The organism is Bacillus sp. HNG (genome assembly GCF_003400205.1).
Lineage (GTDB): Bacteria > Bacillota > Bacilli > Bacillales > Bacillaceae_L > Ferdinandcohnia.
In genome coordinates this window covers 57,672-115,342 of the sequence record NZ_QUQV01000004.1, presented here as the reverse complement: position 1 = coordinate 115,342, position 57,671 = coordinate 57,672, and the positions used below count along the sequence as shown (strand labels likewise).

The 57,671-nt window shown below is 40.2% G+C and carries 54 protein-coding genes (2 of these 54 cut by a window edge); 9 read left to right on the top strand and 45 right to left on the bottom strand.

The features are described 5' to 3' along the window. A protein-coding gene (gene prfA, locus DZB84_RS09335) for a peptide chain release factor 1 (protein WP_189655201.1) crosses the window boundary here: on the bottom strand, window positions 1–219 show its 5' portion. Its footprint begins 849 nt before the window's first position; 219 of the gene's 1,068 nt are visible here — the first part of the coding sequence; the start codon lies at window positions 217–219; the stop codon falls past the left edge of the window. Window positions 220–627: 408 nt separating this feature from the next. On the opposite strand from prfA, the gene DZB84_RS09330 reads away from it, so the two are divergent. Further along, entirely contained in the window at window positions 628–1,143 is a 516-nt protein-coding gene (locus DZB84_RS09330; RefSeq protein ID WP_189655200.1) for a MerR family transcriptional regulator, read from the top strand. Window positions 1,144–1,207: 64 nt separating this feature from the next. Here DZB84_RS09330 and DZB84_RS09325 read toward each other — a convergent pair whose 3' ends face one another. From DZB84_RS09325 to DZB84_RS09295, 7 genes are all read right to left on the bottom strand, one after another. Further along, window positions 1,208–1,828 carry a thymidine kinase gene (locus DZB84_RS09325; protein WP_116351986.1) on the bottom strand — a complete coding sequence of 207 codons (621 nt, stop codon included), beginning with the start codon at window positions 1,826–1,828 and terminating at the stop codon, window positions 1,208–1,210. A gap of 172 nt (window positions 1,829–2,000) precedes the next feature. Further along, the gene (rpmE, locus tag DZB84_RS09320) at window positions 2,001–2,201 is read right to left on the bottom strand and encodes a 50S ribosomal protein L31 (protein ID WP_116351985.1); all 201 of its coding nucleotides are present in this window, start codon (window positions 2,199–2,201) and stop codon (window positions 2,001–2,003) included. 203 nt (window positions 2,202–2,404) lie between these two features. Beyond that, complete coding sequence (gene rho, locus DZB84_RS09315) at window positions 2,405–3,697, bottom strand: transcription termination factor Rho (protein ID WP_116351984.1); 1,293 nt, start codon at window positions 3,695–3,697, stop codon at window positions 2,405–2,407. A 430-nt stretch (window positions 3,698–4,127) separates the two neighbouring features. After that, window positions 4,128–5,090 (bottom strand): class II fructose-bisphosphatase, encoded by a 963-nt coding sequence (gene glpX / locus DZB84_RS09310; protein WP_116351983.1) that lies wholly within the window; start codon window positions 5,088–5,090, stop codon window positions 4,128–4,130. Window positions 5,091–5,445: 355 nt separating this feature from the next. Further along, entirely contained in the window at window positions 5,446–6,732 is a 1,287-nt protein-coding gene (locus DZB84_RS09305; protein ID WP_116351982.1) for a UDP-N-acetylglucosamine 1-carboxyvinyltransferase, read from the bottom strand. A 686-nt stretch (window positions 6,733–7,418) separates the two neighbouring features. Next, on the bottom strand, window positions 7,419–8,276 hold the full coding sequence (locus DZB84_RS09300) for a class II fructose-bisphosphate aldolase (protein ID WP_116351981.1): 858 nt from the start codon (window positions 8,274–8,276) through the stop codon (window positions 7,419–7,421). Between the two features lie 340 nt (window positions 8,277–8,616). Further along, the gene (locus DZB84_RS09295; RefSeq protein WP_116351980.1) at window positions 8,617–8,988 is read right to left on the bottom strand and encodes a response regulator; all 372 of its coding nucleotides are present in this window, start codon (window positions 8,986–8,988) and stop codon (window positions 8,617–8,619) included. A gap of 283 nt (window positions 8,989–9,271) precedes the next feature. Between DZB84_RS09295 and DZB84_RS09290 the strand changes: the two genes are divergently transcribed. Beyond that, a complete protein-coding gene (locus DZB84_RS09290; RefSeq protein ID WP_116351979.1) occupies window positions 9,272–9,805 on the top strand; it encodes a DUF2529 domain-containing protein in 534 nt (177 codons plus the stop codon). Between the two features lie 41 nt (window positions 9,806–9,846). Here DZB84_RS09290 and DZB84_RS09285 read toward each other — a convergent pair whose 3' ends face one another. The 12 genes from DZB84_RS09285 to DZB84_RS09230 all read right to left on the bottom strand — a co-directional run bounded on the left by DZB84_RS09285 (window position 9,847) and on the right by DZB84_RS09230 (window position 24,585). Then, window positions 9,847–10,176, bottom strand: a complete 330-nt coding sequence (locus DZB84_RS09285; protein WP_116351978.1) for a hypothetical protein — start codon at window positions 10,174–10,176, stop codon at window positions 9,847–9,849. Next, window positions 10,169–10,696, bottom strand: a complete 528-nt coding sequence (locus tag DZB84_RS09280) for a hypothetical protein (RefSeq protein WP_116351977.1) — start codon at window positions 10,694–10,696, stop codon at window positions 10,169–10,171. The genes DZB84_RS09285 and DZB84_RS09280 overlap by 8 nt, the downstream gene beginning before the upstream one ends. Window positions 10,697–10,699: 3 nt before the next feature. Continuing rightward, window positions 10,700–10,900, bottom strand: coding sequence for a helix-turn-helix transcriptional regulator (locus tag DZB84_RS09275; RefSeq protein WP_116351976.1), 201 nt, complete (start codon window positions 10,898–10,900; stop codon window positions 10,700–10,702). Window positions 10,901–11,055: 155 nt separating this feature from the next. Next, window positions 11,056–12,663, bottom strand: a complete 1,608-nt coding sequence (pyrG, locus tag DZB84_RS09270; RefSeq protein WP_116351975.1) for a CTP synthase — start codon at window positions 12,661–12,663, stop codon at window positions 11,056–11,058. 283 nt (window positions 12,664–12,946) lie between these two features. Further along, window positions 12,947–13,516 carry a DNA-directed RNA polymerase subunit delta gene (gene rpoE / locus DZB84_RS09265; protein WP_116351974.1) on the bottom strand — a complete coding sequence of 190 codons (570 nt, stop codon included), beginning with the start codon at window positions 13,514–13,516 and terminating at the stop codon, window positions 12,947–12,949. 196 nt (window positions 13,517–13,712) lie between these two features. Then, complete coding sequence (icmF, locus tag DZB84_RS09260) at window positions 13,713–16,973, bottom strand: fused isobutyryl-CoA mutase/GTPase IcmF (protein ID WP_116351973.1); 3,261 nt, start codon at window positions 16,971–16,973, stop codon at window positions 13,713–13,715. A gap of 21 nt (window positions 16,974–16,994) precedes the next feature. Continuing rightward, a complete protein-coding gene (locus tag DZB84_RS09255) occupies window positions 16,995–17,615 on the bottom strand; it encodes a TetR/AcrR family transcriptional regulator (RefSeq protein WP_116351972.1) in 621 nt (206 codons plus the stop codon). A gap of 55 nt (window positions 17,616–17,670) precedes the next feature. Further along, complete coding sequence (locus tag DZB84_RS09250) at window positions 17,671–18,810, bottom strand: acyl-CoA dehydrogenase (protein WP_116351971.1); 1,140 nt, start codon at window positions 18,808–18,810, stop codon at window positions 17,671–17,673. A 190-nt stretch (window positions 18,811–19,000) separates the two neighbouring features. After that, a complete protein-coding gene (locus DZB84_RS09245) occupies window positions 19,001–20,134 on the bottom strand; it encodes an acyl-CoA dehydrogenase (protein ID WP_116351970.1) in 1,134 nt (377 codons plus the stop codon). Between the two features lie 69 nt (window positions 20,135–20,203). Beyond that, window positions 20,204–21,058 carry a 3-hydroxybutyryl-CoA dehydrogenase gene (locus DZB84_RS09240; RefSeq protein WP_116351969.1) on the bottom strand — a complete coding sequence of 285 codons (855 nt, stop codon included), beginning with the start codon at window positions 21,056–21,058 and terminating at the stop codon, window positions 20,204–20,206. Window positions 21,059–21,078: 20 nt separating this feature from the next. Then, window positions 21,079–22,257 carry an acetyl-CoA C-acetyltransferase gene (locus tag DZB84_RS09235; protein ID WP_116351968.1) on the bottom strand — a complete coding sequence of 393 codons (1,179 nt, stop codon included), beginning with the start codon at window positions 22,255–22,257 and terminating at the stop codon, window positions 21,079–21,081. A gap of 207 nt (window positions 22,258–22,464) precedes the next feature. Then, the gene (locus tag DZB84_RS09230; protein WP_116351967.1) at window positions 22,465–24,585 is read right to left on the bottom strand and encodes a (Fe-S)-binding protein; all 2,121 of its coding nucleotides are present in this window, start codon (window positions 24,583–24,585) and stop codon (window positions 22,465–22,467) included. Window positions 24,586–24,876: 291 nt separating this feature from the next. On the opposite strand from DZB84_RS09230, the gene cls reads away from it, so the two are divergent. After that, a complete protein-coding gene (cls, locus tag DZB84_RS09225; protein ID WP_116351966.1) occupies window positions 24,877–26,082 on the top strand; it encodes a cardiolipin synthase in 1,206 nt (401 codons plus the stop codon). 139 nt (window positions 26,083–26,221) lie between these two features. Here the strand turns inward: cls and DZB84_RS09220 are convergent, their stop codons facing one another. The 8 genes from DZB84_RS09220 to speE all read right to left on the bottom strand — a co-directional run bounded on the left by DZB84_RS09220 (window position 26,222) and on the right by speE (window position 33,533). Continuing rightward, on the bottom strand, window positions 26,222–26,401 hold the full coding sequence (locus DZB84_RS09220; RefSeq protein WP_116351965.1) for a XapX domain-containing protein: 180 nt from the start codon (window positions 26,399–26,401) through the stop codon (window positions 26,222–26,224). 79 nt (window positions 26,402–26,480) lie between these two features. Beyond that, window positions 26,481–28,151 (bottom strand): arginine--tRNA ligase, encoded by a 1,671-nt coding sequence (gene argS, locus DZB84_RS09215; RefSeq protein WP_116351964.1) that lies wholly within the window; start codon window positions 28,149–28,151, stop codon window positions 26,481–26,483. Then, window positions 28,152–28,583, bottom strand: coding sequence for a YwiB family protein (locus DZB84_RS09210; protein ID WP_116351963.1), 432 nt, complete (start codon window positions 28,581–28,583; stop codon window positions 28,152–28,154). It abuts the gene before it with no gap. A 117-nt stretch (window positions 28,584–28,700) separates the two neighbouring features. Continuing rightward, window positions 28,701–29,078 carry a cbb3-type cytochrome c oxidase subunit I gene (locus tag DZB84_RS09205; RefSeq protein WP_116351962.1) on the bottom strand — a complete coding sequence of 126 codons (378 nt, stop codon included), beginning with the start codon at window positions 29,076–29,078 and terminating at the stop codon, window positions 28,701–28,703. A gap of 157 nt (window positions 29,079–29,235) precedes the next feature. Beyond that, window positions 29,236–29,445: a heavy-metal-associated domain-containing protein gene (locus DZB84_RS09200; protein WP_116351961.1), complete on the bottom strand. Its 210-nt coding sequence runs from the start codon at window positions 29,443–29,445 to the stop codon at window positions 29,236–29,238. Between the two features lie 310 nt (window positions 29,446–29,755). Continuing rightward, window positions 29,756–31,651, bottom strand: a complete 1,896-nt coding sequence (locus DZB84_RS09195; protein ID WP_116351960.1) for a heavy metal translocating P-type ATPase — start codon at window positions 31,649–31,651, stop codon at window positions 29,756–29,758. Between the two features lie 157 nt (window positions 31,652–31,808). Further along, window positions 31,809–32,690, bottom strand: coding sequence for an agmatinase (gene speB / locus DZB84_RS09190; RefSeq protein WP_116351959.1), 882 nt, complete (start codon window positions 32,688–32,690; stop codon window positions 31,809–31,811). A 15-nt stretch (window positions 32,691–32,705) separates the two neighbouring features. After that, window positions 32,706–33,533, bottom strand: a complete 828-nt coding sequence (gene speE / locus DZB84_RS09185) for a spermidine synthase (RefSeq protein WP_116351958.1) — start codon at window positions 33,531–33,533, stop codon at window positions 32,706–32,708. A 590-nt stretch (window positions 33,534–34,123) separates the two neighbouring features. Here speE and DZB84_RS09175 point away from each other — a divergent pair. Then, window positions 34,124–36,193 carry a transglycosylase domain-containing protein gene (locus DZB84_RS09175; RefSeq protein WP_116351956.1) on the top strand — a complete coding sequence of 690 codons (2,070 nt, stop codon included), beginning with the start codon at window positions 34,124–34,126 and terminating at the stop codon, window positions 36,191–36,193. A 215-nt stretch (window positions 36,194–36,408) separates the two neighbouring features. Here the strand turns inward: DZB84_RS09175 and DZB84_RS09170 are convergent, their stop codons facing one another. Both DZB84_RS09170 and DZB84_RS09160 read right to left on the bottom strand, forming a co-directional pair. Beyond that, window positions 36,409–36,921 carry a YwhD family protein gene (locus tag DZB84_RS09170; protein ID WP_116351955.1) on the bottom strand — a complete coding sequence of 171 codons (513 nt, stop codon included), beginning with the start codon at window positions 36,919–36,921 and terminating at the stop codon, window positions 36,409–36,411. Between the two features lie 339 nt (window positions 36,922–37,260). Then, window positions 37,261–37,941 carry a site-2 protease family protein gene (locus DZB84_RS09160; RefSeq protein WP_116351953.1) on the bottom strand — a complete coding sequence of 227 codons (681 nt, stop codon included), beginning with the start codon at window positions 37,939–37,941 and terminating at the stop codon, window positions 37,261–37,263. 87 nt (window positions 37,942–38,028) lie between these two features. On the opposite strand from DZB84_RS09160, the gene DZB84_RS09155 reads away from it, so the two are divergent. Together DZB84_RS09155 and DZB84_RS09150 are read left to right on the top strand one after the other, a co-directional pair. Next, a complete protein-coding gene (locus DZB84_RS09155) occupies window positions 38,029–38,217 on the top strand; it encodes a 2-hydroxymuconate tautomerase (RefSeq protein ID WP_116351952.1) in 189 nt (62 codons plus the stop codon). A 128-nt stretch (window positions 38,218–38,345) separates the two neighbouring features. Further along, a complete protein-coding gene (locus DZB84_RS09150) occupies window positions 38,346–38,978 on the top strand; it encodes a LysE family translocator (protein WP_116351951.1) in 633 nt (210 codons plus the stop codon). A gap of 47 nt (window positions 38,979–39,025) precedes the next feature. Here the strand turns inward: DZB84_RS09150 and DZB84_RS09145 are convergent, their stop codons facing one another. After that, window positions 39,026–39,589: a DUF4256 domain-containing protein gene (locus DZB84_RS09145; RefSeq protein ID WP_116351950.1), complete on the bottom strand. Its 564-nt coding sequence runs from the start codon at window positions 39,587–39,589 to the stop codon at window positions 39,026–39,028. A 15-nt stretch (window positions 39,590–39,604) separates the two neighbouring features. Continuing rightward, window positions 39,605–40,138: a hypothetical protein gene (locus DZB84_RS09140; protein ID WP_116351949.1), complete on the bottom strand. Its 534-nt coding sequence runs from the start codon at window positions 40,136–40,138 to the stop codon at window positions 39,605–39,607. A gap of 115 nt (window positions 40,139–40,253) precedes the next feature. On the opposite strand from DZB84_RS09140, the gene DZB84_RS09135 reads away from it, so the two are divergent. Together DZB84_RS09135 and DZB84_RS09130 are read left to right on the top strand one after the other, a co-directional pair. Further along, entirely contained in the window at window positions 40,254–40,664 is a 411-nt protein-coding gene (locus tag DZB84_RS09135) for a hypothetical protein (protein WP_116351948.1), read from the top strand. Window positions 40,665–41,061: 397 nt separating this feature from the next. Further along, a complete protein-coding gene (locus DZB84_RS09130) occupies window positions 41,062–42,363 on the top strand; it encodes an NCS2 family permease (RefSeq protein WP_116351947.1) in 1,302 nt (433 codons plus the stop codon). A gap of 40 nt (window positions 42,364–42,403) precedes the next feature. Here the strand turns inward: DZB84_RS09130 and DZB84_RS09125 are convergent, their stop codons facing one another. The 3 genes from DZB84_RS09125 to DZB84_RS09115 form a co-directional block, all read right to left on the bottom strand. Beyond that, on the bottom strand, window positions 42,404–42,910 hold the full coding sequence (locus tag DZB84_RS09125; RefSeq protein WP_116351946.1) for a YwgA family protein: 507 nt from the start codon (window positions 42,908–42,910) through the stop codon (window positions 42,404–42,406). A 25-nt stretch (window positions 42,911–42,935) separates the two neighbouring features. Then, window positions 42,936–44,228: an HD domain-containing protein gene (locus tag DZB84_RS09120; RefSeq protein WP_116351945.1), complete on the bottom strand. Its 1,293-nt coding sequence runs from the start codon at window positions 44,226–44,228 to the stop codon at window positions 42,936–42,938. Between the two features lie 210 nt (window positions 44,229–44,438). After that, window positions 44,439–44,666, bottom strand: coding sequence for a YuzB family protein (locus DZB84_RS09115; RefSeq protein WP_116351944.1), 228 nt, complete (start codon window positions 44,664–44,666; stop codon window positions 44,439–44,441). 307 nt (window positions 44,667–44,973) lie between these two features. Between DZB84_RS09115 and DZB84_RS09110 the strand changes: the two genes are divergently transcribed. Then, entirely contained in the window at window positions 44,974–45,666 is a 693-nt protein-coding gene (locus tag DZB84_RS09110) for an RsfA family transcriptional regulator (protein WP_116351943.1), read from the top strand. Between the two features lie 54 nt (window positions 45,667–45,720). Here the strand turns inward: DZB84_RS09110 and DZB84_RS09105 are convergent, their stop codons facing one another. The 10 genes from DZB84_RS09105 to DZB84_RS09060 all read right to left on the bottom strand — a co-directional run. After that, complete coding sequence (locus DZB84_RS09105; protein ID WP_116351942.1) at window positions 45,721–47,301, bottom strand: hypothetical protein; 1,581 nt, start codon at window positions 47,299–47,301, stop codon at window positions 45,721–45,723. Window positions 47,302–47,316: 15 nt separating this feature from the next. Continuing rightward, window positions 47,317–48,336 (bottom strand): ABC transporter permease subunit, encoded by a 1,020-nt coding sequence (locus DZB84_RS09100; protein ID WP_116351941.1) that lies wholly within the window; start codon window positions 48,334–48,336, stop codon window positions 47,317–47,319. A 203-nt stretch (window positions 48,337–48,539) separates the two neighbouring features. Beyond that, entirely contained in the window at window positions 48,540–49,535 is a 996-nt protein-coding gene (pdxA, locus tag DZB84_RS09095; protein ID WP_116351940.1) for a 4-hydroxythreonine-4-phosphate dehydrogenase PdxA, read from the bottom strand. Between the two features lie 2 nt (window positions 49,536–49,537). Next, window positions 49,538–50,827 (bottom strand): four-carbon acid sugar kinase family protein, encoded by a 1,290-nt coding sequence (locus DZB84_RS09090; RefSeq protein ID WP_116351939.1) that lies wholly within the window; start codon window positions 50,825–50,827, stop codon window positions 49,538–49,540. A 115-nt stretch (window positions 50,828–50,942) separates the two neighbouring features. Beyond that, window positions 50,943–51,914 carry a 2-keto-3-deoxygluconate permease gene (locus DZB84_RS09085; RefSeq protein ID WP_116351938.1) on the bottom strand — a complete coding sequence of 324 codons (972 nt, stop codon included), beginning with the start codon at window positions 51,912–51,914 and terminating at the stop codon, window positions 50,943–50,945. 155 nt (window positions 51,915–52,069) lie between these two features. Then, window positions 52,070–53,752, bottom strand: coding sequence for a sigma-54-dependent Fis family transcriptional regulator (locus DZB84_RS09080; RefSeq protein WP_223254401.1), 1,683 nt, complete (start codon window positions 53,750–53,752; stop codon window positions 52,070–52,072). Between the two features lie 208 nt (window positions 53,753–53,960). Beyond that, the gene (locus DZB84_RS09075; RefSeq protein ID WP_116351937.1) at window positions 53,961–54,344 is read right to left on the bottom strand and encodes a VOC family protein; all 384 of its coding nucleotides are present in this window, start codon (window positions 54,342–54,344) and stop codon (window positions 53,961–53,963) included. Next, entirely contained in the window at window positions 54,334–55,356 is a 1,023-nt protein-coding gene (locus DZB84_RS09070) for an ABC transporter permease (protein ID WP_189655199.1), read from the bottom strand. Before DZB84_RS09070 ends, DZB84_RS09075 begins: the two co-directional genes overlap by 11 nt. Then, window positions 55,325–56,857, bottom strand: coding sequence for a sugar ABC transporter ATP-binding protein (locus DZB84_RS09065; RefSeq protein WP_116351935.1), 1,533 nt, complete (start codon window positions 56,855–56,857; stop codon window positions 55,325–55,327). Before DZB84_RS09065 ends, DZB84_RS09070 begins: the two co-directional genes overlap by 32 nt. A gap of 43 nt (window positions 56,858–56,900) precedes the next feature. Beyond that, window positions 56,901–57,671, bottom strand: partial view of a sugar ABC transporter substrate-binding protein gene (locus DZB84_RS09060; RefSeq protein ID WP_116351934.1) — the 3' portion only. Its footprint extends 306 nt past the window's final position; the window shows 771 of its 1,077 coding nt (coding positions 307–1,077); its start codon lies beyond the right edge, outside the window; the stop codon is at window positions 56,901–56,903.

The following is a 57,671-nucleotide window of genomic DNA, read 5'->3' as shown; positions in this document are numbered from 1 at the left end:
CATTTCGGCATCGAGCTTTTCTTCAAGCATCGCTTTCGCATCGGTTAACTGTTCTTTAACCTCTTTGTACTCTCTATATTTCTCAACGGTTTCTTGTATATCTGATTGTTCTTTTGAATATTCACGTAGCTTTGTTGTATCACTAACGATATCTGGATCACTTAATAGTTCATTTAATTTTTCATAACGAGCTTCAACAGCCTCTAAACGATCGAACACGCTCTTCACCTCAAAATTTAGTCCATAACAGTATAATTATAGTATAGGGTACCCATATAGGTCAAAGCAAATTACGGAAGTATGAATGTTTGTCGATACTCATTTGAACATTTTAGAAAGTTAGGGTACTTCCGTTTTCTAGACTGTCGCCAGTTTATTTTTTCATGAAAGTCGGTGGCATTCCGGCGTCGTTCGATTTGCACTTACCTTTTAAAACTTAATTCCTTCATATTTCGCTGTCGAATAGCAGGTTTTCTGTAGGTTTGCTTCTTTCTTTGACGAAAAGGTACTAGTTTTGTCTACCCGGCAGGATTTTACATTGAATAGGGAGAATCGTACTACTATACAAAGAATCGGTGAACATTGAAGCTTAGGAGAAGAAGAGGAAAACTAGGGGGAATGATTGGTGTGAATACTGCGGAGTTTGCAAAAAAACTGGGTGTTTCAACTAAAAGCGTCCGGAAGTGGATAAAAAACTTTGAAATACCATGTAAAAAAAATGAATATGGGCACTATGTATTTGAGGAAATCGACCTTCCATTATTCGAAGAGATACGGAATCAAGTGAAATCTGGGGTCCCTTTTGATAAAATCAAACTATCACCACCAGAACCTAGGAAGGGGACTGTACGGAAAATGGTACAAGCTTCAGAAAAAACTCTTTCAGATAAATTAAACACGATCATGGAACGGATTAAAGAGAACGAAAGGCGAATCGAGGAAAAAGCAAGTGATGTAGTATCCTACCAGCTACTGCAGCATCGCAAAGAAATCGATGAGCTACAAAAAAGAATGCAGAAAATGGAAGCCTATATCGAGCAGCTCGAAAGGGAAAAAGAAGAGCTTCAAAAACAAACAGCCATTTCCCTTGAAAAAGTAGAAGGGTCAAGAAAACGTAAAAAAGTACTTGGGTTTCTATTTTAGATCAGGAAGAACAGCCTGGTCTTTTTTCATGCACAAATAGCAAAAAGCACCCACTCGGAGCGCTTTATAACTTCATTGTATCCTTTTGTGCAACTGCCTTTAATAGTGGTTTCCCTGGTACTTCATGATGATGGCGACAACGAGGCTCGTATGACTCAGAAGCACCGACTAAAATTACTGGATCATCATAAGAGGCTGGTTTTCCATTGATTAAACGCTGTGTTCTGCTTGAGGGAGATCCACATACAGAGCAAACAGCCTGTAATTTTGTAACCAACTCAGCTAAAGAAAGTAATTCTGGAACTTTTCCAAACGGTTCACCGCGGAAGTCTTGGTCTAAGCCTGCAACGATGACGCGGTGGCCACGGTTTGCAAGAATTTGGACAACTTCTACGATCTCATCATCGAAAAATTGCACTTCGTCGATCGCGACAACATCTGTATCAGCAGATACTTCTTCTAAAATGTCAGCAGAGCTTACCACTGGAATTGCGACAAAGGATGTCCCATTGTGAGACACAACAGAATTATCACTATATCGATTATCAATTTGAGGCTTAAATACCTGAACAGATTGTCTGGCAAATTCAGTACGACGAACACGTCGAATCAACTCTTCGGATTTTCCTGAAAACATGCTTCCACAAATTACTTCAAGCCAGCCACTTTGCTTCATAATATACATGAAACTTGGTCCTTCCTTTCCTCGGTTGTTACTATTATTGAGTCAACTTTTGACCGTAAGTATGAGGATTATTGATATGAGGTTAAAATAAATGCGAGAAAAATAAGTCTAGTAGCACAAAAAACAGGCAAGAAGAAAAAACTTGCCTGTTTTTGGCTTTTCAAAATCGATATTATTTAATACCGTATTTTTTGTTGAATTTATCTACACGTCCACCTGCATCAGCGAATTTTTGACGGCCTGTATAGAATGGGTGACACTCTGAGCATACCTCAACGCGTATCTCCTCTTTTACAGAACCAGATTCAAATTCATTTCCACAAGCACATTTCACCATAACTTTTTTATAGTTTGGATGAATTCCTGATTTCATTCGTCTCATCTCCTTCCGCCCTGAATCATTGATCGAAACAGAGTTACGTTTTAGCAAAATTGCATGTACAATTTCGAAAACCTAAAACGCACATGTTGAAATTATAACAAGTGAAGCCATGAATTGCAACTTAATCCTGCTGTTAAAAAACGTTAATTTTTCCAGCATGAATTTCAGCGCGGACTCACGTCACCACATACTTCTTATGCCTCAGGTCTACTGCTGCTTCTTCGAGCAATTGCCGCTTTCTTTTCTGCTTCAAGCATTTCAAAGAACTCTGCATTTGTTTTAGTTTGCTTAAGTTTACGTAAAAATTTCTCCGCAAAATCTGGTTGATCTGACATTGCTTTACGGATTGCCCAGATTTTATCGAGGTTTTCTTTTTCGATTAGAAGCTCTTCTTTACGTGTACCAGAGCGACGAATATCGATGGCAGGGAAAATTCGTCTCTCAGCAAGTGAGCGATCCAAGTGGAGCTCCATGTTACCAGTACCCTTGAATTCCTCATAGATGACATCATCCATACGAGAGCCTGTATCAACCAGTGCAGTCGCTAGGATTGTTAAGCTTCCACCCTCTTCGATATTTCTTGCTGCACCGAAGAAACGCTTTGGACGGTGGAATGCGGCAGGGTCTATCCCCCCTGATAGCGTACGCCCACTTGGAGGAATTACAAGGTTATAAGCTCTTGCAAGACGTGTGATACTATCCATTAGAATGATCACGTCACGTTTGTGCTCAACAAGGCGCATCGCTCTTTCAAGCACGAGTTCCGCAACCTTTATATGGTTTTCTGGCACTTCATCGAATGTGGAACTTACCACATCACCTGCTACTGAACGTTCAATATCTGTAACCTCTTCCGGACGCTCATCGATTAATAGAACAATCAATTCAGCCTCTGGATGGTTAGTTGTAATGCTGTTTGCAATTTCCTTTATCAGCATTGTTTTACCAGCCTTTGGAGGCGCCACGATTAGCCCACGCTGACCGAAACCAACTGGTGCTAGAATATCCATAATTCGTGTTGAAATATGGTTTGGCTTTGTCTCTAAGATCACTTGGCGATCTGGATATAGAGGTGTTAAACCAGGAAAGTGAACACGTTCCTTTGCAGATTCTGGGTCATCCCCGTTTACAGCCTCTACGTGTAGAAGACCATAATAGCGCTCATTTTCTTTTGGAGGACGTACCTTACCTGAAACCTTATCCCCATTTCGTAGGTCAAAACGACGGATTTGGGAGGCTGAAATGTAGATATCCTCTGAAGATGGGGAATAGTTGATTGGGCGAAGAAATCCGAATCCTTCTGATTGGATAATCTCAAGGACACCCTCCATAAATAAAAGGCCATCCTGCTCAGCGCGCGCTTTTAAAATCGCAAAAATTAACTCTTTTTTCGTTAATTTGCTGTAGTAGGAAACCTTATATTCACGCGCTAATTCATATAATTCTTTTAGCTTCATGTTTTCCAAGCTTGAAATTGTAATACTCATTCGTACACCACTCTTTGATTTTTAGTTTATTTCGATTTCTCGTAATGCTTTCCAATTGATTCGCTTAACACTTTTTAGCAGATACACCAATTCACATTTGATTGGTTCATTCTCCATCATATAAAAGCGTTTTCGTACTTTCTCCTCTCAGAAATAAAGAGACACTATGAAACATTTTATATGGATAGATATGGATGGAATGATTTAGAAGCATTTTGAGGATTGCATTGAAGTTTTAACCGCGTTGCGGTTGTGCAAAGGAAATCCCTTATTTTGAATTTTTAAGAAGTATAATGACCAGTCTATTCTTCTTTATTTTACCCTATTCTCGTATTTTTAATCAATACCCTTATTTTGATAGAGTTATGACGTTTTCGTGGTAAAGTCCTTGTTTTATAAAGAGAAGCGAGTACAAAGACTCGCCTCTACTCTATTTAATTACTAAATTTGGCTTTTTCTTCAAGCTATGTCTTCCATCTATGAATCTAACAGTTCCAGATTTTGCACGCATAACCAGAGAATGAGTGGTGCCGATTGAGCCTTTAAATTGAACACCGCGTAAAAGCTCTCCGTCTGTGACACCCGTTGCTGCAAAAATGGCATCGTCACCGCTGACTAAATCTTCCATACGAAGAACCTTTGTAACATCTAGTCCCATCTTTATACAACGGGCAATCTCTTCATCGTTTTGCGGAAGAAGTTTTCCTTGAATTTCGCCACCTAAACATTTCAATGCAACCGCTGATAACACACCTTCAGGAGCACCACCTGACCCAAATAAAATGTCTACACCAGTATGATCGAAGGCTGTGTTAATGGCACCTGCAACATCACCGTCATTAATTAATTTAATACGAGCTCCTGCTTCACGTAGCTGTGCGATGATATGCTCATGTCTCGGACGATTTAAGACAGTTGCCACAACGTCTTCAATATCCTTGTTTTTTGCGTTCGCGACTGCTTTTAGGTTATCGATAATCGGTGCGTTGATATCAATTAACCCGACTGCTTCAGGACCCACTGCAATTTTATCCATATACATGTCTGGAGCATGCAGCAAATTCCCATGATCGGCAACCGCCAAAACAGAAAGCGCATTCCATCCGCCGGATGCTAAAATATTGGTTCCTTCAAGCGGATCGACTGCAACGTCCACTCTTGGTCCGTAGCCATTCCCAAGCTTTTCACCTATATAAAGCATTGGGGCTTCATCCATTTCTCCTTCTCCGATAACAACTTGTCCCTTCATTGGGATTGTGTCGAATACATCTCTCATCGCGGATGTTGCTGCACCATCTGCTTCGTCTTTTTTACCTCGACCCATCCAACGAGCTGATGCCAATGCGGCTGCTTCGGTTACACGTACAAGCTCCATTGATAAGCTTCTTTCCATGATCCTTCCCCCTAGCTGGTAGTAGTCTCTTTCTGCCGTATGTTTATCATTCTCATATCATAAAAACGTTTTCTCTTTACTTTCCCATCTGTCTAGCTCCAGCTCGCAGCGACTAGCGAGACTTCCCTCACCCTTCGTACGATAAGCTCAACATCGAACCGCTGTGCGCTTCGTGTTTCCTTTATCTCCTTAAGGAACACAGACTAAAAACACCACGTCCTGTGGCAACGTCTGTGTGACCCACATCGTGTGGGCCTCAGTCCATACGTCGCTAAACGCTCGCTTGCACTTTTCTTCTTAAGGATACATGAAAACTCCCACTTTTTGTAGTGGGAGTTTATATATTATTACTCAATTATGAATTTTGCAGTTGCTCAATTTCATCTTCTGTTAAGCTTTCTCTCCAAATGGTAGCGCCTAATCCTGTTAGTTTTTCTTCTAAATGGCTATATCCACGGTCGATATGCTCTAGACCTGTAATTTCTGTTACACCTTCTGCCATGAGGCCAGCAACAACAAGTGAAGCACCTGCACGTAAGTCACTTGCTTTCACTTTTGCACCTTGGAGTTGAACAGGCCCAGTGACAATGGCTGAACGACCTTCAACTTTAATTTGTGCATTCATCCGACGTAGCTCGTCGATATGCTTAAATCTCGCGCCATAAATTGTATCTGTGACAACACCTGTTCCACTTGCTTTTGTTAGTAGGGATGTAAAAGGCTGTTGAAGATCCGTTGGGAAACCGGGATACACAAGTGTTTTAATATCAACAGCTTTCAAATCTTTATTGCCGGCGACCCAAATTTGATCGTCGCTTGTTTCAACAGTTACACCCATTTCACGGAACTTGGCAATCAAGGATTCTAAGTGAAGTGGGATCACGTTATCAATTAATACTCCTTCACCCATCGCGGCTCCAATAATCATATATGTACCTGCTTCGATACGGTCCGGAATAATGGTATGGCGGCAACCCTGTAAGGAATCAACGCCATCAATACGGATGACATCTGTACCGGCACCTTTAATTTTTGCACCCATACTTGTTAATAATGTCGCAACATCGATAATCTCGGGCTCTTTCGCGGCATTTTCAATAATCGTACGTCCTTTTGCACGCACTGCTGCCAGCATGATATTAATGGTTGCACCAACACTTACAACGTCAAGGTATATACGAGCACCTCTTAGCTCATCTGCACGAAGATATATTGCACCTTGTTCGTTCGTCACTTTTGCACCCAGTGCTTCAAAGCCCTTAATATGTTGGTCAATTGGTCTTGGACCTAAGTGACAACCACCCGGCAAACCAATTACAGCCTTTTTAAAGCGACCGAGCATCGCACCCATTAAGTAGTAGGACGCGCGAAGCTTTTTTACTTTTCCGTTCGGTAATGGCATTGACACAATATTAGTTGGGTCAACATAAATTTCTTCTTTAGTTATCTCGACATGGCCCCCGATTTCTTCAAGCAAATCACCTAAAATTTGCACGTCTGAAATATCAGGAAGACCCTCAATTGTAACTGGCGTTTCTGCAAGGATTGTTGCTGGAATGAGGGCAACTGCACTATTCTTCGCCCCACTGATTTTTACAGATCCTTTCAGTGGATAACCGCCTGCTATTTTAAGTTTTTCCATATGTGGCTCCCTTCTAGCGAAGATGACGGTTAGTAAGGGAAACCTCGAATTGCCACGGGTAGACGCTATCCGACGATTACTCCTGGATGAAATCTAGCTTGTTAGGCAGTTCTATTCCCTTATTTACCTTAAATAAAACATAGGGCACTTCACTCAAGTTGGTATATTTTAACATAAATTTATTGCATGTTTGTACAAGTATTCATTCTATGTTTACACAAAAATATAAAAATCATGTATCATTGTATACCTTTTAACAAAAACAATCAAATAAACCCACTAAAGATATTTCTTTAGGGAAAACTCCATAGGACTTAGGTTATACTTTTTTCTTTTTAGTTTTGAGATATCGTTTTACGTGAAGTTTAGTGCAATTGAAGTGAATCTTGTTGAAGGTCTCTACTATCTACGTTGCTACGTTCATCTAGTTTGAAAATGATTGGGTAAAAGACACAAATCAGCTCCTTCCACTTTTTTATGTGTTGATGATCTGTAATTACCCCTAGACTCCCATTTCATCGGCAAGGATTTTCAAAAAATCGTCTTGCGCTTTTCTTATTATAACGCAAGAAAACCGCTATTTCCAAATCACGTTATACTTAACAGGAAATAAGCGGCTTTTCTATATGGTTTGGAGACAAATCTCCAATCTATTTAATTAGACGTCTGAAATCTAAAAAGGTTTCTTACGCTCTTCCAGAAGAACCGAATTCACGCATTTTGCCTTTAACAGTTTCACGAATTGCATCGCGAGCAGGTCCTAAGTATTTACGAGGATCATACTCATCAGGCTTAGCAGCAAGTGTTTCACGAACTGCTTTCGCTGAAGCAATTTGGTTTTCTGTATTTACGTTGATTTTAGCTGTTCCAAGAGAAATTGACTTTTGGATGTCTTTTGTAGGAATACCAGTTCCACCGTGAAGCACTAGTGGTAAACCAGTTTTGTTTCCGATCTCTTCCATTTCTTTGAAACCAAGGTTTGGTTCACCTTTGTAAGGACCGTGAACTGAACCTAAAGCAGGCGCTAAGCAATCAATGCCAGTGCGATTAACAAGCTCAACGCACTCATTTACATCCGCATAGATAACACCTTCAGCTACTACGTCATCTTCTTGTCCACCAACAGTACCAAGCTCAGCTTCTACAGATACTCCGTGGAAGTGTGCAAGTTCGACAACCTTAGAAGTAATCTCAATGTTCTCTTCAAATGGATGATGAGAAGCATCAATCATAACAGATGTGAATCCAGCGTGAATTGCTTTCGCACAATTCTCGAAAGAAGAACCATGGTCAAGATGGATTGCAACTGGAACAGTAATGTTAGATTCTTCCATGATTGCTTTAACCATTGCAACTACCACTTTGAATCCACCCATATAACGGCCAGCACCTTCAGAAACACCTAAAATAACTGGTGAATTTTCTTCTTGTGCAGCTTGTAAAATTGCTTGTGTGAACTCTAGATTGTTTAGGTTAAACTGACCTACTGCATACCCTTCTGCTTTTGCTTTTTCAAGCATTTCTTTCATTGAAACCAAAGGCATGTGAATTTCCTCCTTTTGTACCGTTTTTATTGTGTAAAATAAGGGTTAGTCCCTATACACATAGAACCACGGCAAAGAAACGCCGGGGTTAATTGTATACCTATTCCAAGAATTTCGTATCACCTAATAGAGTGACCGAAACAAAAACATAATATGTAGACTTAAGATAGAAAATAACAGTCAAAAAGCACACAAAAATGCCCTTTGTGTTAAGGAATAGCAACAATACAGTACTAAGCATATCACAAGATTTTGATTTCGCAAGTAACCATTATTTCCCGAATTTATCATGAAGCGTTTTCATCTTAATAACAATGCGGTTTTGTATTTTTTGTGATTTTTATTCGGATTTTAATGGGATATTTGCTCTAACCGCTTCACGTAATTCATCAATGTCAAAAGGTTTTGCAAAATGGGTAATTGCTCCCAAATCCTTAGCTTCTTGAATCATATCAAGTTCACCATAAGCTGTCATAATAATGACTCGAATGTCCTTATTGATTTTTTTAAGTCTTTTCAAGATTTCAATCCCGTCCATACCAGGGATTTTCATATCTAGTAATACTAAATCTGGAGAGTGTTTTTGAACGATTTCGATTGCTTGTACTCCATTAGCTGCTTGGAATGTCTTATAACCTTCTTTTTGAAAAACTTCGTTTAACAGTATTCGTATTCCGTATTGGTCATCAACAATTAAGATTTTCTCTGACATTCTGTTTAAACCCCCCTTAAAATAGATAAAAAATTATAGAATGATTGCTTTGATTTTTACGACCGCTTTATTACGTTCGTTTTTTCGAATATTATTATATCGTTATTCATTTTTAATTCTACCAAAAGTAACAAATTTCCTTCTTTTTACGCAGAAAACTTTTATTTCCAAGACCGAAACAAGTTTTGCCAACACAAATCGACATGATTTCTTATTTTTTTCATATAACGTTATAATGATACTAGTGGAGATGAGTAATACAATAGAAAGGAATTTTACCCGTATGTTAAAAATTTTTACAACCCAACTTCAGGGACATTTTAATCGGATTATGGAACAAGAAGAAATGAATATGGAGGATGGCGCAAGAATCCTTGCTCAGTCTATCATTAGCGAAGGTTCTATTTTCGTTCATGGCTTCGGTGAAATGGCTGCGGTTGAAACAGAAGCTTTATTTGGTGCTGAACCCTTACTTTCGGCTAAGCCTTTGTTTACGAATGAAAAAATGAATGAGGTTGAGGGTGTTGACTCTGTTTTATTAATCACACGATTTTCAACAGATAAAGAAGCGATCAAACTCGCGGAAGAACTTCATATTAACGGAATTCAAACGGTTGCGATTTCCGCGATTGTAAAAACAGAGGGTGAACGGACTCTGAATGAAGTCGTCGATATCCATATTGATAGTAAGCTAACGAAGCCACTTATTCCAGATGATCTAGGAACCCGCTTCGGTTTCCCAAGCGTGATGACAGCCTTATATGCCTATTTCGGACTAAAATTTACAATCAAAGAAATGGTCGAAGAATTTGAATAGAATGAAAAACTTGCCTACTTAGTGGCAAGTTTTTTTGGTGGTTATTTGATTTTTCGAAACAGCTTATATCTATATCCATTAAAATCAAACGTTTTTTTACCAGATGCCAATTGTATAGCTCCTGTTACATCTTGACGGGAAAGCTCTAGTGTTTTTTGAAAGGTAACTAGTTCTGCCTTTTCATGATTCATGACGAGATAAAAGGCCTCTCTCTTTTCCAATTGTTTCACAGCTGAGTCAAACGAAAATAAACCCTCTAATAAAAAATTTAATACTTTTCCACCATTACTGCGCATTTCACTTTGAAGCAATTCGAATATCTCATCATTTTCCTGAGCCATTTGCATGATTTTTTCATCAAATTTATTCATGATTGTCCTCCAACTCATCCAGTTTTCGGTTGTATCTTCTTATATTGAACTCCTCCCATACATAGGAAATAGTAAAAAACACAACTAAGGAGATTACAAATTCAATGGACAAAGTCACAATAATATTTGAGACTTCACTCATTTGAGGGAACAAAGGAAAGTGTTGCCACTCTTTTTCGATAAAGAAGTTTGTAATGATTGTGAGAATCAACACAACCATTGCAAAGCCCAATGAATCCAGAAAATAATATTTTTTTCTTTTTGATTGAGATTTTTTACTTAATCCCGTATCGATTAGATTACCTGAAATCATTTTAGGAATTGTTAAGCTTTCATCACGACGTGCAAACCAAACAATGGATGCTGGTATCATAACTATGAACACTAACTCCCAAGTAATGCTGGATATATCCTTCGTGCTCACATACTTCCAAATAGCGAAACTAAAAAGAGATATGTACACAATGCCTAAAGTAATCGCCAATCCCTTTGCAATCTGTTGCTGACTTCTTTCATCCATCTCTTATTCCTCCTCATATTGGAATATCTCTTCTATCCGAACATCAAAAACCTGTGCAATGTCCCATGCTAATTTTAGTGAAGGACTGTAGTTTCCACGTTCGAGATGCCCAATCGTTTCTCTTCTAACGCCTACCTTATCTGCCAATGTCTGTTGATTCATGTTATGTTTTGCACGAAATTCCTTTAGTTTTGTCTTTAACAAATAGTGACACCCTCCTCCTTGTTAAAATGTTATGTATTTCTCACATTATGTTATAAATATATAACATGATTGTTTTATCGTCAATTGATATACCATTTATAAAAAAAAGAAAATGGCGAGTGTGTATTTCACTCGCCATTTCTACTATTCCCTTATTACATTTTCTCTGCGTTTGTTAATGATGCTCGAATAAATTCTCTAAACAATGGTTGTGGACGGTTTGGTCGTGATTTAAATTCCGGGTGGAATTGTGAAGCCACGAACCATGGGTGGTCTTTCAACTCGATAATTTCCACAAGACGTCCGTCTGGGCTTGTTCCTGAGAAGACAAATCCAGCAGCTTCCATTGCTTGACGATAATGATTGTTAAATTCATAACGGTGGCGGTGACGCTCGTACACCACTTCATCATTATATGCCTCGTATGCCTTAGTCCCTTCTTCAATTTTACAAGGGAAAAGTCCAAGACGAAGCGTTCCACCTAAATCTTCAACATCCTTTTGTTCTGGTAATAAGTCAATAACTGGATGTGGAGTATCTGGGTCAAGCTCTGCAGAATGTGCTCCTTCTAAACCAAGTACATTGCGGGCAAACTCAACAGAAGCTAATTGCATGCCAAGACATATGCCTAGTAATGGCGTTTTTGTTTCTCTAGCATATTTCAGTGCCGAAATTTTGCCATCTACGCCACGGTCACCAAATCCACCAGGCACGAGAATTCCATCTGCACCAGCAAGAAACTCAGCTACATTTTCATCTGTGACTTCTTCAGAATTCACCCAGTTGATATTGATATCTGAGTCAAATGCATAACCTGCATGCTTTAATGCTTCTGCTACAGAAAGATACGCATCCTGAAGTTCTACATATTTTCCAACCAACGCAATGTTTGTTGTTTTTGTAAGGTTTGTCACTTTCTCAACAAGCTGGACCCAATCTGTCATGTCTGCTTCCTTGCAATCTAGTTGAAGATGCTCGCATGCGATTTGATCAATGCCTTGTTCTTGAAGAGACAACGGGATCGAATATAGAGTTTCCGCATCACGGCTCTCAAAAACGGCTCTTGAATCAATGTCACAGAATAACGCAATTTTATCCTTCATATCTTCTGAAATCGGCATTTCTGTACGGAGAACAATGATGTTTGGCTGAATTCCTAGGCTACGAAGCTCTTTTACGCTGTGCTGTGTTGGTTTTGTTTTCATTTCCCCGGCAGCTTTAATGTAAGGAACAAGTGTACAATGCACATACATTACATTGCGGGAGCCCACGTCACTTTTGATTTGACGAACAGCTTCTAGGAAAGGTAGAGACTCGATATCTCCAACTGTACCACCAATCTCAGTTATGACGACATCTGCATTTGTTTCATGGCCAGCACGGATTACTCTGTCCTTGATTTCATTTGTGATGTGCGGAATAACTTGAACGGTTGCACCTAAATAATCACCACGACGTTCTTTCTTTAAGACAGTTGAATAGATTTTACCTGTCGTTACGTTGCTATATTTGTTTAGGTTAATGTCGATAAAACGCTCATAGTGTCCTAAATCAAGGTCTGTTTCAGCGCCGTCATCGGTAACGAACACTTCACCATGCTGGTATGGACTCATTGTTCCTGGGTCCACGTTAATGTATGGATCGAATTTTTGAATCGTAACATTCAATCCTCGGTTTTTCAATAAACGGCCTAAAGATGCGGCAACAATCCCCTTTCCAAGGGACGATACAACCCCACCTGTTACAAAAATATATTTTGTCATCTTTCTTTTTTCCCCCAATCATGTAATTAGTTAAAGTTTGCTCAAATTTATGAAATTGTATAAAGGAATCTTTCTTAATGCGGGGGTATGTCTTTTCACTTACGTACCTTTTTACCTTATAAAAATAAAAAAGCTCCTCTTACAATAAGTAAGGGAGCGAAACTTGTAATATGGTTTCGTAGATACTCTTTTTTTAGAGCCCAAAAAGTATTCTACCGAGTTAAGATTGAAAAGTCAATATGAAGTTTAAGTGGAATTTAGTTACCAATGATCACTCTAGACGTTAGTCTTCGTCCTCTTCCTCTAGTTCTTCATCTTCTTCATCTAATTCATATTCTTCATCATCGAGAAGTTCTTCCTCATCATCGAAATCTTCGTCTTCCTCATCGTCAATGTCATCGAAGTCTTCCTCTTCCTCTTCCTCTTCGTCGTCGATGTCTACTAGATCTTCGTCTTCTTCATCATAATCTTCATCGAAATCAAGATCATCTTCATCAAGGTCATCGAAGTCGATAAGATCGTCATCTTCATCCTTCTTCTTCTTGCCCTTTTTCTTCTTCTTCGGCTTTTCAGTATGAGTAACCTCTTCATCGATTTGCTCATACGGATACCATGTACGAAGTCCCCAACGGTTATCACCTAATGTAATAAAACGACCATCGATATTAATATCTGTATAAAACTGAGAAATTCTTGCGCGAAGCTCTTCTTCGGAAAGCTCTAATACTTTTGCTACTTCGTCAACTAGCTCGTTAAATGCGATTGCATCTTTTCTCCCTAAGAAAATCTCATACGCTACTTCAAGCATTGACATTTCTTTTATTTGCTCTGGTGAGTATTGATCTAGACTCATCAAGGCACTCCCTTTCTATGTATGTAACTACAAACCTTGGTAAAAAACTAGAGTATAATGTTTAACCATGAACTACAATAAAAATAAGTTCTGTAAAATACATATCATTCATTATAAACAAAATCAACCACTTTATGCCAGTCAATACATTTTTTAAGGCTGAGTCAACCTATTTTGACCCAGCCTCGATCTTTTTCTACATATTTCTACGGTATTGTCCGCCCACTTCATAAAGGGCCTGTGTGATTTGTCCAAGACTTGCAACCTGGACCGTTTCCATTAATTCCGCAAAAATATTTCCATTATTAACTGCAACCTGTTTTAATTTCTTCAATGCTTCTTCTACTTTATCCTTATTTCGGTCCTGAAATTCTTTTAAATTTTTAATCTGAAGTTCTTTTTCTTCCTTTGTTGCGCGAGCAAGCTCAATATTGTTTAATTCCTCTTCTGTCGGTGGATTTGGGTTAAGGTATGTGTTTACCCCAATTATCGGAAGCTCTCCCGTATGCTTTTTCATTTCATAATACATCGACTCATCTTGAATTTTTCCGCGCTGATACTGAGTTTCCATCGCACCAAGAACTCCGCCACGGTCATTCAGTCGGTCGAATTCCTGTAGCACTGCTTCCTCAACTAAATCCGTTAACTCCTCAATGATGAAGGATCCTTGTAACGGATTTTCATTTTTCGTTAAGCCATGCTCTTTCGTAATAATCATTTGAATCGCCATTGCCCGTCTGACAGATTCTTCAGTCGGTGTGGTGATCGCCTCATCATACGCGTTCGTATGGAGGGAATTACAGTTATCATGGAGTGCCATAAGCGCTTGTAAGGTCGTACGGATATCATTAAAATCAATTTCTTGAGCATGCAAGGAGCGACCTGATGTTTGCACATGGTACTTCAATTTTTGACTGCGCTCATTTGCCCCATACTTCTCTCTCATAACAGTTGCCCAAATGCGGCGTGCGACGCGGCCAATGACCGTATACTCCGGGTCCAAACCGTTACTAAAGAAGAAGGACAGGTTTGGCGCAAAATCATCAATCTTCATGCCACGGCTGAGGTAGTATTCCACATACGTAAACCCGTTTGATAATGTAAAAGCAAGCTGAGAAATGGGATTCGCACCCGCTTCAGCGATATGGTAGCCCGAAATTGAAACGGAATAATAGTTACGCACTTTGTTTTCAATGAAATACTCTTGAATATCCCCCATCATTCTAAGGGCAAATTCCGTTGAAAAAATACAAGTATTTTGACCCTGGTCTTCCTTCAAAATATCGGCCTGAACGGTTCCACGAACTGTTTGTAAAGTTTTTGCGCGGACCTCTTGGAATTCGTCCACTGTTAACATGCGACCAAGTTCTTGCTCTCGTCTTTCCACCTGCTGGTGAATCGCTGTATTCATAAACATCGCCAGAATAATCGGCGCTGGGCCATTGATTGTCATTGAAACGGATGTTGAAGGTGCACATAGGTCAAAGCCTCTATACAGCTTTTTCATATCATCAAGCGTACAAACGTTGACACCACTTTCGCCAACCTTCCCATAAATATCAGGGCGATATGCAGGATCCTCTCCATACAAGGTGACAGAGTCAAATGCCGTACTTAACCGTTTCGCATCATCATCCTTGGATAAATAGTGGAAACGGCGGTTGGTTCGTTCAGGAGTCCCTTCACCAGCAAACTGACGCTTCGGATCTTCCCCTTCACGCTTGAACGGAAACACCCCAGCCGTATAGGGAAATGCCCCAGGCACATTTTCTTTATATACCCACCGTAAAATTTCCCCAAAGTCCTTAAAGCCCGGTAGAGAAATTTTAGGAATCGATAAACCAGAAAGGCTCTTTGTCTTGAGAATCGTAATAATTTCTCGATCGCGGATTTTCGTAATGAACTTGTCGCCCTTGTAGGTTTCCTTAGTAGCTTCCCAGTTTGCCAGGATCTTTTTCGATTCATCCGAAAGCTTTGCTTCATATTGAGCTTTTAAGTTTTCAAGGGTTGTAACAACTTCTGTGTTTCCAAGCTCCTTCACACTTTCAATGGTGCCGCTAATTTGGAATAGCTTACGCGCAATTTCGACCTGCTCAGCTGCTTTTTTATGATAATTTCGAACCGTATCTGAAATCTCACGTAAATAATAACGACGATCATTAGGGATAATCACATTTTGTTTTTGAACATCTGCTGTTTTTTCAAAGGACGTTTTCCAACCCGTAACCATTTTTTCGTTAATCGTAGCAACTAAATTCGCAAAAAGGGCGTTCGTTCCCGGATCATTGAATTGACTTGCAATCGTTCCGAACACCGGCATCTCTTCATAGTCTTTTTCAAATAAAAGGTGGCTTCGCTGGTACTGTTTTTGCACCTGACGCTTCGCATCCTCTGATCCCTTGCGCTCGAATTTATTAATAACAATGAGGTCGGCATAGTCAATCATGTCGATTTTTTCAAGCTGTGAAGGTGCACCGAATTCACTTGTCATGACATACATCGAGATGTCACAGACCTCAGTAATCTCAGCGTCCCCTTGCCCAATTCCACTCGTTTCAACGATGATTAAGTCAAAGCCTGCTGCTTTTACAACTGCGATGGCGTCCTTGATCGCTAGGGATAACTCTGTTTTTGATCCCCGGGTTGCAAGGCTTCGCATATACACTCTTGGGTTAAAAATCGCATTCATCCGGATTCGGTCACCAAGTAAGGCTCCACCCGTTTTTTGTTTTGTTGGGTCAACGGACAGGATTGCTACCTTTTTATCCTCCATTTCATTAATAAAACGACGAATTAATTCGTCCGTGAGTGAGCTTTTTCCAGCTCCCCCTGTGCCTGTAATCCCCACAACAGGGACCTTTTTCTCTAGGTCTTTTATTTTTTGAATGATGGTTTCTGCGGCTGCCGCTGTCTCGGCTGTGTTTCCAATGTGATTTTCAGCAATCGTAATCAGCTTTGCAATTGTTTTGTAATCCCCTGTTTGAAGTAACTCAAGCTCATCTGTTAGCTCCGTACTTGTTGGATAATCGCATTCTTGTAACATTTTGTTGATCATCCCTTGAAGTCCCATCACACGGCCGTCCTCAGGTGAAAAAATACCGGCAATTCCGTATTCATGAAGCTCCTTGATTTCACGAGGAATGATAACACCGCCACCACCGCCATAAATGCGGATATGAGAGGCTCCCCGCTCCTTAAGAAGATCATACATGTATTTAAAATATTCCACATGACCACCTTGATAGGAGGAAATCGCAATGCCCTGTGCATCCTCCTGGATGGCTGCATTGACCACTTCCTCCACTGAACGGTTATGCCCAAGGTGAATGACCTCGGCTCCGCTTGCCTGCAGGATGCGGCGCATAATATTAATCGAAGCATCATGCCCATCAAACAAACTTGAAGCCGTCACAAACCGCACATGATGCTTGGGACGATATACTTCTACCGTACTCATTTGCTTCTCCCCCAAACCCTTTTATTTTTCAATCCCCTTTAATAAAAGCTCTGTTTGCATTTCAATGTATTCTTCAAGTGTAAAAAGCTTGCGCATTGCCCAGCGGCGAAAGCCCCACATCTGACCAAGCACGAAAATATTATGGGCTACAAGCTCGACCTGCTTCTTTGGCAATTGAAGTTCCCCTTTTGCAATACAGTCCTCAATTGCTTTTTCAAACATGCCGACCATTTCGACTTCCTTGTTTAGCACATATGGCAGCGCGTCCTTCGAAAGAGACTTGGCCTCCTGATAGAGGACAAGAACCTCATCTTGCATTTCATCCATGACGAGGAAGTAATTACGAATCGCCAGTTTCAAGCTTTCGATACTACCTTCCTTCGTGTTAATCGCTTGCTGGAGTCGTTCTTGAACCTGGTCATAGATACTATCTACAACCAAATAGAGAACATCCTCTTTTTTTCGAATATATTCATACAGCGTACCGATGCTAAAACCGGCAGCTTTTGCAATCTCTCGTGTTGTGGAGCGATGAAACCCTTTTTCCTTAAAAAGCGTCACTGCTCCTTTAATCATCTGGTCTCGCCGTTTCTTAATAAGCCGTTCATCCTTTACCGAGGCCGGCACATCATTCCTACGCATTTTTCCACCCCCTGCTCTACTTTTTCTGCTACACGGGACCTGTCCCCGCGTCCCACTATTTTGTTAACATTCTAGAGATTACTAGGCGTTGAATTTCTTGAGTACCTTCGTAAATTTGGGTGATTTTTGCATCACGCATATAACGCTCCACCGGATAATCCTTTGTATACCCATAGCCACCAAAGATTTGGACTGCGTCTGTTGTGACCTTCATGGCAGTGTCTCCAGCAAATAATTTCGACATTGCGGATTCCTTACCATATGGAAGCCCTTCTGATTCCAGCCATGCCGCTTGATAGGTTAAGAGACGTGCTGCCTCAACACTAGTTGCCATATCCGCAAGCTTAAAACCAACCCCTTGTTGAGCAGCAATTGGTTTGCCGAACTGAACACGTTCCTTCGCATACTCTGTTGCTGCATCAAGTGCTCCCTGAGCAATCCCTACCGCTTGTGCGGCAATTCCGTTTCGACCACCGTCAAGCGTCATCATCGCAATTTTAAAGCCTTCTCCCTCTTCGCCAAGTAGATTTTCCTTAGGTACACGGCATTCTTCAAACATAATTTCAGTTGTCGGTGATGAACGAATTCCCATCTTCTTTTCTTTTTTCCCAACAGAGAAGCCAGGGAAGTCGCTCTCGATAATAAAGGCACTCGTTCCTTTATGCTTTGAGGATGGGTCTGTCAGCGCAAATACAACATAGATGTCAGCAATCCCACCGTTAGTGATGAAGATTTTAGAACCATTTAACACATAATGATCGCCTTCTAATCTCGCAGTTGTTCTCATTCCACCTGCATCTGAGCCTGAGCCAGGCTCTGTTAAACCATAAGCGCCCATTTTTTCACCTTGTGCCATTGGTCGTAAATATTTTTGCTTTTGCTCCTCACTACCAAACTTGTAAATAGGCCAGCCTGCAAGTGATGTATGGGCAGAAAGAGTGACACCTGTTGATGCACAAACTCTTGAAAGTTCCTCGACAGCGATACAATATGCTAAATAGTCACTGCCAATGCCACCATATTCCTCTGGCCACGGAATCCCTGTTAAGCCAAGCTCTGCCATTTTATCGAAAATTTCACGATCAAAGCGCTCCTCTTCATCGCGCTCTGCCGCAGTTGGTGCCACCTCATTTTTAGCAAAATCACGAACCATTTTCCGAATCATTTCATGCTCTTCTGATAATTTAAAGTACATAGCTGGTACCTCCACTTTCATAGAATGTTAGTTTGCTTGTTTGTAGCTAGATTTGCGTTTTTGGGACGGGCTTTTGCGTCGAAATCCGCCAGATTTGCGTCTAATTCGTAATATTTGCGTCAAACCCCTCATATTTGCATCCTAACTGGATTTTTGCGCCAAAACTCACAGCCTTCTCGTACATAACCCGTCACAAATGCTTACTAATCACAATTCTTTGAATCTCGCTGGTGCCCTCATAAATCTCTGTTATTTTTGCATCTCGGAAGAATCGCTCAACTGGATAATCCTTCGTATAGCCATAGCCGCCATAGACCTGAATCGCCTCTGTAGTAACTTCCATCGCTGTTTTAGATGCAAACAGCTTCGCCATCGAGGATTCTTTAGCACATGGCATCCCTTGCTCCTGTAAAAATGCTGCACGATAGACAAGTAGTCTTGCAGCTTCCACTGCCGTCGCCATATCCGCCAGCTTAAAGCCGACACCCTGTAAAGAGGCAATTGGTTTGCCAAATTGATAACGATTCTTCGAATATTCCACGGCGTGTTCTAAGGCTGCCTCCGCAATTCCTAGAGCCTGAGCTGCGATGCCGATTCGACCAATACTTAGATTCGCCATTGCTACCTTAAAGCCCTCACCTTCAACACCTAGAACATTTTCTACTGGCACCCTTACATCCTCTAATGTAATTTGTAGGGTCCGAGAACCATTGAGCCCCATTTTATGTTCATCCTTCCCGAACACAAGGCCAGGGGTATTTTTTTCAACAATAAATGCTGTGATTCCCTTGCTACCAGTTTCGGCAGGGTTTGTGCGAGCAAACACAATATATACATCTGCTTCCCCACCATTTGTGACGAACATCTTTGAACCATTCAACACATAATGGTCATCCTGCTTCACTGCCCTTGTTTTTAAGCCGGCTGCATCTGAGCCAGCGCTCGGTTCGGTGAGACAAAAAGCCCCAAGATACTCTCCACTTGCGAGTTTTGGAATGTATTTCTGCTTTTGCTCCTCTGTTCCGAAATATAAAATCGGGTGCGTACCAACTGAGGTATGGACGGACAATATAACCCCGATTGTCGCGCTCACCTTAGATAGTTCATTGATCGCAATAATGTAGGATGCAAAATCCATCCCGGCGCCGCCGTATTTTTCAGGGGTTGTAATTCCCATTAGTCCAAGAGACCCCATTTTAGAAAGAATTTCTCGTGGAAAGTCTCCATTTTCCATGCATTCTATAAATGGTGTGATTTCTTCTTTAGCAAAATCACGGACCATTTTTCGCATCATTGCTTGTTCATCTGTAAAATGAAAATTCATGCTGCTTCCCTCCAGTGTGGGATCTTGATGATGTGGGTTGTTTGTAAGAGTTGTCACTCAAATTCACCCCTATCCTTCATATGTGTAGAAACCTCGACCCGATTTTTTACCTAACCAACCAGCTTTAACGTATTTGCGAAGCAATGGACATGGTCTATATTTGTCATCACCAAAGCCTTCGTGGAGGGTCTCCATAATATATAGACAAGTATCAAGTCCGATAAAATCAGCTAAAGTTAATGGGCCCATCGGATGGTTCATTCCAAGCTTCATGACTTCGTCAATTGCTTCTTTTGTGGCGACACCTTCATAAAGGGTATAAATCGCTTCGTTAATCATTGGCATTAAAATGCGGTTTGACACAAATCCCGGAAAGTCATTCACTTCAACTGGAACCTTGTTTAACGTTTTTGTCATGTCTTCAATGACTTGATATACCTCATCAGTTGTTGCTAAGCCGCGGATAATCTCAACTAATTTCATAACTGGAACTGGATTCATAAAATGCATGCCGATTACTTTTTCAGGACGTTTTGTTGCCGCCGCAATTTCTGTAATCGGAAGTGAGGAAGTATTTGTTGCTAAAATAGCGTTCTGAGGTGCAATTTCATCTAGTTGTGAGAAAAGCTTTGTTTTGATGTCCATATTTTCTACGGCTGCCTCGATGATTAGGTCAACATCAGATGCATTTTGTAAGTCAAGAGAAGGGGTGAGTCTTCCTAATGTTGCAGCCTTGTCTTCTTCATTCATTCGACCTTTATCCACTTGCCGGGTAAGATTTTTTGTTATCGTCGAAAAGCCACGATCTAGGTACTCCTGCTTTAAATCGTGGAGCTTCACGTCATAGCCTGCCATTGCACAAACCTGTGCAATCCCTGATCCCATTTGCCCAGCACCAATAACCATTACCTTTTGTACATTCATCTAATATACCTCCCGTGTTTTTATACGTGAACCATAATCGCGTCGCCCTGGCCACCACCACTGCAGATGGCTGCAATTCCGATGCCACCGCCACGACGTTTTAATTCATGGATTAGTGTAATAATAATTCTTGCTCCACTTGCCCCGATTGGGTGACCAAGCGCTACTGCTCCTCCGTTAACGTTCACTTTTTCAGGATCAAGATTGGCAATTCTTCCACTAGTTAACGCTACTGCAGCAAAGGCTTCATTGATTTCAAACAAATCAATTTCATCAACGGATTTTCCTGTTTTCTTTAGTAGTTCATTGATGACGAGTCCCGGCGTCTTTGGAAAATCTTTTGCTTCTACGGAGATTGCAGTATGGGCAAGTATCGTTGCAAGAGGCTCTTTTCCTTCTTGCTTTGCCCGCTCCTCACTCATCAGAACAAGGGCAGCTGCACCATCATTCACGCCAGGAGCATTTCCAGCTGTGATTGTGCCGTCTGCATTAAACACAGACTTTAGCTTTGCTAATTTTTCAAGTGTGGTTTCTGCACGAGGTGCCTCATCTGTGTCAATTAGTGTAACTGTACCTTTGCGCCCCTTTACTTCTACTGCTACAATTTCATCAGCAAACTTACCTGACTCTATCGCTGCAACCGCACGCTGGTGACTACGAAGTGCCCACTCGTCCTGTTCCTCGCGTGATATGTGGAGCTCTGATGCTACCTCATTTCCATAGGTACCCATGTGAACACCTTGGAAACTGCATGTTAAGCCATCATGAACCATTAAGTCCTTTAAGCTTGCATCTCCCATTCGAAGTCCGAAGCGTGCTTTCGGTAAAAAGTATGGCGCATTACTCATGGATTCCATGCCCCCTGCCACAATTACATCTTCGTCACCAACACGAATGATTTGGTCAGCGAGTGTGACACTGCGAAGTCCTGATGCACACACTTTATTTATGGTTTCTGTTTTTACTTCCCAAGGAATTCCTGCGTTTCGTGCTGCCTGACGGGAAGGAATTTGGCCTTGACCACCTTGTAAAACCGTTCCAAAGATCACTTCATCCACATTTTCGCCTTCGATACCTGCTCTCAGCAGCGCTTCCTTAATGGCAATTCCACCAAGCTCAGATGCTGTTAACGAACTTAGACTTCCTCCTAATTTTCCAAATGGAGTACGAACACCGCTGACAATCACTGTTTTTCCCATGCTCCAACCTCCTAAATTCTTATTCATATACACAAATCAGAAACCGCTTACATTTTTCGACTGAACGCTCGCTCGGATTATTCGGAAAGAGGGAGGCGTACGAATGTACACCTCTCTCGTTTCTCCTATACTATTAAAAATTCTTTGGAAGTTTCCTATAATTCTATTTTACAACATTAAGAATGGAAGATAAATCATCTTTTTCCATTAAGATGCAATTTCTCTTTGTTCTCCAATAACTGATCTTTCAAGTATTTCAGCAATATCATATGTGCCAATTTGCTCTTCAACTTCCTTCGCCTTCGTACCATCGCTCAGCATGGTTAAGCAGTAAGGACAACCGGAACCAATGGTTGTTGGGCTAACAGCAAGCGCCTGCTCTGTTCTTGCTACGTTTATACGTGTTCCTGTATCCTCTTCCATCCACATTAGACCGCCACCAGCTCCGCAGCACATCCCTTTTTCACGGTTACGTTCCATTTCAACGAGTTTGACACCTGGAATTTGTTTTAAAATTTCACGAGGTGGATCATACACGTCATTGTAACGTCCTAAATAACAGGAATCATGCCAAGTGATGACTTCGTTTACTTCATGCTTAGGAACCAATCTGCCTTCTTTTACAAGGTCATATAAGAGCTCTGTATGGTGGAAGACCTCAACACCCTCAAGCCCCATGTCTGGGTACTCATTTTTGAAAATGTTGTAGGCATGCGGGTCGATTGTCACAATCTTTTTCACTTCTGCCTTTTCAAATTCCGCAATATTGTTTGTCGCAAGCTCTTGGAATAAAAATTCATTTCCAAGTCGACGTGGAGTATCACCAGAGTTTTTCTCCTTGTTTCCTAAAATCGCAAACTTCACGCCTGCTTCATTCATCAATTTTGCAAAAGAGAGCGCGATTTTTTGGCTTCGGTTATCAAATGCACCCATGGAACCAACCCAGAACAGGTATTCAAACTCTTCGCCTGCCTTTTTCATTTCTTTAACAGTTGGAACATGGACATCTTCACGTACTTCACGCCAGTTTTCCTTTTCCTTACGGTTAAGACCCCATGGATTTCCTTGACGTTCAATGTTCGTCATCGCACGCTGAGCATCCGCATCCATTTTTCCATCTGTAAGAACCAAGTAACGACGTAAATCAATGATCTTATCGACATGCTCGTTCATGACTGGACATTGGTCTTCACAGTTTCGGCAAGTTGTACATGCCCAAATTTCTTCCTCTGTGATGACATCCCCAATTAAGCTTGGGCTGTATGCTAATTCAGCTGTTGCAGCTGTTTCATTTGCCCCTTGGCTAGCGGAAGCTAGTGCTAGCTGATTCCCCTTTGTATGATTGAAAGCAACTGCTGGTACCCATGGGACACGTGAAGTCACGACTGCACCCGTTTCCGTTAGGTGATCACGTAGTTTCACAATCAAATCCATTGGGGACAGCATTTTTCCAGTGCCTGTCGCCGGGCACATATTTGTACAGCGGCCACATTCAACACATGCATACAGGTCAACTAATTGTGTTTGCTTAAAGTCTTCAATTTTTCCAACACCAAAGGTTTCTTGTGTTTCATCTTCAAAATCAATTTTTTCAAGCTTCCCTGGGCTTGTTAGTCTGCTTAAATACACATTCGCAGGTCCTGCAATTAAGTGGGCGTGCTTGGATTGCGGCACATAAACAAGGAAACTTAACAGGAAGAGTAAGTGAATCCACCAAGCGATATAGAAAACGACGATCGCAGCTGTTTCATTAAGACCACCCAAAGCAAGCGAAATTAGAGATGCAATTGGCTCAGTCCATGATGGATCATGACCATGCCAAACGATGCCTGCCCCATTTCCAAGTAAAACGGACAGCATCAAGCCACCGATAAATAACAGAACAAGTCCTGATTTAAAGCCTCTTTTTAGACGTACGAGCTTTTCCACGTAACGGCGATGGAATGCCCATACGACAGCAACTAAAATCATAAATGTGACGATCTCTTGAAAAAATGTAAAGCCTGAGTACAATGGTCCCAACGGAAGATGGGATCCTGGCTTTAGGCCCTTCCAAATAAAATCAATCGCCCCAAATTGGACAAGAATAAACCCATAGAAAAACATAACGTGGATGGCTCCACTTTTTTTATCCTTTAAAAGTTTCTTCTGACCGAACACATTAACCCAAATCCGTTCAAGGCGCTCCTTTACTTTCCCATCAAATTCGACTTTTTTGCCAAGCTTGATATAAGCAATTCTTGTTTTAATAAGAAAGACAAATAAATAAATTGCGTAAGCGGTTACAGCTAGAAACGCAAGAAGGTTTATAACTAAGAGGATATCCATGTTTAAGCTCCTTTCTTAACATTTTTAATAGAAATCAATTCGCCGGGGCGAATTGCGCCAAGATTTTTATCGAGGTTTCTCGATAATTTCATCTGAAAAATCTGTGGCATCCGCCGGGGCTAAATTTCATTCAGGCACTATTGCCTGAATGAAATTTATTTTCTGACTATATAGTTCATACCTCCATTATATAATGAATGAGCATTCAGTCAATATTTTTCTTTTGAAATCTCAAATAATCATTCTAATTTTCGTATAAACTAAGTGGACGACACGATAGGAGGGGTAATTTTGTTGCGAACTATCTTCTGGATCGTCCTTATTATCATCATTCTATTACTGTTACTCCGCCTTGATTACAGTCTCGGAAGAAAAAGTCACTTAAAAAAACAAGTGGACGATGAGTACCCATTGCGTAACAGTGATATATCCCTTTATGCCACAGGGGAAACACTCTTTTCAGACCTTTTTACAGACATTCAACATGCGACCGAACATATCCATGTCGAGTTTTATATTTTGAAGGACGATGACATCAGCAAGGATTTTGTTTCCCTTTTAAAGAAAAAAGCGGAGCAAGGTGTCGAGGTACGTTTACTTCTTGATTGGGTTGGTGCACACAGTGTCACGAAGGAAATGGAAAAAGACCTGACCCGCTCAGGCGTTTCATTTGCCTATAGCAACAAACCAAACTTTCCCTATTTATTTTATAAACTTAATGAACGTAACCACCGGAAGATTACCGTCATTGATGGAAAAACGGGATATATTGGCGGCTTCAATATCGGAAAGGAGTATCTCGGTGAGGACCCGAAATTTGGGTTTTGGCGCGATTACCACTTGAGGGTAACCGGTGAAGGAGTCGCAGACCTGCAGACACAGTTTTTGGAGGATTGGTATCATGCAACAAAAGAAACCGTCCAAAACCGCAACGCATATTTTCCACCGCTTCATAAAGGAAAGTCCCAGACGAGGTTTATTGCAACCAACGGGGCATATCTTGAGGATGATTATGTCGGTATGATTAAGCAGGCTGAAAAAGAAATTATTATTGGATCTCCCTACTTTGTACTGAGCGATCAACTCAAGCAGGAATTGATTGCCGCTACGAAACGTAATGTGAAGATTCGGGTACTTTTGCCAAAAAAACCGGACCATCCTTTTGTAAAAGAAGCTGCCATTCCATATTTAGACGAACTATCAAAGATCGGCATTCAGTTCAATATGTATACAAGAGGTTTTTACCACGCAAAGGTGATTTGTATCGACGACAAGCTATGTGACATCGGCACCGCCAATTTTGATAAACGAAGTCTTTATTCGAATTATGAAATCAATTGTTATATACACGACAAAGCAGTCATTCAAGAAATTAAAAAGGTTGTGGAAGAGGACTTTACAACATCAAATAAGCTTACACGTGACCGAATTAATGAGCTGAAAGCAGAGAAAAAGTTCAAAATTAAAATTGCGACCTGGATTTCGCACTTTTTGTAATGGATAGCGCGGGATACTGCCACTATTTTAGATTTACTGCCACTGTCAGAAAAATACTGCCACTATTCCGGATTTACTGCCATTATCCGAAGAATACCACCACTAAACCGAAATTAGGCACCCGAAGCACGGGTGCCTTTCATTTTGGTCCAAATTGAAAAAGCGGCGCTATCCATTGAAATAATTTAAATCCTAAATAAATCCCGATAATTCCAGTAACCCCTGCAAGCGCCGGTGGTGCTGGAATCGGGAGTTTTAATAAAGCAAATAAAAAACCGACAATTAGACCTGAAACAAGTGCCAAGATAACTTCCTTCATGAATGGAATCCTCCCCTTTTCCCTCATTATTCCCAGCAAAAAGGCCCTCTACTCAAAGTAGGGGCCTCAGGCAAAAAGATTACATTTTCTCTGGTGCAGATACACCGATTAATTTTAATGAATTCTGTAACGTAATTTGAACAGCCTTCATTAACGCAAGACGTGCTTTTGTTTTTTCCAAATTGTCTTGGTCAAGCACTTTCTCCGCATTGTAGAAGCTATGAAGTGCCGCTGCTAGTTCATTGACATAATTTGTGATGCGATGTGGAATTCGCTTTTCAGCTGCTTCTGTTACAGCTGCTGGGAACTCACCAAGCTTTTTCAAGAGATCAATTTCTTTTTCAGAATTGATATGTTCAAGCGCATAATTTCCGTCTAGGGAGATATTCATTTCATCTCCAGAGCGAAGCATGCTGCAAATACGAGCATGAGCATACTGTGCATAATACACAGGATTCTCATTTGATTGGGATACTGCTAAATCTAGGTCAAAATCAAGATGTGTATCAGAGCTTCTCATCGCAAAGAAGTAACGAACAGCGTCTAAGCCAACTTCTTCAGTTAGTTCACGCATCGTAACAGCTTTTCCTGTACGCTTACTCATCTTCATTTTTTCGCCATTTTTAAAGAGGTGAACGAGCTGAATGATTTCAACCTCAAGTGTGTCCTTATCATAGCCTAACGCTTGAATCGCAGCCTTCATACGTGGGATATAGCCATGGTGGTCGGCACCCCATACATTGATTAATTTTTCGAAGCCACGCTCAAGCTTGTCCTGATGGTAGGCGATGTCCGGTGTTAAATACGTATAAGAGCCGTCATTTTTAATTAAAACACGGTCTTTGTCATCGCCAAATGTTGTGGAACGGAACCATGTCGCGCCATCCTCTTCATAAATATGACCTGCTTCACGCAGCGCATTTAGAGCACGGTCAATTTTTCCGTTATGGTAAAGAGAAGTCTCAGAATACCATACATCAAAACGCACGCGATACTCTTCTAAATCCTTTTGAAGCTTCTCCATCTCATATTTCAAACCATATTCACGGAAAAAGTCGAAGCGTTCTTTTTCATCCATATGGACATATTTATCGCCAAATTCTTCGGCAAGTCGCTTTCCGATTCCCACGATATCTTGGCCATGATAGCCGTCCTCCGGCATTTCAGCATCCTTGCCAAGTGCTTGCATATAACGCGCCTCAACAGACTTCGCTAAATTATTAATTTGGTTACCAGCATCATTGATGTAATATTCGCGGGACACATCATAGCCCGCTTTTTGTAAAATATTACTTAACGAATCACCCACCGCTGCTCCACGAGCATGTCCAAGGTGCAGGTCACCTGTTGGGTTTGCTGAAACAAACTCCACCTGAACCTTTTGCTTATTGCCTACTGATGTCTCACCGTACGCCTCACCAGCTGTTAAAATGGTCGGAATTAAGTCCGTTAAATAGGAATTGTTCATATAAAAGTTAATAAAGCCTGGTCCTGCGATTTCAATTTTTTCAATCGATGCTTTTGATTTGTCGAAGTTTGCAACGATGTCTTCGGCAATCATACGAGGTGCCTTTTTCGCCACACGTGCAAGCTGCATTGCCATGTTTGTCGCATAGTCTCCGTGCGCCTTATCCTTTGGAAGTTCTAACACAACTTCAGGAATTTGTTCTTCTGTAGCTAGCCCAGCCTTTAAAACTGCGTCTTTAACTTCCTCTTTCAACCGTTCTTTTACTTGATCAACAACATTCATCTAGTTTCGCTCCTTAAATGTTATGGTAATTTTATGTAATCCAGACTTTTCACCGTGAAGTGAAAGTTCATATGCTAAAAACAACATCCCTTTTCGAGAGTTTTTGTACCACTTGTATTCGATATTATTCGTCTTAGCTGTGAGGTTAAATGTTCCGATCTGATTTTGAAAAGAGCCGTTTGTGGTTTCATTCTTTCGGTATACTTGCCTCATTTTCACCTGTCCGGAACGAAGGATGAGAACCTCTTTTTCCGAGATTTTGATGACTGTTTTAACCGTCCCTGTTTCTTGCTTTTCATCAAACTGCAAGTATGTATTGTTGCCCTTTATGTAGTATTGACCATTTGCGTCAAAAGCAACGTTTTCTTTCCGCTTGCCGTCTCTAATTTCGGTTACAAATTTGAGGTCAATAGGTACTCCTGCTTGACTCATTTTTACACATCCCTATAAGTCATTAACTTTACTAGTATACGGCATTTTATGAGGGGATTTCAAATTAAAATAGAAAACTCGGCGGATGCCGAGTAAGGGGTGAGTTTTATGAAGGTATTATTGTTTGGTGACTTTAACGTTCATGAAGATATTAACAGCAAAAAGGATAATTGCGAGGGTTGTAACCGTACCACCGACCGCAATGGCCGGTTCGACCGCTGGGTTGCCGAGTAATAACATCGTGAGTCCGATCATCATCACCGGTAATCCAATGTTATGAAGCCAAAAATGGATCTTTCCAAGCTTTGATTCTCCAGCTTGTGGGAATAAATAATAGACAATTCCTGCAAGCCCCATAGATGCCCAACCAAGTAAGTTAATATGAACATGAACTCCTGTTAGGGTGTACGAGTGTGACATTGACATACCCATCCCGATTAGAACACCAATCACAAAATATACAGCCGCCATCTTTAAAAAGCGAATCCCAACCATTTGAAACTCCTCCTTTTTTAAGTAAACATCTAGTTCAAATGTAGTATATTCACTTAACCAAAAAGAATTGTCATAATTGTTAAAATATATTTCGCGCAGGGTTTTAGTCACGCAAAAGAAAAACGGACAAGCTTAAGGTCGCTTGCCCGTTTCATCTTTAATGTAATACTTTGTAACCAAGTTTTTCAATGGTGTCTGCTATTTGATCTTTTGAAACCTGGTCAGAATTAAATGTTGCCTTCACCTTACTTGAGTTAAATAATACTTTTGCTTCTTCTACACCATCCATTTTTCCAACTTTTGTTTCGATCTTTTTAATACATGATGGACAAGTAAGTGGTTCTAATTGTAGTTTAATGGTTTCCATGTTAATCTCTCCTTTTTTCTTTTTCTATTAGGCTCATTTCTAAAAGATTGTTGCTTTTAAAACATAGGGTGATTTCTGCTTCTGGTACTCGCTTTCCGCGGGCGATCCGCAAGCCTCCTCGCTTCACTGCGGGGTCTCGCTTGGCTCGCTATTCCCGCAGGAGTCTCGTACCATCCGCTGAAATAACAGGAGGTTTAATAATTACTATTTCCTCGCACAAACATATCCAAAAACAACAATGTTTACGAAAACGACCTTCTATTATTATTTTAAAATGATTTTTCATGACCTTCTTTGACCTAGGTCAAATTTAGGCAGTTGCTATTCGCAAGCCATGATCTTTCTTCATTGTTTTGCGGTTGAAGCCCATTAACCTCATTGCATTCAGGATTACAAGCAGGACACTTGCTTCATGAATGAACATTCCAGATGCTAGGTGAACGGTTCCCATAAGTACCCCCGTTAAGAGTACAAAGGCGATGCCGACTGCAAAAAATGTGTTTTGCTTCATATTCCGAATGGTTGCCTTTGATAATGAATAAGCGTGTGAGAATTGCATGAGCTTATCTGCCATTAATACAACGTCTGCCGTCTCCATCGAAATATCTGTGCCGCCTTCCCCCATTGCAAGCCCGATATCCGCAGTTGCGATTGCTGGAGCATCGTTGATCCCGTCTCCTGCCATTGCTACAACATGACCTGCTGCTTTTAGTTTTTTCACGTATTCTACTTTATCCTCAGGGAGCAACTCTGCATGGAATTCATCCAAGCCTAAGGTAGTCGCGACAAGCTCTGCTGTGTGTTTGTTATCACCCGTCAGCATGACGATTTTCTTAATGCCATTTTTTCGCATTTGGGCAAGTGCTCTTTGCGCATCTTCCCGAATTTGGTCGGCGATTGAGAAAATACCTGCGATTTTGCCATCAACACTAGCAAAGATTGCGGTGTTTCCAGCTTTTTCTCGTTCGATCGCATAAGCCCCGACAGTTTCCGGAACTTCGATACCTTCTGCATCCATCAGTTTACGATTTCCTATCACGAGTACATGGCCAGCTACTCTTGCTCGGATTCCATTTCCCTTAATGACTTCACCTTCTACTGGTTCATTCTCTAAAGCTAGTTTTCTCGCCTTTGCTTCTTTTACAATTGTTTGACCTAAATGGTGCTCAGAAATGGTTTCTGCTTGGGCAACGAGCTGTAATATTTCATTTGTTTCAAAGTTTCCGAAATTCTTAATATCTGTTACTTCTGGTTTCCCTTTCGTCAATGTTCCCGTTTTATCGAAAACGAGGGTGTCTACTTTAGAGAATGTATCCATGACTTCTCCACCTTTAACCAAGACACCGTTTTTCGCTCCATTCCCGATTCCAGCAACGTTCGATACCGGAGCTCCAATCACAAGTGCACCTGGACAGGCAATGACAAGGAACGTAATCGCGATATGGATATCTCGAGTGAATAGATAGACAAGTACGGATAATACAACGACAGCCGGTGTATAGACATTCGCAAACTTATTTAGGAATTTTTCGGTTTTTGTTTTAGATTCCTGTGCTTCTTCCACTAGTTCGATGATTTTGGCAAAAGTCGTATCGTCTCCCACTTTTTCTGCAATTAACTCAATATAGCCATTGTCGACGATGGTACCACTGAATACCTTGTCTTCTATTTTCTTTGTAGCTGGTACAGATTCACCAGTAACCGCTGCTTCATTTAAAGAAGCTTGACCTGAAACGATTCTGCCATCCACCGGAACCTTCCCACCAGAGCGGATAATGACACGGTCGCCAACAAGAACCTCTTCAACTGGGATTGTGATTTGGCTGCCCTCTCGGATAACAACTGCTTCTTGTGGCGCCATTTCTACTAAATCCTTTAGTGAAGAACGTGTTTTCTCCAATGTGCGTGCTTCTAAATAATCACCGAATAAAAAGAGAAAGGTAACGACTGCCGACTCGACAAATTCACCGATGAATAATGCACCAATTACAGCAATCATGACGAGCAGTTCAATACTGAATGCCTTCATTCTTAATGCTTGAAAGGCTTTTATGAAGATTGGGATTCCTGCGATGACTGTCACAAGGATAAGCGACGTTGATTTTAACAACTCATATCCTGTTATGTGAAAAATCAATGCAAGAACAAGCAGTGCTCCCGAAATGGCTGTTATTTTCGTTTTTTGTTTATTTATCCAATTGATCATTTTTGATTTTCTCCCCTTTCCTTCTATATCTTTATAATAAAGGGGAGTCAGGCTAAAATATTTGACCCCCGTCAAAATTAGAAGAACTCCCCATTTGAGGAGTTCTTATCAGCAAAAAAGGTCATGAACTCCTATTTGGAATCCATGACCTTTTTGTTTATTTATTTTTCGGGATCCACCCTAAAATCATCTCACGAATTAACTTACTTGCGGTATTCGCGGTTTGTTCAGAAGCATCATAAATTGGCGCAACCTCCACCAAGTCTGACCCAACCACTCGAATATCGGATTTTGCAATCTCGTGAATGGCACCTAATAATTCCTTCGACGTAATTCCGCCAGCATCCACCGTACCTGTTCCAGGCGCGTGTGCAGGATCCAGTACATCAATATCAATCGTTACATATACAGGACGCCCCGCTAGCTTTGGCAGAACTTTTTTTAACGGCTCTAGTACTTCAAATTTTGAAATATGCATGCCGTTTTCTTTCGCCCATTGGAACTCTTCCTTCATCCCTGAACGAATTCCGAATGAAAAAACATTTTCCGGTCCAATCAATTCTGCAATTTTACGAATCGGCGTTGAATGAGAAAGTGCCTCCCCCTCATAATTCTCACGCAAATCAGTGTGAGCATCCATATGGATAATTGCAAGGTCTGGGTATTTTTTATAAACAGCCTTCATTACTGGCCACGATACGAGATGCTCGCCACCCATGCCAAGTGGATACTTTCCGGCAGCTAGTACCTGGTCCACAAAATCCTCAATCATATCAAGGCTGCGCTGTGGATTTCCGAATGGTAATGGAATATCGCCGGCATCATAATATTTCACTTCATCCAGCTCTTTATCAAGGTATGGACTATATTCCTCAAGTCCAATTGATACCTCGCGAATTCGCCCTGGGCCAAAACGTGAACCCGGACGATAGCTTACTGTCCAGTCCATTGGCATGCCATAAATGACGGCTTCGCTCTCCTCAAAATTAGGATGGCTTTTGATAAATACATTTCCAGAATAAGCTTCATCAAATCTCATCAAAAAATCCCCCACTTATTTCGTTAAGTCAGCAACAAATTTAGGCAATACAAACGCTGCTTTATGGATTTCTTTTGTATAGTATTTTGTCTCGATCTCATGGAAGCGGTCGTCGTTTACTTCCAATGGATCGTATTTCTTCGAACCGATTGTGAATGTCCATAGACCACTTGGGTATGTTGGGATATTCGCAAGATAAAGACGTGTGATTGGGAAGATTTCCTTCACATCACGCTGTACGTTACGGATTAAGTCTGGTGTGAACCAAGGGTTATCCGTTTGCGCAACAAATACGCCGTCTTCTTTTAATGCCTTTGAAATTCCTGCATAAAAACCTTTTGTGAACAGATTTACCGCTGGACCTACAGGCTCAGTAGAATCCACCATAATGACGTCATACTCATTTTCACTGTTGGCAATATGCATGAAACCGTCATCCACTTTTACATCCACACGTGGGTCTTCAAGCTTACCAGCAATTTCAGGAAGAAATTTCTTTGAGTACTCAATTACTTTTCCATCAATATCAACTAATGTCGCCTTTTTCACACTTGGGTGCTTTAACACTTCACGGATTACGCCACCGTCTCCGCCACCAACGACAAGGACATTCTCAGGATTCGGGTGAGTAAATAGAGGTACATGCGCTACCATCTCGTGGTAAACAAACTCGTCCACTTGAGTGGTCATCACCATGCCATCAAGAACAAGCATGTTGCCGAATTCCTCAGTTTCGATCATATCGAGCTTTTGAAACTCCGTTTGTTCTGTATGTAAGGTTTGTTTAATTTTTGCTGTGATCCCAAAGCTTTTTGTTTGTTTCTCCGTAAACCATAATTCCATGTTTATAACATCCTTTCGATTGAAAAATTAAGGGATTTATATCCTGTTTTCCTAGAAAATCTTGTTTGATTAACATCTCAGACTGTCTTGAAAACGCTTGTCAGGCAAGTATTTAAAGTCATGCGAGCGTTTGTCAACAGTCTGAGGGATTCTATCCCTTTATCGTTCCCTATTCCTTCAAAAAAATTGATGTTTTTGCCTAATCTTGCTAAAGGCAAAAGTTGATGGATTGCCTTGGCATGTACCTTAGTCCCGTACTTCCGCTGTCTAGCTGCAGCGACTAGAAACTCGAGAAACTTCAACTCCTCCTACAGAAGCAAAATGCGCTTCTTTGTCGGAGTCTCCGACGCACAGGAAGTGCTAGTGCCGACTTCGCCACAGGACGTGGCGTCTTAGTCGGCCAGTTTTCTCGTTTCTGACCAAGTCGCCTCCGCTTTTCTATCTCAACTGAAAAAAGTATAGATGAAACTAGCGAAAATGCAAGAAAATTTTTCATCTTTTAGCAAATAAATGTTTAGAAAGGGGGATTTTTTTTCATACTGATTGATATATGCCTAAGAAAAAGAGAAAAAAGAGAGAGGTGAACCCTGGTGGAGCTTATTACAAATGATCGGTTAAAAATTGCGATAAAGATTTTGCGTGCTTGTCTTTTTATTGGCTTAATTGGTTGTGCCCTTGTAACGGTGGGTATTTTGGGCGTGCTTTCCTATGCAAAAACCCAGGGAGCACCTCCACTTGCGGTTCCTTTATCGACCTTGTTCTATGCGGAGGATGGAACATTAATTGGGGAAGAACGCCATCATGGTGAAACCCGCTATTGGGTGTCGCTCGATGATATGTCAGAGGCTGTCATTGACGCAACGGTTTCGATTGAGGACCGGAACTTTTTTGACCATAATGGTTTTGATTACAAGCGGATTGGTGGAGCGGTCCTTGCTGACATTAAAGCAATGGCAAAAGTACAAGGTGCGAGTACGATTACCCAGCAATACGCCAGAAACCTTTTTTTAGAACATGAAAAAACATGGAATCGAAAACTCACCGAAGCCCTTTATACGATTCGACTTGAGCAAAATTATTCTAAGAAAGAGATTTTAGAAGGGTATTTAAATACGATCTATTATGGACACGGTGTCTATGGTATTGAAGCAGCAGCAAATTACTACTTTGGAAAAAGGGCCAGTGAACTGTCACTCGCTGAAGCATCCATGCTTGCAGGAATACCGAAAGGTCCCACACATTACTCACCTTTAGTAAATGAAGAAAAGGCAAAGCAGCGCCAGAATGTTGTTCTTCATTCTATGGTTGGGAATGGTGTCATTTCAAAAAAGACAGCTGAACAAGCACATACAGAAGAACTCATTTTTACTGGAAGTAAGGTTGTCGGACGTGAAGACATTGCACCTTATTTTCAGGATGTAGTAAAAGAAGAGCTGCACTCTAAATTAAAACTTGACCAAGACACGATTGAAACGGGCGGCTTACGTGTCTACACGACACTCGACCCAGACCTTCAAGAAATTGCGGAGGATAGAGTCGTAAATTTTGTAAAAGAAGAATCCGGGATTCAACTTGGATTTGTTGCGATGGACCCGAAGAATGGTGAAGTGCGAGCGTTAATTGGCGGGCGTGATTACGAGGAGAGCCCTTTTAACCGGGCCATACAGGCAAAACGTCAACCCGGTTCAACCTTTAAGCCCATATTATATTACGCTGCACTGGAGAAAGGTTACACGCCGTCCACCCAAATTCGTAGTGAACTCACGACATTTTCGTATGATGATAATCGATCAACCTATACACCGCGAAATTATAAAAATTACTATGCGAATGACTCGATTACGTTAGCACAGGCAATTGCCTTGTCCGATAATGTATACGCCGTAAAAACGCATCTTTTCCTTGGTGATGGTGAACTAGTCGACACCGCGAAAAAGGTGGGAATCAAAAGCAAACTTAAGGATGTCCCTTCACTTGCGTTAGGGACTTCTGGGGTAAGTGTACTTGAAATGGTCAATGCGTACGCCACATTTGACAATGGTGGTTCACTCCATAAGCCCATTTTTATCACGAGAGTTGAAAATTACAAAGGTGAAGTCATCTATGAAAATAATTCAAAACCAAAAAAGGTGCTTGATGAAGATCTCGCGTTTGTGACGACACAGCTCATGACAGGGATGTTTGATGAAAAATTAAACGATTATACGGCTGTAACGGGAACGACGATTAGCGATAAGCTGACCCGATTTTACGCTGGAAAGTCTGGTTCAACAGAAACGGATAGCTGGATGATTGGATATTCGCCACAGCTTGTCGCCGGCATTTGGACTGGATACGACAATAATGAACCACTTACGATTGTCGAAGAAAGCCAATATGCAAAAAATATTTGGGCCGGGTTCATGGAGGAAGCCCATCAGGATATTGCACCCAAGCCATTCAAACCGACAGAAGGTGTTGTTGGGGTATATGTAAATCCAGATACTGGCTTGCTTCCAACAAAGGATTGCCCTGTTTCAAGGCTGACTTATTATAAAAAAGGAACCGAACCAACAGAGTATTGTTCAAAGAATGTGGAAGATGTGAAAAAGGAAAAACCGAAGAAAAAGAAAGAAAAAGAAAAGAAAGGCTTCTTTAAACGGATGTTTGATTGGTTTTAATGGTGGGACATAGGGACAGGTCCCTTGTCCCACGAGAGATATGCGAAAAAAATTTGATATAAGCAAAAAGTGAAACCCCCAGGATGTGTAGGTCCTGGGGGTTTCTGTGTCCTAGTTTCAATGTGTGTACATTGTAAATTTAGTGTACTTTATTTTATTAAAAAAGCTCAAGCTAAAGTACGTTTGTTCACCAAAATGTCACAATTAGAAGGGTCTTATTCGACCTTTAATCCCTCTTTTAACTCGTCACTTGAGTTTTCCCAAATTTCTTTGTTGTGGTTGATTAAGAAGTCCACTAATAGCTTTTTGGATTTATCGTCCATAAAATCAACCATGATGTGGCGTTTTAATGATTTATCCATTTTGTTCACATGCTCTGGTAACGATTTGTAGCCACGGCGAATTGAGCGGTCAACTGTCATTTCACAAGCTGTGACCCCCGCGTAATAAGGACCCTCTTCCCTTCGGTCAATCGTTACCCAAACCAACCAAAATGGCTTTCCATTTGGTACGTCTTCTTTATTCGGAAGAAATTTAATCCCTTTTTCAACGACACTTCTAGCATGCATTGCGCCGACGTCCACGAAAACATCTTCATTTTCTATATCAATGAATACAGGTGAAATATTTTCAAGGCTTAGTGCCCCAATCCCATATCCTTTGTGCCCATCTGTTGGATCATTTTTAATGATATTAAAAGCAACCTTTTTCTTATTTTGATCCACCATACATCCACCTTTCTCCTTTTAGTAAGTGTTCAAAAAGGAGGATAAAAAGGACCACGCCGGCTATAAGCGCCACGTCCTGTGGCGTAGCCGGCACTAGCACATCCTGTGCGTCGAAAGTTCGAGGCGGCGTAGCTTTGAGTAGCGGAACGTATGCATTTAATACGTGAGCAACGGAAAAGCAAGCCAACGAGCTTCCGCAGGAAGTGGTGACTTCGACGTTTGACACAGGACGTGTCAGTACTTAGTCGAAGTTCCTCTACAGACGTGTCATTTTTACCGGACTTTTTGAACATCCTCTTTTACTCGTTATCAACCATTTTATCATATGAGTGACTTATTTTATAATTGCAGGATTGGTCTGAAAATCGCAACCAAAATACCCGTGATGGCGTAAACTCCTTTATAAAGAAACGGAAACAAAAATCGATCGCCAAGTGGTGTAATGACAAGCACAAGAAATAAAACAATTCCGAGGCCTTCATACTGTGTCAATCTAGGGCGAATCCGTGCTGGTACAAGGTCTTCAATGATACGGTACCCATCAAGTGGCGGGAACGGCAATAGATTAAAAATGAAAAGCACAATGTTTAGGCGTACAAAAAGGTTAAAGAACGTTTCAAAACCTTCTCCTACTGCTTCTGGAATGGCAGCAAACACCCCTACTCGAATAAGGACGATGTAAATGAGTAAAGCTAGAGCTGCAACAACAAGATTACTTAATGGACCTGCTAGCGAGACTAGAATTCCAGCAAGCCGTGGCTTTTTAAAATAAAATCGATTTACAGGGACAGGACGTGCCCAACCAAATCCTGCTAAAAAAATAAGGATCGTTCCAAATGGATCTAAATGAGCAATGGGGTTTAACGTTAATCTCCCCTGCTTTTTTGCCGTATCATCGCCAAACTTGTATGCGACATAGGCATGTGCGAATTCATGCACTGTAAAAGCAACTAAAAGTGAGATGACCACATACGGAATCAAGTTTAAGTCATAATGTAAATATCTGCTTAATTGTTCCACTAAATTTCCCCTTCTTCTAGAAAAGTAATTATTTTCAGTATACAATACTCTTAAAGCATTATAAAACATAGATTGGAGAGATTCATTGTGCCATACGTAACAGTTAAAATGCTAGAAGGACGCACTGAAGAACAAAAAAAGGCGCTCGTTGAAAAAATAACTGCAGCTGTAACTGAAACGACAGGAGCCTCTGTCGATAAAGTTGTTGTTTTCATTGAGGAAATGACTAAAAATCACTACGCAGTAGCCGGCAAACGTTTAAGCGACCAAGAATAGAAAGTGTGAAACCCGTGGTGAGCGAACCACGGGTTTCACTTTTACAAAAAATTATGTTCAATTAACAACACCAGTTATATATAATACAGAATAAGAATTATCTATTAAAAGCCAAGGGGATGCATAAAGTGGAGAACTTTTATCTGTTTGTCTTTATGTGTGTGTTGCTTATTATTTTACCTGGTCCTGATACTGCCATTGCTACGAAAAACACTCTCACTGTTGGAAGAGTTGGGGGGCTTAAAACCGCTTTAGGAACTTGTTGCGCTCTTCTTATCCATACTTCTGCAGCTGTATTCGGATTATCAGCGATCATTGTGAAGTCGGCTTTATTATTTTCTGTCTTCAAATACGTTGGGGCTATCTATTTGATTTACCTAGGGGTTAAAACATTATGGGCTTTGCGGAAAAAGGAAGTAGCTGCAAGCGTGGAGATGAACACAGCAAGCCAGTTTGAAAACAAATCTTGTTTTAAACAAGGATTTTTAACCAATCTCTTAAATCCTAAAGTCGCTGTCTTTTTCTTAACTTTTTTACCTCAATTCGTGGACACTGGGAGCAATACCTTTTTACCGTTTCTTATCATGGGGTTCACCTATACGGTATTGACTGCCATTTGGTTTTTCCTTTATGTCTATTTACTCAACCAGATTAGTACGTTCATGAAAAAACCGAAAACCCAAAATATGATTGAGGGAATCACAGGTGCTATCCTAATTGGTTTTGGTATCAAACTAGCTTTAGAAAAGGCCCATCATTAAAATTGCAAAAAGGAGGATTGTCCAAATCATGAACAATCCTCCTTTTTTTAGACCCTAAGTGAACCCCGAAACCCTCTCGCGGCATAGTAAGAATCTGCCCCATTGTGATATACAAAAACAGTGTCATAACGACGATCACAAAAGATGGCTCCACCAAGTTTTCTTATATTATCTGGGGTTTGAACCCAACTTGATGACTTCAAATCATATTGACCAAGCTCCTGCAATGCACGGTATTGTGCTTCCGTTAACATCTCAATGCCCATTTCGTTTGCCATATCAATTGCACTATTTTCCGGCGGGAATTTCTTTCTAGATTCCAGTGCTGCTCGGTCGTAACATACACTTCTGCGACCTTTAGGGCTTTCTGCTGAACAATCAACAAATATGTATTCGTCATTCTTTTCATCATAACCCACAACATCTGGCTCGCCTTCAGTTCTCTCCATCTCATTGAGCGACCACAGTTTCTCAGGATTAGCCTCTAACTTCGCTTCGATTTTTGCCCATTCAAGCCCTTCATGACGGTGTGAATTTTTCTCAAAACGAGCTTTCAGTACTTTTACTAATTGTTCACGTTGTTCTGATGACAACTCCTGTTTCACGTTTATTTCCTCCTTTTTGCGTTACTTATAAAACATAATATCATTCTGAATAAACTTCTGTTGTATTTTATTGAGTTCTTGAACATATTGTCTATTTATTTCTAGTGTTTCCTCTTTACCATTTTCCAAAATCAAATGGATCCTTTTAACAGGTTCCTCGGTTTCATTGATATAAGCTAGTTCTTTAATTTCATCCCATTTATAAATGTTTTCGGACATTGACTTCTTAATGGTAATCTCGTTATTTGAGATAAGCGTATAGTTTCCAAAACTAGCGTAATACCCCATTGCAATTGAACATACTAAAAATAGTATACCAACATAATTCCATTTTTTATTTTCAAATATCATTCCTATACAAAACAAAATAAAAAAGCCAACAGCAATAAACATGAAGATATTTGAAATGGATGGGGTTAAAACTAAAAAGGTGTCACCGTGTTTAAAGAAAATGTGATGGAATATGGTTGGGCCTATAAAGCCAACTATCACGCCTAAGATTATACTGATGATCATTAGCACTACCCAATATGCTTTATCAATTCTTTGCAACATGCTCTATCCCCCAGTCATATTAGTATTTACGAATAATGATAAAGAAAAGTTTCACTTTTCCAAAAATACAAATACTGACTTGTTTTTGGGAACAATACCTAAGAGGTGGTCCAAAATGTTAAAAAGAGTGTTGCTTCATATCTGTATTTTTCTACTGTTTTCACCAAATACGATGGCCCAAACCCAGGAAATACAAATTTTTGATATCAACCAAGATATGGTTATAAAACATTTACCAATAAGTACAGATATCCAACAAGAAGTTGAGTACATTCTCAAAGGCATAAACGGTGTATATGTTAAATACAATCCGATTCCGAATACAGGATTAATGATAAGAATTCCTTTAGAACCTACTATAATGGTAAGAACTCAATGGTTTGATGACCTTGTAGATGAAGTAACGCTTATTTTTACCGATCATGAGAGTCCCTATTTAATGGTGTTTGACGATGAAAACAAACCCTATTTCTTAACATTTAAGGGTGACACTATAAAATTGTTGACATTATTGAACTTTTACTAGAAGAGAATCAAAAACAATGGCTCTTTTTTAAAAGGTTATTGTATTTAAAACACAGGGTGATTTCCGCTCCTGGTACTCGCTTTCCGCGGGCGATCCGCAAGCCTCCTCGCTTCACTGCGGGGTCTCGCTTGGCTCGCTATTCCCGCTGGACGTTGAGTTTGCTTCCTTGAAATTTCACCGCACGAAGAAAATGCGTGCATTTTCGAGGATCTCGTACCATCCGCTGAAATCACTAGAAGAACAATAATTACTATTCCTTTCGCGCAATCATATCCAAAAACAACAATGTTTACGAAAGCAGCCCTAACAATTTTAAATAGGTCTTGCAGTCTTGAACAAAAACGAATATTATAGAAAAGGATTTTTAAAATCGTTCGCCTTTTGGAGGTACACAACTATGTTTAAGTTATCAGAATTAAATACAACTGTAAAAAAAGAGGTTCTTGCCGGGATTACGACCTTCTTAACAATGGTATATGTTGTTGTCGTAAACCCCGTTATTTTATCAGATGCAGGTGTTCCGTTTGAGCAAGTATTTTTAGCAACCATAATTGCAACTGTTGTTGGAACACTTTGGATGGCACTGTTTGCAAATTATCCAATTGCGATTGCTCCAGGAATGGGCTTGAATGCCTTTTTTGCCTATTCCGTTGTTGGTGCAAATGAAAATATCACCTACCAAACGGCATTTGCCGCTGTATTTGTGGCAGGTATCATTTTTGTCATATTGTCGTTAACGCCGTTTCGCGAAAAATTAATTGAAGCCATTCCACCAAACCTAAAGCACGGAATCACCGCAGGGATCGGGTTATTTATCGCCTTTATCGGTCTTCGGCTTACTGGAATTATTACCGCACATCCAACAAATTTAGTGACTCTAGGTGATTTACACTCTCCATCGGTCATTTTAGCGCTTGTGGGATTAGCGATTACCCTCATACTCATGGCACGTAATATAAATGGCGCGTTATTTTTTGGAATGATCATCACTGCTATTATTGCGTATTTTACTGGTCAGCTTGAATTTAAAGAAGGATTAGTAAACACACCGTCACTTCCTGAAGGTTTAATTATTGCTAATCCTTTATCTGCAATAGGTGATGTGATTCAGTACGGACTATATGCTGTTGTCTTCTCCTTTTTACTCGTTACTATTTTTGATACAACAGGGACGATGATCGGGGTAGCCGAACAAGCTGGTCTTATGAAAGGAAATGTCATGCCACGTGCTAGACAGGCATTACTTGCGGATTCAGTGGGTACAACGGTTGGAGCGATGTTTGGAACAAGCCCTACCAGTGCATATATTGAATCTTCAACAGGGGTGGCTGCAGGTGGAAGAACAGGTTTAACCTCGGTTACCGTTGCAGGACTCTTTATTCTAGCTGCCTTTTTTGGACCGTTAGTGAGTGCCGTTTCTGGAATTGCGGCCATTACAGCCCCTACCTTAATCATTGTAGGATCTTTAATGATGGGGAGCATCAAGGATATTAAGTGGAATGAGATTGATGAAGCCTTTCCCGCATTTTTAATCATCCTAAGCATGCCACTTACATCTAGTATCGCGACTGGGATTGCATTGGGCTTTATTTCTTACCCATTGATGAAGGTTGTCAGAGGAAAGTGGAGAGAAGTACACCCACTCGTTTATCTATTTGCAGTATTGTTCTTCTACCAGCTCGCATTCTTACCACACTAATAAAAAAACTCGGCAGGATTTATACCTGCCGAGTTTTCGTTTAATGCTTTACAAGAGTACGAAGAGAATCAATATATTGATAAGCCTCGTCAATTTCTTCCTCTGCATAACGTTGCTTTGCTTTAAGTGTAAATACCTTTTCTTTGACTTCTTCCTTATCCAGTCCCTCGAAGTATAAAACGGTGGACACCAGCTCTAAAAAGCGTGCAGACTGATTATTTAAGGTTTGCATACAGTCATCTAATGGTGGCATGTCCAACTGATAGTGACCTAAAAACTGCTCACCTTTTTCAGTTAATGAATACCGATACTGATAATAGCCACCCTTTTTCTCTTTCACCTCATCTAAAAACCCAAGGTTACAAAGCTCTTCCACACGTAACGTTAACTCCTCTGAGTATGGTCCGTAAAAGTGGAAGTTGTACTTTTCATAAAACGGATAATCAATCTTTTTCGCGATATAAATCATTTTTTGCAGCTTTTTCCGACCTGTGATTTCCCCTGCAGCAGCGAATGCCTTCATTACTTTTGCATGTTCTGTTAACAAAACCCCTTCATCTCCTCACACAAACTTATATACCTAGTACCTCTTTTATCTTCTCTTTGTATGTTTCTGATAATGTTTCAATCAAATCTTGTGGAAAATAAAGTTTATGATCGGTTCGCCTTTTACCGGAAATGGCGTCCACAATTTCTGACTGCCTTGATAACTCGCGAATCTCGCCATTAGGCATTAGTAGGTTAATTGGAAGTCGTTCCTCTTCCTCACCTGGCCGATAAAAATCATACGGTAGGTCAGAGGATGAATCGACGACCAAATAATAAGTCGGGTCAATCCCCGCTTCCTCAAAAAGCGTTTTGAGCTCCATCATCTTCATCATTTGTGTACTTGGATCAAACTCCACATATTTAAACAGATTGCGATTAAGAAAACGACGGCACAGATCACTTAAAATCGCATCATCCTCGTCCTGCCAAACTTGGAAATAGAAAGAGATTATTCCTTCATCAAGCTTCACATAATCCTTTAGTGTTAGCGTATCTTCGAAAATGGATATAAAATGGACTGGGGCCGTTTGAAATGCGTAGTTTTCCTTATACAGCTGTTTGGCACGATGGAGAATTTTCGATAAAATAACCTCTGCGCTCCTTGTAACTGGATGGAAATAGATCTGCCAATACATTTGGTATCGACTCATGATGTAATCTTCAACCGCATGCATCCCACTGCTTTTAAAAACAACCTGGTCTTCGAGTGGTCGCATCACACGCAAAATCCGCTCCATGTCAAAGTTTCCATAGCTAACGCCTGTATAATACGCGTCACGTAATAAATAATCCATACGGTCAGCGTCAATTTGACTAGAGATGAGGCTCACAACTAATTTATTTTTATATGTTTTTGCAATCACTTCAGCCACTTTTTTCGGAAAATCATCCCCAACTTGCTTAAGGACTCGATTTACCTCAGTATCTCCGACAATGATTGCCTGTGTAAATTCCTCGTGATCATAATGGAATACTTTTTCAAACGAATGTGAAAATGGCCCGTGGCCAAGGTCATGTAAAAGTGCTGCGCAGAGGCACAATAAGCGCTCCTCTTCATTTAAAAAGGATCGATCACGAAACACATCATCAATAATTCTTCTTACAATTTCATATACACCTAATGAGTGGTTGAACCGACTATGCTCCGCCCCGTGAAAGGTAAAATAGGTTGTCCCTAATTGGCGAATTCGTCGTAGTCTTTGAAACTCTGCTGTTGCCACGAGCTCCCAAATCACTCGATCCTGAACATGTACGTAGCTATGTACAGGGTCTTTAAAAACCTTTTCTTCACTTAATTTCCCATTGGAATTTGTCATGTATTCAACCTCTTCCATACTGGCATGCTATTATTATATCTATTTATTTCTGACAAAAAAACCTAAAATTCACCAAAAAACGGCTTAACCAAGTCATATCAATGGTTGGAAAATTTTTCGACATGAATAAAAGTTTCGAGGAAGGATTTGGAATCTCCTGTTTGCAGAGCATAAAAAATCACCTTTTCTCTAAAAGAGAGAAAGGCGATATTAGTCCTTTTTCAGCTTCTTTTCAATCTTTTCGATTAATTCGTCTTCTGTTGGAGCTGATAAAGGGCGATTGTTAACAAATGCGAATGATTTTTTTCTACCTGGACCACAGTATGATTGGCAGCCGATGTCAATCGCTGCTTCTCCATCGACTTCTTTTAAGCGCGGCACTAAGGTTTTGATATTGGTTGCCTGGCAATCATCACAAATGCGAAATTCGTTTGCCATTTTGCGTACAATCCTTTCATCTTGTAAATTCCAAATGGTTCCATATGTGAATCGATCATGTTTATGCATGTCGATTTAGCTATTTTTATACACTAAACGGTATTTTACTCCTCCCCTACAGTATTTGCAAGGGAACAAAATAAGTTTCAAAAAATCTCCACAAGTACGAGTTTGCGATATTGAAATATTTTTAAGTAAATTAATCTATTATCCTTTTTATGATTTTGGTATAAAGTTCGAAACAATTGACCAACATATGTAATAACCTAACGCAAATATAAACATATATATTGGGAGATGAATCAATATGAAGGAAAGACAAGACGCTTGGACAGAGGAAAATGACCTCTTATTAGCTGAGACTGTATTAAAACACGTTAGAGAGGGTAGTACTCAATTAAACGCTTTTGAAGAGGTTGGTGACCGATTAAATCGTACTTCTGCCGCATGCGGTTTCCGCTGGAACGCCGTTGTGCGACATAGCTATGAGAAGGATCTTCAACTTGCGAAAAAGCACCGCAAACAACGCCAACGTGCACTTGGTAAGAATCAACCAGTGAAGAAACAACTTTTGTATACACCACCAACACCAAGTCTAGAAGAATTTGCGGACGAGTTTCCGCTACTTACATCTGAATCTACCAGTGTTCGTCAGGAAGTGAAAATGCCACAATATTCTTCTCCTCGACCAACATTGACATTGGATTCCGTGATTTCCTACCTTCAGTCCTTAGGTAATTCAAGTTTCGGAATTGAAGCACTGAAATCTGAGAATGAGAGATTGAAAAAAGAAAAGAATGAGATACTTCTTAAAAATGAAGAACTACAAAAGAAGATTACTCAACTTGAGCAGAACTCAGCGAACATTCAAGAGGACTACGAAACATTAATGAAAATCATGAATCGCGCACGAAAACTTGTCTTATTCGAAGAGGAAGAACGTCCTGCTACTACTTTTAAAATGGACCGAAATGGCAATTTGGAGAAGCTGGCGGAATAAATTAAAGGAACCCCTGACTGATTGTATAACCAACAGTTCAGGGGTTTGAATCTGTTATCGGTAGCCGACTTCGATTTCGACTTGTTCGACTATCTTTTCCGCAGTTATGTGCATAATAACTGCCAGTTCACCTAAACCATAGTCTTTGTTTATCCATTGATAGCTGTTTTTCAACATGGGACTTGTTACATTATAAATGTATTCACTTTCATTTTTGTGCCATTCATTTTTTATCGTAGCATCAGTTGGCAAATGGTCGAGGATTAACTGGTAGGCTTCCTCCACTGTTGAAACTGGTTCTTTAAATGTAATCATGGGTTTCTCACATCTACCCGTTCCAATTGTCCTACACCTTAGTGTTAATGTGTCCGTCTCAAAATCTCGATCTGTTTTTTTCGCCATTTGGGACTCAAGGAATTCTAGCTTATCAAAATACCCACCTTTTGTTGTGGTTGCTATAGTCTTTGCCTCAAGTGTTTCATTGTAATAGGTATACAGCCCATCACCATATGGGTCATCTTCATTGATTTCCTCTTCCTCTACTACTTCTATCTCTTCTTCAGCTGGGGCATCTGCTTCAGTTGAATGATTTATAGTACCGGTTACAATCATAGCGCTTATAGCTACCACAAACACAACAAGTGCTATTACATTTACCATTTTACTTGCAACCAACGCCTCGCCTACTCGTTCAGCCACTCGGTGCACGACCCTATTTTTCCCACTCGACATCTGCTTTTCAAACAACTTCCTGAACCCTTCACTTAGCAATTGGAATGTTAGAAGGAGTAACGTTAGGGCAATCGCTGGGAATAACGGAATCCACACAGCTTTCATTACCTCATATCGTGCCGCCGACAATAACCCTGGCCAGGTAAACAATCCGGTTAAAGAGTTATATCCAGCTTCATCATGAAAAACCCCACCACCTGGAATAAATTCAATCGCATGCTCAATAAAGTATTGGAATATTGCCAGCTGTCCTAATAATAAAGTGACCCTGGCCAAATCATTAAAAAAGTTGACGACCAAACTCTGGGCAACGGTGGGCAGATAATGCATCAATGATAATTGAAACGGGGTACTCCCCACCGTCATGCTTGCTTGGACAAACTCTTTTTGAGACACCTCGTAAATTTCATGAGCAAAAATATAGCTAACCCTTCCAACTTCGATTAACGCTAATAATAGGACATTCCAATACACAGCGTTTTCAAGCCCGTCTGCCTGGAAAATTTCCAATAGTAAAATCGCTGCGAAAATCGTGGGGATACTTCCAAACAAGGAATACCAACCATTGGAAACCATGTAAGCAATACCTTTTTTCGTGGAGGCCAAAAAAGCCATTGGAATCGCAATAATGTAGCGAATCAAGGTGATTAACACGATAACTTTTAGTGTGTCCTTTGCTCCAAGAATAAGCATGCTTAAGATGTCCCTGGCTTCACGATCTGTTCCAAGTGGATCCTCCTTTGAAGGTGGGAAAGGTGCCCTTCCAAGTTCACCTCCATCGTAAAATCTCATTCGATGCTCGGGAGGAGTGTGCTCAATAAACGAAAACTGTGGTCCAACAAAGCTAATAAATAACATGAGTCCAAAAAGTACGAGACCTGTCCAAAGCGACCAATTTTTCATAAGCGCTCCTCCTTCCTAGTATCCTACCTTCAAGTACGAAATAATAAAAAGCACAAAAATCCATATAAAGGCATATTGAACAATCACTTTTGTGATTCGGATCCAAATGTTACGCTTCTCTATTTCGTATTTGTTTTGCCAAATTACACTAACGATTTGGGTGATTAATAGAAGCAAGACAAAGCAGAAAGAAATTTCTACAATTAAACCTATTTCCGGATAATCTGCATAGGGTTGGCTTAGTGGAATTGATAAATTCAACCGATTAATCGATAGCATCATTCGCCAAGCAGCACCCTTATATGCCATCAGCCACTCAACAATTAATAGATTGGAAACGACATACGTCATGACAACACCAATATGTTGTAAAATCGAGCGCATGCATTTTGTCAGGATATGCTTATGTATAACTAGCCTCTGAGTTAATCCTTTCGCGCGAGCATATTGGATATACATCTCCCCATCCTCACTCGCAAGAGCTGTAAACGTGATTCTAGCAAAATACATCATGGGGTACAGAGATACAAGAATCCCCGGAAAAATAAAGTTAAACCACTGGTCATGACCAAAAACGTCAATAAAATTAAAGTGAATCATAATCACCCATTGTAGAACGATAATCATAAAAAAATCTGGTAAAGAATTGAGAACCGAGGTTACCCCTGTTCCTAAAAAATTCAGGTATGTATAACGATTTCGATAATCAAAAATCCCCTTTGCTATCCCAAAAGAAACCGCTAACAAAAAAGCTGTTGCAATTACTGATAAACTTCGTGGGAAATATTCAAGGACGATCCCTTCATACAGCTCCTTATTTTTTGTTGCACCAAGACTTCCGTCGGTTTGTAAATTGCTAATTAATTGCTTGATTGTGTTCCAGCTCTCAGAAACAGGTAGCATCGTTTTAATCGTTGAATAAAACTTCACAATATCCCCATTCCCTAAAAAATAAGCAATTCCAAGAACAACAAGGCCGAAATAGAGAATCGAAATGAAATCCCGCCCACTAAACACTCTTATTCTTTTAAGCAACCAAATCCCCCCTTACCAGATTACCAACTGTAAAAAATAGGAATACGTACCTATAGACTACCATATATGTTATTTTCAGAAAATACCCATAATATGGGACGTAAAAAAACTATAAGAAGTTTCATGTAAGACTTGTCGAATAGATTACAAACAAAAAAAGCTAGGAAATGAATCTCCTAGCTTCAATCATATTTTCTACTTAATTATCTTTTGGGAGCTAATTCAATTGCTGAATTAATTGCTGCTATCATGCTTTGCTCATCGGCAATGTTTTTGCCTGCAATATCAAAAGCGGTACCGTGGTCCACTGAAGTTCGGATTATTCCACCCTTTAGTCCAACCGTAATGTTTACGCCACTTTCAATTCCCATTACTTTAATTGGAGCGTGTCCTTGGTCATGATAACATGCCACCACGATATCAAAATCCCCTCTGCCTGCTCTAAAGAAGAGAGTATCAGCAGGTAGTGGCCCTGTTACATTTATTCCTTCTGCTTGCGCACGCTCAATACCTGGTTGTAGTTTTTCCTCTTCTTCACCATATCCAAATAAACCATTCTCCCCAGCATGTGGGTTAATTCCACAAACAGCAATCCTCGGATCTTCAAATCCTGCTCTTGAAAGAGTCTCATGTGCTAATTTTACTACTTTATAGGTTCTCTCTGGATTAATACTGTTAATAGCATCAATTAATCCTATATGTGTAGTTAAATGAATTACTTTTAGATTCGGTGTTGTTAACATCATTGAAAAATCCTCTGTACCTGTTAAATCTGCCAAAATTTCTGTATGTCCTGGGTACATATGGCCGCCCTTGTGTAACGCCTCTTTATTCAATGGCGCTGTACAAATAGAATCAATTTTTTTATTTTTTGCAAGTTCAACAGCTTTTGCGATAAATTGAAACGCTGCATCTCCCGCAACTGGTGACACTTGTCCAAATGGTAAATCTTCAGGTATCAGGTCTAAATCAATTACATCGATTGTACCTAATTCAAATTTAGCTTCCTCAGGAACATTAATAAGATTTATTTTTGCATTTGAATGAACAATCGGCTGTACTCGCTCTAAAATTTTTGCATCACCTATGACTATCGGGCGGCAATTTTGATAAATTTCTTCATGAGTTAGGGCCTTTACAATTATTTCTGGTCCAATTCCTGCTGCATCTCCCATTGTAATTCCAATCACTGGTTTCATAATTATAGTTCCCCCTTTAATTTTTTGATGGCATTAATAAATACTTCTGGTGTACCGAACCCGCCAGCCTTTGTAATAACATATAAATTATCATGTCCAAAAAACTTCGATAGTGGAACACCGATTTCCAATTCATCCAATAACTCAAAGCCTTTTACATCCCATAAATAACAAATTTGCTTAGCAGTGTCTCCACCGGTCATCGATACCCCTTTAAAATATCCCTGTTCCAAAAGGACTGAGCATACAGAGCCAATTGCCTTTACAATTTCATTGCTTACCTCGGTATGTGTTAAACCCTTAGTTTCTCCAATATTCCATGCTTTTTCGATATCGTTTACTTCACCTGTGGAATAGATAACAACATCTAATCCCTGCTGTGCTTTTTCCATCGCTAGATTATATACTCTTCTTATCTCTTTTTCACGAACATCCTCATCTGAAACGGAGGTAAATGATTCAAACGCAATTGGATACACATTTGTATTTTCCATTAGAAGCTGTAGCTGTGCCCTTGAATTTTTATTTACACTTCCAACAACAGTAAGTATTGGCCCTTCATTTTGGGGAATAATCAATTCTTTTTGCCTTTTGGGCATATCATAATAATCAGGTAAATAATTTGCGATTCCTGCCGAACCCACCCAAGAGAACTGATAACGTAGCTTTTTAGTATAGTCTAAAATTTGTTCAAGATGATGTTCCTCGGTTGAATCCACCAGTATATACGGGATGTTTTGTTGGAAATACGCATCTACTTTTTCTTGAATCCATGTAAAGCCCTTATCTAAGTCATCGATTGTAATCGTACCAATTTTTTGCTTTGTTTGCTCTTTTAAAAGATCAGGCAAATAGGATTGGGTAACAGGTGTCTTAGGATCCCTTGCAATTTCAGTCTCAGCAAGCGGAATCCCTTTTAAATAGTGGGTTGATTGTAGGATAGTGCGATTGTTTTTAGGATATCCTGGCGCAATCATCATGAAATCTGGTTGCAATACATCAAATACTGCATCAATTTCAGCACCAATATTTCCTCTCATCGTTGAGTCAAGTTTCTTAAATATATATGAAAAGCCTGCACCTTTTAAAAATTGGGCTGCATCTTTTACCTTTTGATAGGCTTCTTCACGATCAATAGATCGGCTATCTGTATCAAATACAATTGCTTCATAAGCATGAATAGATTCTCTATCTATGTCAAACAATACGGAGGTTTTAAGACCATGCTGTGCTAATTGAACCCCGCTATCATTAGCACCCGTTAAATCGTCTGCTATGATTGCTAATTTCATTGTGTAATCCTCCTAAAAAGAAGAGAGCATTTGCGTCCCTCTTCTTTATTTTATAGCTATAAATCTTTTACTATAGACATTTTTCTCTGAGATTGTTGCCATTTGAAACAATATCTTAATTATATTTAGCTAACTGGCCACTTTTCTCTAAGCGTTTTGCTAAGAATCCTATTACAATTGGTAGTAAAATAGCTGTTGTTACAACACTTGCTGCGATTTGAACTGTTGCAAGTTCAGCAAATTGTGCAAAAGATGCATTAGCAGCAACTATAGCCGCCGGAGTTGCAACAGCATTCCCTGCTGTTGTGCCTTCTGCTGCACCAACAAGCGGGTTCCAGCCAATCCATTTAAATACTAGGTAACCAGCGCCACCAGTGAAAATTACTGTAATAACCCCTAGTAAAATACCACTTAATCCACCTTCAATAATCGCTGTGAAGTTGATTCCCATACCTAGTGCAAAAGCGAAAAACGGAATTAACATGTCACTACCTTTGGTTAAAAACTCTTTCATTTCTGGATCTAAATTACCTAAAACCATTCCAATAACGATAGGAAGAAGTACTGCAACGAATGATTGAATAGAAAACATTCCATCAACAAAGCCCATTGTACCAAAAATGGATAATGCAATCATAGTTAAGAATGGTCCATCATTTAGAGCTAATAGTGAATATGCAGCCTTGTCATCTTCTTTTCCGTATTGACCAACTAGAGCCATGTACATTCCACCATTACTATTTGTCATAGCCGCAATAATTGCAAGCGGAGCCATTCCTAAGAATAATCCATTACTATCTGCTAACAAGTATGCTACTAATCCGAAAGCTGCTCCTACTACCCATTTTAATCCAAGTAATGTTGCACCTTTACCTAGTGATACCCCTACGTTTTTCACACTGATTTGCGCACCAGCAATAAATAAGAAAAGTGCAATCAGTGTATTTGCTCCTGTTACGAATAACGATTCGGTAAAACCGCCAATTCTCAGCATATTTGGAAAAAATGTATTAATCGTTGCTGCTAGCAACAACGGAACAACCATCATTCCGCCGGGAATCTTATCTAAAGTTGCTTTAATTTTCATTTTGTTTTCCCCCTTATTCTCGTAAAGCGTTTACACTAGTAATATAGAATAAATCGTTTATAAAAGCAACACTTTTTTTATAAAAAATATACTTAAATATCAAAAGTGTTTAAAAATGCAACACTTAAGCTAATTAAAAAGCGTAAACCTAAAGATTACTCTTTAAGCTTACGCCATAAAGTTGCTCGATTAATTCCTAGCCGTTCCGCTGCTCTTGTTTGGTTATTATTTTCTGCTTTCAAGACTAATTTAATAATTTCCTTTTCAATTTCCTTTAAAGTACCTTGTTGAAAAATCACATCAGCCGGAAGATGCTCATTTGTAGCTACTCTTTCAATTGTTTCTTTTTGAATCACATAGTCCTTTTCATTTAAGGCAACCTGCTTAATAAGATTTTTTAGATTGTCGATATTATTAGGATAGGTAAAATTCTCTAAAAATTGTATTGCCTCACCGTTAATCTTAACTGGTATCGTTCCGTACTTTTGATTGTAATAAGCAATAAAGTATTGAGCAAGAATGCGAATATCCTCTTTTCTTTCAGATAAATCCGGCATTATAATCTTATTCATCTTTACCTCTTGAATAAACTCAGTAGGTAACATACTTTCTGTAAGGATGAAAATACGTATATGATGTGTCAGACACTCTTTTATAAAATGTGATAGCCTTTGATATTCGTCTATATACTCAGGATGTATAAGTCTAATTGTACGAATATTCCTTAGTGGCATTTTATCCAAATAATCATGATCGAACTCTTTAAAATTAATTGTAAGGAGCAAGCCTTCATCCGAATATCTCTGATGAATATAACGAGTAATAAAGTCCTTACTAGTACCTTTTCTACCCTGTAAAAGGATTATTTGATTATTTTTATAGAGGGTTTCTATATGAATTAATATATTCCTAATTACTTCCGACGCTGCTGCAATTGGTTCACTTGTCGTATCGGCATCAATAGAAAGACCCTTTTGTTCCAGAATAGAAACTGTTTTTTCAGTAACAATGACCTTAAAAGACTGTTGGTTCACTTGAATAAAATAGCCAGTTACATCAAACAAATGATCCTGAATCATGAAGCTCCTTGTAACCTTCTGTTTATTTATTTCGAGGTCGGTAATTAATATATATAAATCAGCTTCGGTTAATGGGCTGGTGTGAAAATCATTCCAGCGCTCATAGATAATCTCATTTTTATCGTCCAATATCAGCAAATTTTGGTGGTCTTTTAAGATAAATTGCTCCATGACTTTCATTAGATTATTTTTATCGTTTAAATAATGATGAACCAGTTTCGCATCTTCTAACGCATTCATAATAGACTCTTTACCAGATTGAATTAAAAACCCCTTAAGACCATATGCGTTCGAAGTTTTAACAGTAATTACATCCCCTACAATTTGCTGATATCCGGAGTTTTTAAGTTCTAAGATTAAGGGTGCTACCTCATCAGAATCAGCAACCGTGAAAACTTTTAAGGGCAGATCCAATAAATCTATGATGGACTGAGCACCAGAGGTAATATTCGAAAAGCCAACAATCGCCGTCTTACTCTCCAAATTTGTAGCTAAAGATAGAGACCGAATCATGTCATACCCAGAAAGCTGCATATCGAGCACAGGGACACGGACATTTTTTTTAATTAATTTAGCCGTCCCACCCCTGCTAATAATAATCTCTGCTCCATTCCTCACGGCTTGAATCGCCTGCTTTACCCCTTCGTGTAAGTCACCTATTGAATAACGAATTTCAAATGTAGGAAAATAACCAATGCATTCTTCAATAACTGGAATCATCGATTCATAGGGTGCCACGATGTGTATTTTAATGTTCATCTTCACACTTCAATCCTGCCTTCTAAATTTGTAAACACATACAGAACAAGTACTATTACATCATTTATATTACCATTTTTGAAAAGTGAGGTCATATATAATGTAAAATATGAAATAACCTTGTACCCTCTAAGATTTTTTTCGAATAAAAAAAGGGGCACCACCTAAGTTTTTTTGAAACTCGGGCGGGCCCATTTGTGATTTGTATTTATTTTTGAAACAACTCAATCCATTCTCCGTCTGGCCCATTAAAGAATACATATTTTGCTCCACTTGGAAGGGTTGTGATGTTTTCATCAACAAATGTAACACCGTGCTCCTTCACTCTCGCTATTTCCTCTTCAATGTTTTCGACGGTAAACGCGATATGATGAACCTTTCCTTCTGTTGGAAGGTTTGGATTGTATCCGGAAATCAATTCGATTACCGTTTCATCCGAATCACTAAAACCTAGGAAAGCCAGCTTTAAGTTTGGGTCCACATGATACTGCTTTTCTAGTAATTCCAAGCCCAGTACCCTTGTATAAAACTCAATCGTTGTATCTAAATCCTTTACTTGAATCCCCACATGTTCTAGTTTTTTAAGCGGCATGTTTTTGCTCTCTCCTTTTTCGAATCACCTTTGGTCGATATTTGACTCCAATGTACGTTACAGCTAGTGCCAAAACTAGTACGGAGCCTTTTACAATTTCAAATGCATAGTATGGTAGATTCAGCATTGTTAGTCCATTTAGTAGAACCCCAATAAGTGCTGCCCCAAAAAAGGTTCCGAGTGCATTTGGCTTCCCCGCACCAAGCACGGAAAATCCAACAAACACAGCAGCCACAGATTCCATTAACAACGAAGCACCTGCATCAATTTGCCCTGAGCCAACGCGCGCTGTAAACAAGATCCCTGCCATTGACGCAAACACACCAGATACCGTATAAGCAATCAGCTTCACCTTGTTTGTGTTGATTCCTGATAGCCTTGCCGCTTCAGCATTTCCACCTGTCATGTATAAAATCCGTCCCCATCTTGTATGGTTGAGAATCACATAAGCAAGAAGCACGAAAACAAGCATAATCCAGACTGGAACTGGGAGTCCTAGCATCTCGCCTTGCCCAATCCATAAAAATGCAGAACTAAACTCACCTGGTGCAGTCCCTCCACTAGTCAAGGGCATATGGTTGTAGATAGAGTACCCTTCCGTGTAGGTCCGGTGTAAACCTGACACGATATACATCATTCCAAGTGTCGCGAGTAGATCCGGTATTCCTATTTTTACGATTAAAAACGTATTGACTAGCCCGACAGCAACTCCAACTAAAAGTGGTAGAAGCAGAACCACCCATAGTGGTAATTCATACCACACCATCAATGACGCTGTGATCACGACCGACAACGACATTGTTGACCCAACCGATAAATCAAAGCCATCAACAACCAGTGTAAAGGTCACCCCTAACGCAAGGAGTGTTACGATTGAGATCGACCTTAAGATATCGGATAGATTGCCATATGAAAAAAAGGCATCATTTACAAAACTAAAATAGATTAAGATAAAGCCCATTAATACAATTGCCCCGTATTTAAACAAGAAGCTGATGATATTCCCTTTCATGTACGTCTTCCTTTCCACCGCTAGCATACAAAAGGATTTTATCCTGTGTTGCCTCTTCTCCCGAAAGTTCTTTCACAATTTCTCCGTCATACATGACCAGAATTCGGTCTGAGATTCGGATGATTTCATCAATTTCAGAGGAAAAATAAAGAATCCCCTTCCCCTCATCGGCGAGAGAATAGATAAGCTGGAAAATATCCTGCTTTGCACCGACATCCACCCCTTTTGTCGGCTCATCAAACAAATAGAGATTCGCATTTCGAGATACCCATTTCCCAATCGCAACCTTTTGCTGGTTTCCCCCGCTTAAATGCTCAGCCAACACTTCCGTATTTTTCGCCTTGATTCCAAGCAATTCAATAATGGAGCTGGCATAGCTTTTTTCAGCCTTCCGATCCATGAATAAAAACGGTGAGAATTTTTTCAAATTAGCAAAGGATAGATTCGTAGAGATTGACTCGTGAATGAACAATCCTTCCTTACGACGCTCCTCTGAAACAAGTGCTACCCCCGCTTCAATTGCCTGCTGGGAATGCGTAAAATGTCGTGACTTGCCCTTTACTTTGACTTCACCCTGTTCGTAGGAGCGGAGACCAAATAATGTTTTCGCAAGCTCCGTTTTTCCGGCACCTACCAATCCAACAACCCCAACAATTTCCCCCTCGGAAACCGTAAACGATACATTGGTAAGCTTTTCTCCATCATCAAGACCACCCACCTCTAAAAGAAGGTCACCCCTCACTGTCTTCCGTTTCGTGGATTGTTCTGTATAGGAGTTACCAAGCATCGTTTCAACAACGGTTTTTTGGGTAACTTCTTTCGTCGAAAAAGTAGTAATTGTTTTCCCATCGCGCATAATCGTTAAGCGATCACAGATTTCAAACACTTCTGGAAGCCGGTGTGAAATAAAAATACAGCCGACTCCCTTTTCCTTCAATGTTTTTACGATTTCAAATAGATGCTTCGTTTCTTCAATCGATAAAGGCGCTGTTGGTTCGTCAAAAATAATGACCTTTGCCTCATGGGCGAGAGCTCTTGCGATTAGCACTAATTGTTTTTCAGCTAGTGACAGCTCCAATGCTTGTTTCGTCATTGGAATGTCTGTTACATTCAAAAGCTTTAAAATCGAAGCTGCTTTTTCACGAAGCTTTCGTTTATTGATAAACAGGCTCTTTTCAGTCGAAAACGTATCAAGCAAAATGTTTTCAGCAACGGTGAGCTGCGGTACAATCACAGTGTCTACCTCTTGATAGACACAGTGGATTCCATGTGTTTTCGCATCCTTTGGAGTACGAATGTTGATCGTTTCGCCTTCAAGGGTAATCACCCCTGTATCAAGCTCATAAGCACCCGATAGAATTTTCATCAGCGTGCTCTTTCCCGCTCCATTTGCACCAAGTAAGGCGTGAACCTCACCTGCTTCTAATTCAAAAGAAGCCTGCTCCAACGCAATCACCTTTCCAAAGCTTTTTGTCATTTCCTTCATTTCGAGTAAAGGCATCTACATATCCTCCTTTACAGACGACCTCTGAAGGCCCTCTTTTTTACTCTCCAGCTTCAAGCTTTTTCAACTCGTCTGTGTAGCCTTGTTCGCTTTTACCCCAGCCTTCAATGTACTGGTCAAGCTCGGCGGTTGTAATTTGTTCTCCTGGAAGTGCATCCTTTGTTACGAAAACTGGTTCCAATTTTACGCGTTCAGGTGTTTCATCACCGTTTAATTTTTGGTATGCAAAACGAACTTGGATACGTCCGATATCTTTTGGATCAACCGCTGCTGACGCAACCCATGGGCTATTATCTGCTTGAATCATTTGTAAATCCTCATCGCTCATGTCAATTCCGTACACTTTGATATCTGTACGTCCTGCTTGTTGAATGGCACGAACAGCACCCTTTGCAAACTCATCCCATGCTGCCCAAACCGCTGTAATTTGACCTTCCTCAGGATATTGTTTTAAAAGAGCTTCCATTTGTGCTTGTGTATCTAAAGCCGTGTTTGCCGTAGCGGCACCAAATGTTGCGATCTCTTTTATGCCTGGGTTGTTATCAAGAAACTCTTGGTAGGCCAACTGACGTCTTTCCATTGGTGCGAAGCCCGCAACCCAGATTTTTACGATATTTGCTTCACCACCAGCGTCTTCTGCCAATTTTTCAAGAGTCATTTGTGCCATTTGCTGGTCACCTTGTTCAAGAACGGTTACACCTTCCACTTCCACTTCTGCATCAAAAACAACAACTGGAATTCCTTTGTCGACTGCCTTTTGAACGGAGCTTTGCAGTGCTTCCTTTGTTCCATGGTCAATTAAAATGGCATC

What these genes read in the sequence shown, in the direction of transcription:
- rho (WP_116351984.1), bottom strand. Translation starts at nt 3,697, where the DNA reads ATGAGTATTACAATTTCAAGCTTGGAAAACATGAAGCTAAAAGAATTA.
- pyrG (WP_116351975.1), bottom strand. Translation starts at nt 12,663, where the DNA reads ATGACAAAATATATTTTTGTAACAGGTGGGGTTGTATCGTCCCTTGGA.
- DZB84_RS09110 (WP_116351943.1), top strand. Translation starts at nt 44,974, where the DNA reads ATGAAGGAAAGACAAGACGCTTGGACAGAGGAAAATGACCTCTTATTA.
- DZB84_RS09220 (WP_116351965.1), bottom strand. Translation starts at nt 26,401, where the DNA reads ATGAAGGAAGTTATCTTGGCACTTGTTTCAGGTCTAATTGTCGGTTTT.
- DZB84_RS09070 (WP_189655199.1), bottom strand. Translation starts at nt 55,356, where the DNA reads ATGAAAGGGAATATCATCAGCTTCTTGTTTAAATACGGGGCAATTGTA.
- DZB84_RS09080 (WP_223254401.1), bottom strand. Translation starts at nt 53,752, where the DNA reads ATGAACATTAAAATACACATCGTGGCACCCTATGAATCGATGATTCCA.
- DZB84_RS09085 (WP_116351938.1), bottom strand. Translation starts at nt 51,914, where the DNA reads ATGAAAATTAAAGCAACTTTAGATAAGATTCCCGGCGGAATGATGGTT.
- DZB84_RS09210 (WP_116351963.1), bottom strand. Translation starts at nt 28,583, where the DNA reads ATGAGTCAAGCAGGAGTACCTATTGACCTCAAATTTGTAACCGAAATT.
- DZB84_RS09115 (WP_116351944.1), bottom strand. Translation starts at nt 44,666, where the DNA reads ATGGCAAACGAATTTCGCATTTGTGATGATTGCCAGGCAACCAATATC.
- DZB84_RS09135 (WP_116351948.1), top strand. Translation starts at nt 40,254, where the DNA reads ATGTTAAAAAGAGTGTTGCTTCATATCTGTATTTTTCTACTGTTTTCA.
- rpmE (WP_116351985.1), bottom strand. Translation starts at nt 2,201, where the DNA reads ATGAAATCAGGAATTCATCCAAACTATAAAAAAGTTATGGTGAAATGT.
- DZB84_RS09130 (WP_116351947.1), top strand. Translation starts at nt 41,062, where the DNA reads ATGTTTAAGTTATCAGAATTAAATACAACTGTAAAAAAAGAGGTTCTT.
- DZB84_RS09290 (WP_116351979.1), top strand. Translation starts at nt 9,272, where the DNA reads ATGTTAAAAATTTTTACAACCCAACTTCAGGGACATTTTAATCGGATT.
- DZB84_RS09250 (WP_116351971.1), bottom strand. Translation starts at nt 18,810, where the DNA reads ATGTACTTTAAATTATCAGAAGAGCATGAAATGATTCGGAAAATGGTT.
- glpX (WP_116351983.1), bottom strand. Translation starts at nt 5,090, where the DNA reads ATGGAAAGAAGCTTATCAATGGAGCTTGTACGTGTAACCGAAGCAGCC.
- DZB84_RS09280 (WP_116351977.1), bottom strand. Translation starts at nt 10,696, where the DNA reads ATGGATGAAAGAAGTCAGCAACAGATTGCAAAGGGATTGGCGATTACT.
- DZB84_RS09235 (WP_116351968.1), bottom strand. Translation starts at nt 22,257, where the DNA reads ATGGGAAAAACAGTGATTGTCAGCGGTGTTCGTACTCCATTTGGAAAA.
- DZB84_RS09075 (WP_116351937.1), bottom strand. Translation starts at nt 54,344, where the DNA reads ATGCCGCTTAAAAAACTAGAACATGTGGGGATTCAAGTAAAGGATTTA.
- DZB84_RS09230 (WP_116351967.1), bottom strand. Translation starts at nt 24,585, where the DNA reads ATGGATATCCTCTTAGTTATAAACCTTCTTGCGTTTCTAGCTGTAACC.
- DZB84_RS09105 (WP_116351942.1), bottom strand. Translation starts at nt 47,301, where the DNA reads ATGAAAAATTGGTCGCTTTGGACAGGTCTCGTACTTTTTGGACTCATG.
- speE (WP_116351958.1), bottom strand. Translation starts at nt 33,533, where the DNA reads ATGGAATTATGGTTTACGGAGAAACAAACAAAAAGCTTTGGGATCACA.
- DZB84_RS09090 (WP_116351939.1), bottom strand. Translation starts at nt 50,827, where the DNA reads ATGAAATTAGCAATCATAGCAGACGATTTAACGGGTGCTAATGATAGC.
- DZB84_RS09140 (WP_116351949.1), bottom strand. Translation starts at nt 40,138, where the DNA reads ATGTTGCAAAGAATTGATAAAGCATATTGGGTAGTGCTAATGATCATC.
- DZB84_RS09305 (WP_116351982.1), bottom strand. Translation starts at nt 6,732, where the DNA reads ATGGAAAAACTTAAAATAGCAGGCGGTTATCCACTGAAAGGATCTGTA.
- DZB84_RS09205 (WP_116351962.1), bottom strand. Translation starts at nt 29,078, where the DNA reads ATGGTTGGGATTCGCTTTTTAAAGATGGCGGCTGTATATTTTGTGATT.
- DZB84_RS09295 (WP_116351980.1), bottom strand. Translation starts at nt 8,988, where the DNA reads ATGTCAGAGAAAATCTTAATTGTTGATGACCAATACGGAATACGAATA.
- DZB84_RS09300 (WP_116351981.1), bottom strand. Translation starts at nt 8,276, where the DNA reads ATGCCTTTGGTTTCAATGAAAGAAATGCTTGAAAAAGCAAAAGCAGAA.
- DZB84_RS09255 (WP_116351972.1), bottom strand. Translation starts at nt 17,615, where the DNA reads ATGCGTAGGAATGATGTGCCGGCCTCGGTAAAGGATGAACGGCTTATT.
- DZB84_RS09325 (WP_116351986.1), bottom strand. Translation starts at nt 1,828, where the DNA reads ATGTATATTATGAAGCAAAGTGGCTGGCTTGAAGTAATTTGTGGAAGC.
- DZB84_RS09170 (WP_116351955.1), bottom strand. Translation starts at nt 36,921, where the DNA reads ATGGTGGATCAAAATAAGAAAAAGGTTGCTTTTAATATCATTAAAAAT.
- icmF (WP_116351973.1), bottom strand. Translation starts at nt 16,973, where the DNA reads ATGAGTACGGTAGAAGTATATCGTCCCAAGCATCATGTGCGGTTTGTG.
- DZB84_RS09065 (WP_116351935.1), bottom strand. Translation starts at nt 56,857, where the DNA reads ATGCCTTTACTCGAAATGAAGGAAATGACAAAAAGCTTTGGAAAGGTG.
- DZB84_RS09195 (WP_116351960.1), bottom strand. Translation starts at nt 31,651, where the DNA reads ATGATCAATTGGATAAATAAACAAAAAACGAAAATAACAGCCATTTCG.
- speB (WP_116351959.1), bottom strand. Translation starts at nt 32,690, where the DNA reads ATGAGATTTGATGAAGCTTATTCTGGAAATGTATTTATCAAAAGCCAT.
- rpoE (WP_116351974.1), bottom strand. Translation starts at nt 13,516, where the DNA reads ATGAGTCTAGATCAATACTCACCAGAGCAAATAAAAGAAATGTCAATG.
- DZB84_RS09240 (WP_116351969.1), bottom strand. Translation starts at nt 21,058, where the DNA reads ATGAATGTACAAAAGGTAATGGTTATTGGTGCTGGGCAAATGGGATCA.
- pdxA (WP_116351940.1), bottom strand. Translation starts at nt 49,535, where the DNA reads ATGAAACCAGTGATTGGAATTACAATGGGAGATGCAGCAGGAATTGGA.
- DZB84_RS09245 (WP_116351970.1), bottom strand. Translation starts at nt 20,134, where the DNA reads ATGAATTTTCATTTTACAGATGAACAAGCAATGATGCGAAAAATGGTC.
- DZB84_RS09120 (WP_116351945.1), bottom strand. Translation starts at nt 44,228, where the DNA reads ATGACAAATTCCAATGGGAAATTAAGTGAAGAAAAGGTTTTTAAAGAC.
- DZB84_RS09200 (WP_116351961.1), bottom strand. Translation starts at nt 29,445, where the DNA reads ATGGAAACCATTAAACTACAATTAGAACCACTTACTTGTCCATCATGT.
- DZB84_RS09285 (WP_116351978.1), bottom strand. Translation starts at nt 10,176, where the DNA reads ATGAATAAATTTGATGAAAAAATCATGCAAATGGCTCAGGAAAATGAT.
- argS (WP_116351964.1), bottom strand. Translation starts at nt 28,151, where the DNA reads ATGAATGTTGTTGATCAAGTAAAAGAACGGTTGAAAGAGGAAGTTAAA.